Genomic DNA, 55,384 nt, shown 5'->3' on the forward strand with positions numbered 1-55,384 from the left:
CACGTAGCGGTCGAGCCACAGCTGCTGGCCGTCGGGGCCGACGAAATGCAGCTCGCGCGCGGTGACGCGGTCGCGGATCAGCGCCGCCGAGACCTCGCCGATCTCGAGGCGCCCCTCGGCGGCAAACAGCGCCCGGAGGTCGGCCTCCAGGCGCTCGGCCGGGCCGCGTTCGGCCGGGCCGGATTCGGCGAAGGCCGGCAGGGAAACGGACAGCGTCAGGGCGGCCAGGGCGGCCTTCCAGGGCATCGGGAGCATGGGCGCACCTCCGGTGTGGGCGTGGTGGATGGTCAGCAGTCTAGCGTCATCGCCTCGCGGCGGGCCAGGCTCAGTGCGGCGAGGCCAGGCGCATCTCCAGCCGGCGATTGACCTCCTCGAGCACGGCGAGCCGCGCCCGGCGCTTGTCGTCGCAGGCGATCAGCGCCCACTCGGCGCCCGGCGCCTGGGTGCGGGCGAACATCTCGTCGATGGCCCGTTCGTAGTCTTCCCAGTGCTCCCGGTTGCGCCAGTCCTCGTCGGTGAGCTTGTGGCGCTTGTGGGGCGTGGCGGCCCGGGCCTCGAATCGGCGCAGCTGCTGCTCCTGGCTGATCGCCAGGAACAGCTTGCCGAGCACGGCGCCGTGGGCCAGCAGCTGGCGCTCGAACTCGCGGATCTCCGCATAGGCGCGCCGCCAAGCCGCCTCGGGGGCCAGCCCCTCGACCCGCTCCACCAGCACCCGGCCGTACCAGCTGCGATCGAAGATGGCGATGCGCCCGTCGGCCGGCAGGCGGCGCCAGAAGCGCCAGGCCCAGGGCAGCGCCAGCTCCTCGTCGCTGGGGGCGGCGATGCGGTGGACCCGGTACTGGCGGGCATCCAGGGAGGCGGTGACCCGATGGATACTGCCCCCCTTCCCGGCCGCATCGAGGCCCTCGAAGGCCAGCACCACGGGGATCCGCCGGCGGGCCATCTCCCGGGCGTTGATGGCCAGGCGTCCCTGGGCCTCGGCGAGCCGTTCGGCATAGCTCGCCTTGCTCAGCGGCGCCGCCACCCGGGGTTCGGCACGGCGTATCGAGGGCGCCGGCAGTGCCTCGCCGGGCACGCCCTCCGTCACGCCCTCCGGCACGCCGCCGGGCCGAGCGGGTGGTGCGACCAGGGTCTCGCGCAGCAGGGCCCCCACCCGCTGGAGCTGCGTGGCGGGGTCGCGGAAGGCGAGGCGACGCCAGGGCGCATGCTCGGCCGCGGTGGCGTCGCGCATCTCGCGCCCCAGGGCCCCGATGGCGGCATGCTGCAGATGGCGCTGCCAGTCGGTGGCGCTCAGCTGCCAGGCACGGGCCGGGTCCGCCTGCAGCGCCTGCAGGTGACGGCGCTGCGCGGGACGGTCGATGTCCATCCATAGCTTGAGCAGCACCACGCCCTCGGCGGCCAGCTCGGCCTCGAAGGCCCGGATCTCCGCCAGCCTGTCCCGGAAGGCGCCCGGCGAGAGGCGCCGCTCGGCGCGGGCGAAGAGCGCGTCGCCGTACCAGCCATGGATGAAGATGCCGATGCGGCCGCGATCGGGGACGCGTCGCCAGAAACGCCACCAGTAGGGTCGCTCGCGCTCCTCGCTGCTGGGCCCCAGGGCATGCACCTCGGTGTGACGGTTTTCCAGCCAGTGGTTCAGCTCGTTGACCAGCCGTCCCTTGTGGGTGACGGCATGGCCGGTGAGCAGCAGGATCACCGCCCGTTCCCGACGCCGGGCGAGGTCGAGCTGGGCGTCGAGCAGGCGGGCACGCAGAGTGTCGGTCTTCATGGCCGCGCCTCAGGCCTCGCCCAGCAGGCCGAGGCTGGCCGCCGGGGCCCGCTGGCGCAGGCCCCGGGAGAGCAGGTGGCCGATGAGGCCGATCAGCAGCGCGCCGGCCGGCGGCAGGGTCAGCCACAGCAGCCAGTGGACCCGGGGGGCCAGGTCGAACCAGGCCAGGTAGATCCCGGCGGCCGCGAGTTCCGCCAGCAGGGCACCCATCAGCCCGCTGGCGAGTCCCAGCACGGCGAACTCCGCCGCCTGCATCCGCGACAGCAGCCGGTTGCTGGCCCCGAACACCCGCAGCAGGCCGCTCTCGTGGGCCCGCACCGGCAGGCTGGCGGTCAGCGCCGCATAGAGCACGCTGATGCCGGCCAGCAGCACGAAGCCCAGCACCAGCTCCACTGCCCGAGTGACCTGGGTCAGCACCTCGCGCACCTGGCCGAGGATGGCCTCCACGTCGAGCAGGGTGACCCCCGGGAACGCCTGCACCAGGCGGCGCAGCAGGTCGCGGTCGTCGTCGCCGAGATGGAAGGCGGTGATGTAGCTGTGGCCGAAACGCTCCAGGGTCTCCGGCGGGAAGATCACGAAGAAGTTGGGCCGGAAGCTCTCCCAGTCGAGGCTGCGCAGGCTGGTCACCTCGCCGGTGACCTCGTCGCTGCCGATGGTGAAGGTCAGGGTATCGCCCAGGGCGAGGCCCAGGCGCTCGGCCAGGCCGTCCTCCACGGAGATCGGCACCGCCGCCTGGCTGGCCGCGGGGCGCGGCTCGGCGGCCACCTCGTCCAGCCAGCCCCCCGCTTCGCCCTGGGCGTCGGCGAACCACTCCCCCGCCACCACCCGGTTGCCCTCGGGCAGGGTCTCGCGCCAGGTCAGGTTGAGCTCGCGACGCAGGGCATTGTCGCCCCGCGACTCGGCGGGCACGGCCTGGCGCGGGTCCTGGTCGTTGATGGCGGTGAGACGCCCGCGGACCATCGGATAGAGGGCACTACGGGCATCGGCGGCCTCGGCCAGCGCCGAGGCGAAGGCGTCGCGCTCCTGGGGCTGGATATTGAGGGCGAAGTGGTTGGGGGTGTCCGCCGGCAGCTGGGCCTGCCAGGTGGTGAGCAGGTCACCGCGTACCAGGGCGATCATCGCCACGGCGAAGAAGGTCACCGAGAAGGCCAGCAGCTGGCCGAGGCTGGCCTGGCGGCGGCGAGCCAGCTGCTGGCCGCCCAGCCGCACGGCCGTGACCACACCATCCGCCGGGCCGCGGCCACGCGGCAGCCGGGCGGTGCCGCGCAGCACCAGGTCCAGCAGCACGCCGCCGAGCCCCCAGAGCACCACCAGCATCACCAGCCCGCCCAGCAGCAGGCCGGCGGCGAGCCCCGGGTCACCGGAGTAGAGCCACAGCAGCCCGCCGAAGACCAGGGCAGCGAAGCCCACCACCAGCCAGGCCGAGGGCGGCAGCGGGTCCAGCTCACGGCGCAGCACCTTGAGAGCGCTGACCCGCTTGAGGCGCAGCAGGGTCGGCCCGGCGAAGCCGGCCAGCACCGCCAGGGCGGTGAACACGCCGAGCCACAGTGGCAGCATGCCGGGTGCCGGCAGGCTGAACGGCAGGAAGGTCGACAGCAGCCGAACCAGCAGCGCCTGCCCGGCCAGTCCCAGCAGGGCGCCCAGCGCCGAGGCCGCCAGTGCCAGCCAAAGCAGCTGCAGCACGAACAGCCGCAGCAGCTCGCGCTGGGTGGCCCCAAAGCAGCGCAGCAGCGCCGCGGTATCCAGGTGGCGGTCGACGTAGCGCCGGGTGGACATGGCCACGGCGACCCCGGCCAGCAGCACGGCGGCGAGCCCCGCCAGGCCGAGATACTTCTCGGCCCGCGCCAGGGCATTGCCCAGCTGGGGGCGGTCCTGGCGCACGTCGCGCACTTCCACCCCCTCGCGACGCAGCCGCTGCAGCAGCGGCTCGATGCGGGCCACCGCCTCGGCGCTGCCGGCCGCCAGCAGCTCGAACTCCACCCGCGAGCCCTCCTGGACCAGGCCGGTGGCATCCAGGTCGTCGAGGTGCATCATCAGGCGCGGATTGAAGTTGCCGAAGCCGGCCGACTGGTCGGGCTCGCGCTCGATCACGCCGCCGACCTCGAGCTCGGTCTCGCCCAGGCTCACCGTATCTCCCACCTCGAGCTCCATCAGCAGGGCGAGGCGCGGTGCCACCCAGGCCTCGCCCGGCGCCGGGCCATGGGCCAGCGACTCGATGCCGTTGCCGCGGTCGACCCGGGCCGAACCATAGTGCGGATAGACGGCGTCGACCACCTTGAGGCTAGCCGGCTGGAAGCGGTCGCCGCGGCTGACCATGGAGACCATGTCGACCTGGTCGGAGAGCGTCAGGCCGGCCTCCTCGAGGGCCCGGCGGACCGCCTCGTCGAAGGGCCGGCCCTGCTCCAGCACCACGTCACCGCCCGCGAGCTGTCCCGCCTGGCGGGTCAGGCCACGATCGAGGCGATCGAGGAAGAAGCCGATCATGGTCGAGGCAGCCACGGCCAGCGCCAGCGCCAGCGCCAGGGCGCGCACATCGGCGGCGCGCAGGTCACGGATCAGGCCCCGGGCCGAGAGGCGCAACAGGGCCGGCCAGGCGGTGCGGCTCATGCCATCACCTCGTCGCGGGCCATCTCGACCAGCCGGCCACCCTCCAGGCGCAGGCAGCGATCGCAGCGCCGCGCCAGGGCATGGTCATGGGTCACCAGCACCAGGGTGGTGCCGGCCTCGCGGTTGAGCGAGAACAGCGCCTCAATGATGCGCTCGCCGGTGACCGGGTCCAGGTTGCCGGTGGGCTCGTCGGCGAACACCAGCTCGGCCCCGGTGACGAAGGCCCGGGCCAGGGCCACGCGCTGCTGTTCGCCACCGGAGAGCTGCTTGGGCAGGTGGTCCAGGCGCTCACCGAGGCCGACGCGGGTCAGCCAGTCGCGGGCCCGAGCCTCGGCCCCTGGGGACGGCGACAGCTCCAGGGGCAACAGCACGTTCTCCAGGGCCGTCAGGGTGGGCAGCAGCTGGAAGTTCTGGAACACGAAGCCCACTCGCCCCGCGCGCAGGGAGGCGCGGCCATCCTCGTCGAGGGCGCGCAGCGACTGGCCGAACAGCGACAGCTCGCCCCCGCTGGGCGAATCCAGACCCGCCAGCAGGCCGAGCAGGGTCGACTTGCCGGCGCCGCTCTGGCCGAGGATCGCCACGCTCTCCCCGGGGAACACCGAAAGCGACAGGTCACTCAGAATGGTCAACCGCCGCTCGCCGCTCTCGACCTCCTTGGCGAGGTGGTCGGCGTGTAGAATCGGCGAGGCATCCGTTCGAGAGGAGATGGACATGACGAAGGGCTTCCCTGTAGGTGCGTTGGGCCGGCAGGCACCCCACCGGCTCGCGGGGTGCTGGCTCAAGGCGCTCTGGTGGTCAGTACTCGGGGTGACGCTACTCTTGTCGACGCTGCTGCTGGCCGGCGGGATGGCGCAGGCAGCAACTCGACCGGCACTGCTGATCATGGGCGACAGCCTGAGCGCCGCCTACGGCATCGAGCAGCAGGCCGGCTGGGTCAGTCTGCTGCAGGCGCGCCTGGACGGGAAGGCGCGGGTGGTCAACGCCAGCATCAGCGGCGAGACCTCCAGCGGCGCCGCCGCCCGCCTGCCCGAGCTTCTCGGACAGCACGAACCCGATATCGTTGTGCTGGAGCTCGGCGGCAACGACGGCCTGCGCGGCCTGCCGCCCGGCCAGTTCGAGGCCAACATGGCCGCCATGATCGAGGCCAGCCAGGCCTCGGGCGCCGAGGTGCTGCTGCTCGGCATCGACATCCCGCCGAACTACGGCCGGGCCTACCGCGACGCCTTCACCGCGGTCTACACGCGGCTGGCCGAGGAGTACGAGCTGCCGCTGGTGCCCTTCCTGCTCGAGGGCGTGGCCCTGGAGGAGGAGCTGATGCAGTCCGACGGCATCCATCCCACCGCCGAAGCCCAGCCCATGATCCTCGATAATGTGTGGCCGGCGCTGGCACCGCTGCTCGAGGCGAACGGCGCCATCGTCGCGGGGAGTGCTCAGGGCTGAGCCACCGGCGCCGGCGCCTTCTGCCACTGCTGCAGCGCGAGGCCACCGAGGATCAGCACCAGGCCCACCAGGGTGGAGGGCAGGATCGGCTCGCCGACCACCAGGAAGAGCAGCAGCAGCGACACCGGCGGCGAGAGGAAGATCAGGTTGGAGACCTTCGCCGTGCGCGAGACCCGGTGCACGGCCAGCTGCCAGAGCACGAAGGCGATGCCCATCTCGAACAGCCCCACGTAGACGCCGGCCCCCAGCGCCGTCCAGCCGTGCCAGGCCATGCCCGGCCCGGCCAGCAACAAGACCGTGAGCACCGGCACGCCGACGCTGAAGTTCTGCCACTGGGCCACCAGCGGCGGACGGGGGTCGCGGGCGTTGAGCAGCCAGTAGAGCGCCCAGAGCAGCGTCGAGGCGAGCGCCAGGCCGACGCCGAGCGGGTCGGCGAAGGCCACGTCGAACACCGCCCCGCGGGTGGCGATCACCCACACGCCGCCGTAGGCGATCAGCCCCGCCAGCACGTCGAGGCGGGTGAGCCGCTGGCCCAGCAGCGGCACCGCCAGGAAGGCCATCGCCAGCGCCCAGGTGTAGTTGAGCGCCATCGCCTCCTGGCCCGGCAGGCGGTCGTAGGCGCCGAACAGCACCAGGTAGTAGGCCACCGGATTCATCAGCCCCGCCCAGAGGGCGGTGCGCCAGCCGCGCCTGAGCGCCTGGCCCAGCAGCCCCTGGCGCGCCACCAGCACGCCGATCAGCGCCCAGGAGACCAGCGAGGCGAGCCACATCAGCGCCAGCGGCGACATCTGGGCGAGGGCCACCTTGAAGGCGGTGGCCACCGTGGACCACAGCGCCACCGCCCCCAGCCCGAAGAGCATCGCCTGGCGATCACCGGTCATGGGCCTCGGGCTCATCGGTCGAGGTGTCCCAGGTCACGGCCGGGGGCCAGTCGGTCGCGCACCGCCTGCTTGAGGGCCTTGATGTCGGGGAAGCCGCCGTCACGCTTGCGCTCCCAGAGCGACACCCCGTCGCAGAGGATCTCGAAATGGCCGCCATGGGAGGGCACCAGGGCCACCTCCTCCAGCTCCTCGCCGAAGGTGGAGAGCAGCTCCTGGGCGTACCAGGCGCTGCGCAGCAACCACCGGCACTGGGTGCAGTAGTGGATACGGATACGTGACATGGAACCTCGAGTGTCGCGACAATGAGCCACCCGATGATACCAGCCAGGGAGTTCCGATGGCCGCCCCCGAGATCAGCCAGACCCGCCTCTTCGAGTGGCTCACCGGTGACGAGGACAGCCGGATGTGCCGGGACATCCCGGACGAGGCCTGCGACGAGCAGCCGCGCAACTTCTTTCTGCACCTGCTGGCGGCACTCGGCAACAAGCTGGCCGACGAGCTCGCAAGCGCCCGCCTGGTGCTGCCCTGGCTGCTGGGGGTGATCGGCGCCCCGCTGTGGATGGTCGGCCTGCTGGTACCGATCCGCGAGTCGGGTGCCCTGCTGCCCCAGCTGTTCGTGGCCGGCTTCATCCGGCTCAAGCCCGAGCGCAAGTGGGTCTGGGTGCTGGGCGGTGCCCTGCAGGCCCTGGCCGCCGCCCTGCTGGCCCTGCTGGCGCTGCTCGGCAGCGGGGCCGTCGGGGGTGGCCTGGTGCTCGCCGTGCTGGTGGCGCTGTCGCTGGCCCGGGGCCTGTCCTCGATCGCCACCAAGGACGTGATGGGCAAGACCATCGCCAAGCAGCGCCGTGGCACCCTGATGGGCTGGAGCGGCGGCGTGGCCGGCGCCGTGACCCTGGCCGCCGGCGGGGTGCTGATGCTGTTCGGCGACCGCCCGGGGGAGCTGGCGCTGGCCGTGCTGCTCGGGGTGGCGGCACTGGGCTGGGCCGTCAATGCCCTGTGCGCGGCGCGCATCAAGGAGACCCCCGGTGCCGTGGAGGGCGGCGAGAATGCCTGGGAGAGCGTCAAGCTGGGGCTGCGCCTGCTGCGCGACGACCGCGCCTTCCTGCACTTCAACCTCTCCCGCGCCCTGCTGCTGGCCAGCGCCCTGGCCCTGCCCTATGTGGCACTGCTCGGCCAGCAGCAGAGCGGCGCCGAACTCGGCGGCCTGGGCATCCTGATCGTGGTCTCGGGCGTGGCCGGCATGCTGGCGAGCCCGCTGTGGGGCAAGCGCGCCGATGCCTCGAGCCGCCGGGTGATGCGCGACGGCGGCCTGGGCACTGCGGCCGGCTGCCTGCTCGGGGCGGCCTTCGCCTGGCTGCCCGGCGCCTGGAGCGAGACCGTCTGGCCCTATGCGCTGGTCTATGCGCTGCTGGTGATCGTGCATGCCGGCGTTCGCCTGGGCCGCAAGACCTATATCGTCGACATGGCCGGCAGCGACAAGCGCGCCCTCTATGTGGCGCTCTCCAACACCCTAACCGGCGTGCTGATGCTGCTCGTGGGCGGGCTCGTCGGCCTTCTCGCCCAGTGGCTCGGCAGCGCCGGGCTACTGGCGTGCCTGGCGCTGATGGGCCTCGGCGCGGCCGCAAGTGCCTGGCGCCTGCCCGAGGTAGAATGAGTCGTCGGCGAGCCGGCGCGTTGAAATCCCGACGTCGGCTGGCCATGATGAGGGCAATATCCCGCTCCTTGCCGCCACGCGATGCGCCAAGGGCACCGCGACAGGAAGCCTCTGCATGAAACGATCCCCCTTGATCAGCCCGGAACTGCTGGAACGCATCATCGATGCCTCCGAGGACGGCATCGTGGTCGCCGAGCAGGAGGGCGACGAGAACATCCTGATCTACGTCAACCGGGGTTTCGAGCGCCTCACCGGCTACAGTGCCGACGAGATCCTCTACCAGGACTGCCGTTTCCTGCAGAACGAGGACCGCGACCAGCCGGGACTCGATGCCATCCGCAAGGCCCTGAAGGCGGGCCGCCCCTGCCGCGAGGTGCTGCGCAACTACCGCAAGGACGGCACCCTCTTCTACAACGAGCTCTCCATCACTCCCATGTACGACGAGGACGATCACCTCACCTACTACATCGGGGTGCAGAAGGATGTCACCGAGCGCGTCGAGGCCCAGCTGGAGCTCGAGCGGCTCAAGGTCGAACACGGCCTGAGCTGAGACGACGCGACACGGCGGCGAAAAAAGCCCCGGGGAGGGCTTGTGTCCATCCTTCCTTGACGCTATATAGCCAGCAGGCAACGGCCGTTGCCTGCTGGCGCTTCAGGTTCCGCACCCGGGACGGGAAGCGATCAAATGATCCGCCGGACACCATCGCGTTCGGCCCCGGGCCATGGGAGGACGTCGCATGAGCCATGAACCCCTTCTCGACACCACCGACGACGCTCAGGACTACCTGGAAGCGGTCAACGACGACTACGTTCGTGTCCGCCCCAGCAGTCGTGCCGATACCCTGAGGGCCCGCCGACGCGTGGAGGCACTCATCGAGGAGCGCCGCCTGCGCCGCGCCATCGAAGACGACTGGGCCCTCGAGGAAGAGGAAGAGTAGCCCCTGCCCCATCACCCGGGGATGCTGGCCTTTGGCGTCCCCGGGCTCTATCATCGTGGCCACTGACATCCCCCAACGAAGTGGCTTTAAATGGCGCAATACGTCTACACCATGAACCGGGTGGGCAAGGTCGTGCCCCCCAAGAAGCAGATCCTCAAGGATATCTCGCTCTCCTTCTTCCCCGGCGCCAAGATCGGCGTGCTGGGCCTCAACGGCGCCGGCAAGTCGACCCTGCTGCGCATCATGGCCGGCGTCGACACCGAGTTCGAGGGCGAGGCCCGCCCGATGCCGGGCATCAACGTCGGCTACCTCCCCCAGGAGCCGGCGCTCGACGATGACAAGAACGTCCGCGAGACCGTGGAAGAGGCGCTGGGCGAGATCAAGGAGGCACAGGAGAAGCTCGACGCCGTCTACGCCGCCTATGCCGAGCCCGATGCCGACTTCGATGCCCTGGCCAGCGAGCAGGCGCGCCTGGAGAACATCATCGAGGCCTCCGACGCTCACAACCTGGACCGCAAGCTCGAGGTGGCCGCCGAGGCCCTGCGCCTGCCGCCCTGGGAGGCCCGGGTCGGCCACCTCTCCGGCGGCGAGCGGCGCCGCGTGGCGCTGTGCCGCCTGCTGCTCTCCAGCCCCGACATGCTGCTGCTCGACGAGCCCACCAACCACCTGGACGCCGAGTCAGTGGCCTGGCTGGAGCGCTTCCTGCACGACTATAGCGGCACCGTGGTGGCGATCACCCACGACCGCTACTTCCTCGACAACGTGGCCGGTTGGATCCTCGAGCTGGACCGCGGCCAGGGCATCCCCTTCGAGGGCAACTACTCGGGCTGGCTGGAGGCCAAGGAGAAGCGCCTCGAGCAGGAGGCCAAGCAGGAGGCCTCGAAGAACAAGGCCATCAAGCACGAGCTGGAGTGGGTGCGCAGCAACGCCAAGGGCCGCCAGGCCAAGAGCAAGGCGCGCCTCAATCGCTTCGAGGAGATGCAGTCCGGCGACTTCCAGAAGCGTAACGAGACCAACGAGATCTACATACCGCCCGGCCCCCGCCTGGGCGACAAGGTCATCGAGTTCCACGACGTGGCCAAGGCCTTCGACGGCCAGCTGCTCTACGAGGACCTGACCTTCAGCGTGCCCAAGGGCGCCATCGTCGGCATCGTCGGCGGCAACGGCGCCGGCAAGTCGACGCTGTTCAAGCTGATCACCGGTCAGGAGCAGCCCGACCGCGGCGAGGTGGTGCTCGGCGACACCGTCGACATCGCCTATGTCGAGCAGCTGCGCGATGCCCTGGATGACAAGCAGACGGTGTGGGAGGCGGTCTCCGACGGCCAGGACATCCTCAACATCAACGGCTACGAGGTCTCCTCGCGGGCCTACGTGGGGCGCTTCAACTTCAAGGGCAACGACCAGCAGAAGCGCCTTAGCGAGCTCTCCGGCGGCGAGCGCGGTCGCCTGCAGCTGGCCCAGACCCTGAAGCAGGGCGCCAACGTGCTGCTGCTCGACGAGCCCTCCAACGATCTGGACATCGAGACCCTGCGCGCCCTCGAGGAGGCCCTGCTGGCCTTCCCCGGCTGCGCCCTGGTGATCTCCCACGACCGCTGGTTCCTCGACCGCATCGCCACGCATATTCTCGCCTTCGAGGGCGAGTCGCAGGTGGAATTCTTCGAGGGCAACTACACCGACTACGAGGCGGACCACAAGAAGCGCGTCGGTGACGACACGCCGCACCGCATGAAATACAAGCGCATCGACGCCTGAGGAAACGCTGAATCCATGGCTGCATGGATAACGCCTAATAAACCCCACTGACCTCGCGGTCGTGGGGTTTTCCTATGGCTTACGGCTCAGCGCTTACTGCGCCTGGGTACAGGGTGGGGTTGCCCCCGACGACCAGACGCGCCATAAGGGGGACTCTTCCCGCGAGGAGTCGCCCATGAGCGTCCTGCTGTCCTGGCCCGTCCACCTGCTCAAGGCCTACCGGCAGAGCATCGCCTACCTGCCCTCCCTGCTGGCGATGGCCTATGCCCTGCTGAGCCTCATCGCCCTGCTGCTGCCGATCTCCGACGACCGGCTGCCGACCCTGCTCACGCTGCTGGGCCTGGAGGCGCCGGAGAAGACCGGTGCACTGCTCGCCGCACTGCTCGGCGGCATGATCTCGCTGATGGTCTTCAGCTTCTCCATGGTGATGTCGGTGCTCTCCCAGGCCGGCGGGCAGTTTTCCCACAAGCTGGTGTTCGGCCTGATCTCCGAGCGCCCCCACCAGTGGGTGCTGGGCCATTACCTGGGCACCATCCTCTTCATCCTGATGCTGCTGATGGTCCCGGACGTCGCCGAGGGCCAGGCGACCTGGCGGTCGCTGGCGATCTACCTGGCCTGCGCCATGGTGATCCACTGCCTGGCGCTGTTCGTCTACTTCATTCACAACGCCTCGCAGTCGATCCAGGTCGATGCCGTGGCCGCCGACCTGCACCAGTCCACGCTCGCCTCCCTGCAGGCGCTGCAGTCCCGCCAGCAAGGCAAGGAGTGGCGCATCCTGGCCGTCGCCCGGTCATCCGGCCGCCAGCATGCCATCCATGCCCACCGCGCCGGCTACCTGCAGAATGCCGACCTCTCCGCCCTGGCCAAGCTGGCGCGCCGCGTCGACGGCGTCGTGCACCTTCACTTCCGCTTCGGCGACTACGTGGTGGAGGGGCTGCCGATCCTCTCGCTGGAGGCCGCGGCGGCCCCCGAGGCGAGCTGGTGCGACGAGGTCCGGGCCACCCTGACCTACGTGGAGGGGGAGTCGATCACCGAGCACCACGTGTTCGGCATGACCCAGCTGATGGAGGTCGCCCTGAAGGCGCTCTCGCCGGGCATCAACGACCCCGGCACCGCCCGGCTGTGCCTGCACCGCCTGACCGACCTGCTGCGCCGGCGCCTCGAGTGGCGGCCCTGCGATGCGCTCTTCGACCAGGAGGGAACCTGCCGGGTGACCTGGCAGGTAGAGGACTTCGAGAGCCTGCTCTACCGGCTCTTCCAGCCCATCCTGCGCTATGGCAAAGAGGATCTGAGCATCGGCCTCGGGGTGCTCAAGGCACTGAAGACCCTATCGCTGTTCGCCGAGCAGGAGGATCTCGAGACCCTCCAGGCCCATGCCGACCGGGTGGTGGAGACGCTGTCCCGGGAGGCGAGCCATCCGCTGGACCGGCGCTTCGTCTCGGCGCGCCTGGACGACGGCCTCCATCGGCTCAGGCTCCCGGCCGCCCTGCCCGACCGACAGGAGGCCTGATCGCCGCCGGCCGGCGTCAGTAGAGCTTCGGCTCTCCCGGCGGTCGGGTCTTGAAGCGCCGGTGCAGCCAGAGGTACTGCTCCGGATGACGGCGTATTGCCGCCTCGATCACCGCATTGATGCGGGTGGCATCGGCCAGCTCGTCGCCGCTGGGGAAGTTCTCCAGCGGGGGGAGATACTCGAGGGTATAGGTGCGGTCATCGGGGTTGCGGTGAAAGATCAGCGGGATCACCGGGGCCCCGGTCATGCGCGCGATGCGCGAGGTCATCCGCACCGTGGCCGCCGGGATGTCAAAGAAGGGGGCGAAGACGCTGGCATCGCGGCCGAAGTCCTGGTCCGGGGAGTACCAGACCGCGTGGCCGGCCTTGATGCGCCGCACCACGCCGCGCAGGTCGTGACGATCGAGGATCGCATCGAAGTAGGGGGCCCGGGCGCGCCCCATGAAGCGGTCGAAGAGCGGGTTGTCGTGGGGGCGCTGCACGGCGTCGGCGCGGAAGAAGAGCGCATGCAGCGCGGCCCCCAGGTCCAGGGTCGAGAAGTGCACCCCGAGGATCAGCGCCCCCCTCCCCTCGGCCTGCAAGCGGGCCCGGTGCTCCTGGCCCAGGAAGGTGACGCGATGGCGCAGGTGCTCGGGATCGCGGCACCAGCCGGTGGCCGTCTCGACGATGCCGATGCCGTTGGCGACGAAGGTCTCCCTGACCCGCCGGCGTTGCTGCGCCTCGTCGAGTTCGGGGAAGCAGAGGCGGATATTGGTCTCGGTGATATGGCGACGACGTCTGGCGAAGCGCCAGGCGGCCAGACCGATCGCCCGGCCGACCCACAGCTTCAGCCGCCAGGGCAGCCAGGCCACCACATGCATGGCGCCGATGGCCAGCCAGGTGGGCCAGTAGCGCGGATGGGCCCAATGGCGTGGATGAACATAGGATCTACCCATGATAGCGCCTGGGCACCCTCGGCAGCACCCCGGTGAGCAGCGTGTAGCTGATGGTGTCGCAATGGCGGGCCACCTCGTCCACCGACAGCAGCGCGCCGTTCGCGGCCCGCCCCCAGAGCACCACCTCGCTGCCGATGTCGGCCTCGGGAAGGTCGGTGAGGTCCACCGTCAGCATGTCCATCGAGACCTTGCCGGCGATGGCCGTGCGTTGCCCGTCGACCAGCACCGGGGTGCCGTCGGCGGCATGCCGGTCATAGCCGTCACCGTAGCCACAGGCGACCACGCCGATCCGCGAGGGGCGTGGCGCCTTCCAGCGCCCGGCATAACCCACCGGCTCGCCCGTGGCGAGTTCGCGCACGGCGATGATCGCGGAGCGCAGGGTCATCACCGGCGCCAGGCGACGGCTCGCCTCGTTGGAGGCCTCCAGCGGGTCGCTGCCGTAGAGCATCACCCCCGGGCGGTTCCAGGCGCCATGCGCCTCGGGCCAGGCCAGGGTGGCGGGCGAGTTGGCGAGGCAGGTGGGGGCCTCGAGCCGAATGGCCAGGTCGTCGAGCAGCTCGAGCTGGCGCCGGAAGTAGCCGGGCTCCAGGGCATCGGCGGTGGCGAAGTGGCTCATCAGGTGCAGGTCGCAGGCCTGGTCGGGCACCGCGGCGAGGCGCGCCCAGACCGCCTCGGCCTGCTCCGGTGGGAAGCCCAGCCGGTGCATGCCCGAATCCACCTTGACCCACACCGGGATAGGGCGCGCGGGACGATAGGCGAGCAGCGCCTCCAGCTGCCAGTCGGCGTGCACCGCGATCCACAGCCCCAGCGCCTCGACCCGCTCGAGCTCGGCGGCCTCGAAGATGCCCTCGAGCAGCACGATGGGCGCCGTGATGCCCCCTTCGCGCAGGGCCTCGGCTTCCTCGAGGCAGGCCACGGCAAAGGCCGGCGCCAGCTCCTCGAGTGCCCGGGCACAGGCCACGGCGCCATGGCCGTAGGCATCGGCCTTGATCACCGCGACGGCGCGGCTGTGGGGGGCCTGGTCACGGGCCAGGCGATAGTTGTGACGCAGGGCGTCGAGGTCGATATCGGCGATCAGCGGCCGGGCCATGGTCGGGGTCCTGGAGCGTCGATGGGAAACGCCACGATTATCCACCAAAGAGCAGGACATTTCACGGCACAAGACACTGGCAGGAGCGCAGACGGCAGGATAGAGGGAAAAGGAAACACCGGACGGATGTATCATCCACCCGTCAGGTGGTTGTGGCGTGCCGGTGCCGGAGCAGGTCTCCGGCACGTGACATCACTCGAAGATGGCATCCAGCGAGAGGCCCTGCTTGTCGAGCATGCGGCGCAGCTTCTTGAGCGCCTCCACCTGGATCTGGCGGACCCGTTCGCGCGTCAGGCCGATCTCCTCGCCGACCTGCTCGAGGGTCGCGGCCTCGTGGCCGCGCAGGCCGAAGCGGCGTACCACCACCTCCATCTGCTTCTCGGTGAGCTCGGCTAGCCACTCGTCGACGTGCTGGCGCACGTCGCCATCCACCAGGGTAGATTCCGGGCCCTGGTCATTGTCGTCGGCCAGGGTCTCGATCAGCGGCTTGTCGCTCTCGCTGCCCATCGGGTAGTCGACGGAGGAGACCCGCTCGTTGAGGCCCATCATCTTCTTGACGGTCTCCACCGGCTTGTCGAGGTAGTCGGCGACCTCCTCGGCCGTGGCCTCGTGGTCGAGCTTCTGGGTCAACTCGCGGCCCGCCCGCAGGTAGATGTTGAGTTCCTTGACCACATGGATCGGCAGCCGGATGGTGCGGGTCTGGTTCATCAGCGCCCGCTCGATGGTCTGGCGGATCCACCAGGTGGCATAGGTAGAGAAACGGAAGCCGCGCTCGGGGTCGAACTTCTCCACCGCGCGGATCAGGCCCAGGTTACCCTCCTCGATCAGGTCGAGCAGGGTGAGGCCACGGTTGAGATAGCGCCGGGCGATCTTCACCACCAGGCGCAGGTTCGACTCGATCATCCGCGAACGACCCAGCGGATCACCCTTGCGCGCCAGGCGGCCAAAATAGACCTCTTCCTCCGGCGTCAGCAGCGGCGAGAAGCCGATCTCGTTGAGGTAGATCTGGGTGGCATCGAGGCTGTGACGGTGGTGGCGATCCTCACGGCTCAGCGCCTTCTCGAAGGCCTCCTCGTCGCCGGCCACCGTCTCCTCGTCTTCGATCTCCTCCCGTTCCAGCTCATCCTCGCTCTCTACAGCGTCCTCGTCCGCCTCGTCGGCGGAGACCAGATTCACATCCTGAAGGTCCCGTTCAAGCATGCTCATCGATTGCTACCCCATGGTTGCGACCGGGCGTCGTGGGTCCATGGCCGGACGATCGACGCGCGAATTTATTATTGTACGGCACCCCCGTCATGGATCCGGTGCGAGCCGACCGTCGGATCAGCGGGCAGGCAGGAACTCGAGGGGATCCTGAGGCTGGCCATCCTTGCGCACCTCGAAATGCAGCCTGACGTCCTCGGCATCGCTGTCACCCATGGTGGCGATGACCTCACCGGCCTCGACCACATCGTTCTCCTTGACGTTCAGGGTGTCGTTGTGGGCATAGGCACTCAGGAACTGGTCATTGTGCTTGAGCAGGATCAGGTTGCCGTAGCCCCTGACGCCGCTGCCCGCATAGACCACGATTCCCGGGCCGGCTGCCTTGACAGGTTGCCCCTTTTGACCGGCGATATCAATGCCGGCGGTGATGGTTCCGCCCTCGCCGAACTGGCCGACCACGTCACCCTCGACCGGCCACCGCCAGGGCACCTCATCCACCGGGGTATAGCTGCGCCCGGCGCGCTGTTCGGTGGCCGGCTCACCGGCGACCGAGGTCCCGGCATCGGCGCCCGCCTCGTCCTCTTGCGTGGACGCCCGGGCGACCTGGGCCGCCTCGTCCTCGGCCGCCGCATCGCTGGGCTCGGGGCTACCCTGTGCCGCCGCACCGGCGGCCTGCTGCTGCTCGGCGTTCTCCGACTCCGTGTTCTCTGCCTCCGCGCGCGAGGCCAGCTCCCGCCGTTCGGCCAGGTCGCGCTCGCTCAGGCTGCCGTCCGCTCCCGGGCTGTCGTAGCTGTAGACCGGGCCCGGCCCCTGGTCGGCGCCCGAGACGGCATCGGCGCTCTCCATGGCCACCTGGCTGGGCCCCTCGGGCGCGTCGCCCGCGTCCTGGCGCTCGGTCGAGAGGCGCCGGTTGCGCTCGATGGCACTCTCGTCGGGCATCAGCCAGTCGAGCTCCTCGTCGCTCCCGGAGGCCTCGCCGCCGAGACCGGTGGCCACCACCCCACGGCCGCCGGACGCGTCCTCCGCGCCATCCTGACCGGAAGCCGCGGTGGCGCGCCCCTCGCCGCCCAGCACCAGCCGCTGACCGGGCTCGATGCGGTAGGGGGGACCGATGCGATTGAGGCGGGCCAGGTCGCGGTAGTCCATGTCATGGCGCCAGGCGATGCCGTAGAGCGTGTCGCCCGCTTCCACGGTGTATTCGGCGGGGGTCTCACCCGCCCGGCTGGCCGACAGGTCGCGGACCTGGACCGGCCCGCTGTCGCCCTGCTGGGCGGCACAGCCGGCCAGCGCCAGGGCCAGGCCAGAAATCAGAAATACCTTATGCATCGGAGCCTTCCTCCTTGTCAGCACCTTGTCGAGAACCGGATGTCGCCGGCCGATTGGCCCGGCTGATCAGCAGCACCAGGGCCGCACCGGCCAGCATCAGGGCCACCACCGCCGGCAGCCGGGCAGGGTCACCGGTCAACTCGGCGAAGTCGGCCGGGGTCAGGTAGCGGTAGTCGAGGGGGATCATCTGGCCCTCGGAACCCAGCTGGTAGCGTACCAGCTCGCGCCACGGCCAGAGTACCGGCAGCGAGCCGATGATGAAGCCGACCAGCAGCTGCAGGGTCGCGGTATGGTGGTGGCGCAGCAGCCAGGAGAGCAGCCGCGAGAAGCCGAACAGCCCGATCAGGCAACCCGCCCCGAACAGCCCGATCAACCCCAGGTCGAAGCTGCGGATGCCCTGCATCACCGTGCCGTAGAGGCCCATGGTCAGCAGCAGGAAGCTGCCCGACACGCCGGGCAGCAGCAGGGCACTGATGGCGATGGCCCCGCCCACCACCAGCACCAGATCGGGACTGCCGAGCTGGGTGACCAGCGGCATCAGCGACGGCAGCCCGTGGGCGAGCAGCAGGCCACCGGCGAGCGGCAGCAGGTGCCACCACTTCCAGTCGGCCGGATGGCGGCTGACGACCACGGCCGAGGCGGCCACCAGGCCGAAGAAGAAGCCGTTGAGCAGCTGGGGGAAATCGTCCATCAGCCAGACGACGAGATGGGCCACGCTGACCAGGCTGATAGCGATGCCGGCCAGCAGCGGCAGCACGAAGGCCAGGTTGAGGTGCGCCACCAGCAGCGGAAGGCCACCGCGACGCCAGGCGAAGAAGGCGCTGGGACCGAACTGCTTGATGCTGTGGATCAGCTCCTCGTAGATGCCGGTGACGAAGGCGATGGTGCCGCCGGAGACGCCGGGCACCGCGTCGGCGGCCCCCATGCCGGCGCCCCTGAGAAAGATACCGAGATGACGCTTCAACAGCGGACTCCTTTCAACAAATGACGCCTCTCAACGAATGACGCCTTCCAGCAGCGGCACGAAGCGCACCGCCTCCAGCCGCTGTGTCTCGAAGCCCTCACCGCTGCGGCGCACACGGGTCAGCCATTGCCGGCCATCCGGCTCGGCCAGCGGCGTGATCAGCACCCCCCCTTCGCCGAGCTGGGCGAGCAGCGGCGCAGGCAGCTCGCTGGCACAGGCGGTCAGCAGGATGGCATCGAAGGGCGCCTCCTCCGGCCAGCCATGCCCCCCGTCGGCGAGGCGCAGCCGGGTGTTGCGGACCTTGAGCAGGCGCAGGCGGCCACCGGCACGACGATGCAGGGCATTGATTCGCTCCACCGACCAGAGTTCCTTCACCAGGCGCGACAGCACCAGGGTCTGGTAGCCGGAGCCGGTGCCCACCTCCAGCACCCGGGACGGCGCCTCCTGGATCACCAACTCGGTCATGCGCGCCACCATCCACGGCTGGGAGAGGGTCTGGCCATGGCCGATGGGCAGCGAAGTGTCCTCGTAGGCACGATGTGCCAGGGCCTCGTCGAGGAAGAGATGGCGCGGTTCCCGGGCCATCACCTCCAGCACCCGTGGGTCACGGATCCCCTGGCCGGCCAGGCGGCCGACCATGCGGTCCCGGGTTCGCTGCGATGTCATGCCGACACCGCGCAGCAGATCAGGTGAGTGCATCCAGCCAGTCCTGCACGTCGTCGCGCGCTGCATGCCGGGTCAGGTCGGTCTGCAGCGGCGTGATGGAAACATGACCCGCCTCGATGGCGGCGAAGTCGGTGTCCGGCCCGTCGTCGGCGTTCTCGCCCACGGCGGCGATCCAGTAGCGCAGCCGGCCTCGCGGATCGCGGACCTCCAGGGGGCGGGCCGCCGGGCCGCGATAGCCCAGCCGGGTGACCCGAAAGCCCTGGATCTCGCTCCACGGCAGGTCCGGCACGTTGACGTTGAGCAGGCTGCGCGGCGGCAGCGAGAGCTGCTCGGCCGCCCCGACCAGGCTCGCCGCCACCCGCCCGGCGGTCTCGAAGTGGCGCGAGCCCACCAGCGACATGGCGATGGCCGCCATGCCCAGGTTGCGCCCCTCCATGGCGGCGGCCACGGTGCCGGAGTAGAGCACGTCGTCGCCGAGGTTGCCACCGTGATTGATGCCCGAGATCACCAGGTCGGGCCGTTCGTCCCAGACGCCGTTGACCCCCAGGTAGACGCAGTCCGCGGGGGTGCCGTCGACGCTGTAGAAGCCGTTGTCGAGCGAGGCGAGCGCCAGCGGCCGGCTCAGCGTGAGGGAGTTGCTGGCCCCGCTCTTGTCGCGGTCCGGCGCGACGACACGCAGCCGCGCATGGGGCAGCAGGGCATCATGGAGGGCGCGCAGCCCCGGGGCATGCACCCCGTCGTCATTGGAGAGCAGCAGTCGACGCATCACAGGCTCCTGTCGGAGGATGGGGCCCCAAGAGAGGGATGAGAGATCAGTTCGCGCAGCACGGCGGTGGCGAAGGCCCCCCGCGGCAGGCTGAAGGCCAGCCAGAGCTCGCCGCTGCCGCGCGTCAGCCACGGCTCGCCCAGGCGCAGCCGCAGTGCCCGGCGGGCCAGGCGCACACCGGCGCGCTCGAGCCCGCCGCACAGGCCCGGGTAGCGCGCGACCAGGGCGGCCTCATGGGCCCGGGCCTCGCCGGCGGCACGCGAGTCGCCGACGCCCCACAGCAGCCCGGCGGGATGCAGGTCGAGTCGCCGGGCCCGCTCGCCAAGCTCGGCGAGCTGAGTGGCATCATCGGGCGCGACGCCGAACTGGCTGGCGCTGCCGTCGAGCATCACCACCTCGCCGGGCAGCGGTGTGGCCCAGCTCTGGTCGCGGACCCGGGCGGCCAGCAGCTCGTTGAACAGGAAGCTGCGGGCCGCCGAGAGCAGCATGCCGTCGCGGTCGTCGCGCTTGCGCCAGCCGCGGGCCAGCACGGCCCGGGCACGCTGCAGGTTGCGCCCGTCCGCGCCGAAGCGCTGGGGGCCGACATAGTTGGCGACCCCCGTGTCGCAGAGGTGCTGCCAGCGCGCCTCGAGCGCCGGGTCGGCCACGGCCGCCCCGGTGATCCGCAGGCGGAAGCGATTGGCGCGGTGCACGCCGCGCTTGAGCTTGCGCGGATGGCGGGCCTGGTCGAGCACCCGGATGCCCCGCTCGGCGAGTCGCGCCGCGAGCCCCTCGGGAGCCTCGCAGCCGGGCAGCTGCACGGAGAGCCACTGGCGGGTCACGGCGACCCGGTCCTTCATCCCCGCATAGCCGACCTCCCGCGGCGAGACCTCGCAGAGCCGGGCCAGGTCACGGGCCACCATGGCGGTGGTCAGGTCGCGCTTCTCGATGAACAGCCAGAGGTGCTCGCCCTCCCCTTCCGGGGCAAAGTCGAGGACCTCCTCGACGCGGAAATCCTCGGCGGCGGCGCGATAGACACCCGGCAGCGGCGCGCCGAGTTCGCCCTCCAGCACCCGCGGCCAGGCCGGCGGCCAGTCGATGGCATCCTCGACGCCGGGTGATGCGAGCTCACTCACCGGCCGCCTCCGGGTCGTGCCGTACCAGCAGCGCCACCGCCTCGGCGGCGATCCCCTCGCCGCGGCCGGTGAAGCCGAGCCGTTCGGTGGTAGTGGCCTTGACGTTGACCGCGTTCCGGGAAATGCCGAGGTCCTCGGCGATATGCCCGGCCATGGCACCGATATGCGGCGCCATCTTCGGCGCCTGGGCGATCAGGGTAGCGTCCAGGTTGCCGACCCGGTAGCCGGCTTCGGCCACCAGCCCGGCGACGTGGCGCAGCAGGGCACGGCTGTCGGCACCGGCCCAGGTCGGGTCGGTGTCGGGGAAATGGCCGCCGATGTCGCCCAGCGCGCAGGCCCCCAGCAGGGCGTCGCAGACCGCATGCAGCAGCACGTCGCCGTCGGAGTGGGCGACGAAGCCGCGGTCGAAGGGAATGGCGACGCCACCCACCATCAGGTGGTCCCCCTCGCCGAAGCGGTGGACATCGAAGCCGTGGCCGATTCGCATCATGCTCGTTTCATACTCCCTTCATGCTGCTTTCGTCCCGCGCGGTCGCCTCGGGGCGGGTCATCGAGGTACCCCGGGCGGCCTGTTCCTGGGCTGACAGCACCAGTTCGGCCAGGGCCAGATCCTCGGGATGGGTGATCTTGAGGTTGTCGCGACGCCCGCTGACCAGCCGCGGCGAGAGGCCTGCCGCCTCCACCGCCGAGGCCTCGTCGGTCACGGCGTCGCCCCGCGCCAGCGCATCATTCAGGGCGCGGCGCAGCAGGCCGTGGCGGAAGCCCTGGGGCGTGTAGGCGTGCCAGAGGCCTTCGCGGGGCTCGGTGGCCCGCACCCGGCCGGCGCCGTCGTCGCGTTTCATGGTATCCGCCACCGGGGCCGCCAGCAGCCCGCCCACGGGGTCGTCGGCGATGGCCGCCAGCAGCCGCGCCAGGTCGCCGACGGTGACGCAGGGCCTGGCGACGTCATGGACCAGCACCAGGTCGTCGTCTGCGGCATCCGCGGCGATGGCGGCCAGGGCGTTGACCACCGAGTCGACCCGCTCGGCCCCGCCGGGCGTGCGCCGCCAGTCGGCGAAGGGCACCCAGGCCGGGTCGAAGTGGCTATCGTCGGCGTCCAGGCAGAGGCAGAGCCGAGCCTCGGGGAAGGCCTCGTGGAGCCGCGCCAGGGTGCGGGCCAGCACCGGCCGGCCGGCCAGCGGCAGGTACTGCTTGGGACGGTCGGCGCCCATGCGTCGCCCCTGCCCCGCGGCAGGCACCACCAGCCACAGGCGGCCGCTCACTGGCTCGCCTCCGCCCCGGGCACGGGCATGCCCACCAGGCCGGCATTGACCTCGAGGCCGGTGGTCTCCACCGCCACGCCTGGCACCCAGAAGAACTGCTCGTCGCTGCGCACCATGCCGATGTCGCTGCGTGCCCGCTCCTCGATGGCGTCGAGGCCGGTCTTGAGGTCCACCACCTCGGCGGCCAGCCGGGCATTGCGGTCGCGCAGCGGCTGATTCTCCTCCTCCAGGGCGGCCACGCGCTGGCGCACCTCGGTGAGCTCGCGCATGCCGCCCTCGCCGAGCCACAGCCGGTACTGCAGCAGCGCGAACAGGATGATGAGCACGATGGCCAGCCACTTGAGCATGCAGGGAATCCGTCACGAGGTTGCCGATGGCAGGCATTATGCCAGTTTCGTCGTCTATCGGCAGGGCCTCGGGACAAAGCCCTCGCCGCCACACGGCGACGCCCGGACCGGCGCCGCGCCCGTCAGGCGTCCCGGAAGGGCAGCGCCGCCTCCGCCGCCCGGCAGTAAGCCTCGACATGGGCCCGCTCCTCGGCGCAGAAGCGCGCCACGGCGTCGCGCAGGCGCGAGTCGGCGATATGGTGCAGCGAGGTGAGCCGACGCGGCGCGAAGCCCCGCGAGAGCTTGTGCTCGCCCTGGGTACCGGGGTCGAAGAGCGTCAGGCCACGCGCCAGGCAGTGCTCGATTCCCTGGTAGTAACAGGCCTCGAAGTGCAGGCAGTCGGCCAGTATCTCGCTGCCCCAGTAGCGCCCATAGAGGGTGCGCGCGCCCTGCAGGCAGAGCGCGGCGGCCACCGGGGCGCCGTCGCGGCGGGCCTGGATCAGCAGCAGCGATTCGGGCAGGGTGCGGCGCAGGCGCTCGAAGAAGTCGAGGCCGAGGTAGCCGTGGCGTCCGCGCTCCAGGTAGGTGATCTCGTAGCAGCGAAAGAAGTGCGCCATCGCCGCCGCGTCGATGGCCTCGCCCTCCAGGCGATGCAGGGTCAGGCCCTGCTCGGCGACCAGGCGCCGCTCGCGGCGGATCGCCTTGCGCCGCTTCGCGGTCAGGGCGGCCAGGAAGCCCTCGAAGTCGCCGTAGCCGCGATCGCGCCACTGGAACTGCACGCCCTGGCGTGCCAGCAATGACGGGCAGGCCGCCTGCCAGGCCTCGACCTCGGCCGGCTCGGCGAACAGCAGGTGCCAGCTCGACAGCCCGCTCTCCTCCCAGGCCTCGGCCAGCACCCGGCGGGCCGCCAGGGGGTCGAGGTGCGGCGCCAGAGCCAGGCGCGGCCCAGGCGCCGGGGTGAAGGGAATCGCCGAGAGCCCCTTGGGGTAGTAGTCGCCCCCGGCGCGCTCCCAGGCCTCGGCCCAGCCCCAGTCGAAGACGTATTCGCCGAAGGAGTGGTGCTTGTGGTAGTGCGGCATGACGCCGACCAGCGCCTCGCCCTGCCAGAGGGTCAGGTGGCGCGGCACCCAGCCGGTGGCGGGGCTCACCGCCCCGCTGGCCTCCAGGGCATGCAGGAACTCGTGGCGCAGGAAGGGGTGGTCGTCGCCGACCAGCGCATTCCAGGCCGCGGCCGGCACCGCCTCGATGGCGGGCAGTTCGTGAAGAACAAGCGGGGACATGGCGGCTCCTGGGCGAATGCAGTTATCCAAGGCAAAGGGCAGCGGGGCAGGCCTCCCGACGGCTCGTCCCAGAGCCATGCCGCCTGCGCGACGGCCCCAGCTGCTGACAAGCCGTTGGCAGAAGGCCTACATTGTGCCCAGTGCCCGAGTCCGCTTCCATCCTCATCGACACACGGAGACGTGCATGACCGACGCCCGCGCCCTGCAGGCGCGCCTGGACCAGCAACGCCACGCCTTCGCCGCCGAGCCCTTCCCCTCGGCGGCGACCCGTCGCGACCGCCTCGCCCGCCTGGCGAGCATGACCCGCCACCACCGCGACGAGATCAGCCAGACGATCCGCCAGGATTTCGGCCACCGCGCCGAGGCCGAGACGCGCCTGGCGGAGGTCGTCCCGCTGCTGATGGCCATCCGCCACACCCGGCGTCACCTGAAGCGCTGGATGGCGCCACGCCGCACAGCCGTACCCTGGCGGCTGCAGCCGGCCCGGGCGCGCATCCACCGCCAGCCGCTGGGGGTCGTGGGCATCATCGCCCCCGCCAACTACCCCTGGAGCCTGGCACTGATGCCGGCGGTGGATGCCCTGGCCGCCGGCAACCGGGTGATGATCAAGCCCAGCGAGCAGACCCCGACCACCAGCGCCCTGCTGGCCCGACTGGTCGAGCGCTATTTCGCGCCAGAAGAACTGTGCGTGGTCGAAGGCGAAGCCGAAACCGGCAAGGCTTTCGCCGCCCTGCCCTTCGACCACCTGCTGTTTACCGGAAGCCCGGCGATAGGGCACGAGGTCGCACGCGCCGCGGCCGAGCATCTGACGCCGGTCACCCTGGAGCTCGGCGGCAAGGCCCCGGCCATCGTCGCCGAGGATGCCGACCTGACCCATGCCGCCCGGCGCATCGCCTTCGGCAAGTGGCTCAACGCCGGCCGGACCTGCATCGCCCCGGACCATGTGCTGATCGATGCGGCACGCCTGCCGGCCTTCATCGAGGCAATCCGCGAGGTGGTCAAGGCGTTCTATCCTCAGGGCACCGCCAGCGACGACTACTCGGCGGTGCCCGGCGACGCGGCGCGTCTTCGGCTCGAGGGCATGCTCGACGAGGCCCGCGACCACGGCTGCCGGGTGATCGAGCTCGGCGAGCGGCTGGAACTCAGCCGCGGCGCCAAGCTGCCGCCCACCCTGGTGGTCGATCCCACCGCGAACCTGGCGATCATGCGAGAGGAGGTCTTCGGCCCCTGGCTGCCGGTGATCGGGGTGCGCGACTTCGACGCCGCCCTGGCGCGGGTCGCCGAGGGGCCGCGCCCCCTGGCGCTCTACGCCTTCACCGACGACCCGGCCCGTCGCCGGCGCCTGCTGGAGCAGACCCGCTCGGGCGGCGTGGTCTTCAACGACACCCTGTGGCACTACGTGGTGCCTGCCCTGCCCTTCGGCGGCATCGGCGAGAGCGGCATGGGGGCCTACCAGGGCGAGACCGGCTTCCTGCGCTTCAGCCACCAGCGCAGCGTCTTCCTGCAGGCACGCCGCAACGCCGTGGGACTGCTCGACCCGCCCTGGCGACGCTGGTGGCTGCGCCTGCTGGGCCTGTGAGGCGATCTCCCGGCAACCAAATTGGCGGTAATAAAACTACAAATAATGCCGGAACGCGGGTAGCATGGCGGCATATCCGGACACTTTATTGGTAAGTTTACAATACAACCGACACTCGATTCCGAGGTGATCCATGGCCAGCACGACTCCCGCCCTCAACCCGACCGTCGCCGACGTCACCCGCCGCATCCGCGAACGCTCCAGTGAGCGCCGCGCCCTGTACGAGAGCCGCATGGCCGACCAGCACAAGCGCGGCGTGCACCGGGGCGAACTCTCCTGCGGCAACCTGGCCCACGGTTTCGCCGCCTGCGGCGAGACGGACAAGAATTCGCTGAAGCTGATGAATTCGGCAAACCTGGGCATCATCTCGGCCTACAACGACATGCTCTCGGCCCACCAGCCGCTGGAGACCTTCCCAGAGACCATCAAGGCCGCCGCCCGTGCCATGGGCTCCACCGCCCAGTTCGCCGGCGGCGTGCCGGCCATGTGCGACGGCGTGACCCAGGGCCAGCCCGGCATGGAGCTGTCGCTGTTTTCCCGCGACGTCATCGCCATGGCCACCGCCGTGGGCCTTTCCCACAACATGTTCGACGCCGCACTCTACCTCGGCGTATGCGACAAGATCGTCCCGGGGCTGTTCATCGCCGCGGCGCGCTTCGGCCACCTGCCGGCGATGTTCGTGCCGGCGGGCCCGATGCCCAGCGGCCTGCCCAACAAGGAGAAGGCACGCATTCGCCAGCTGTTCGCCGAGGGCAAGGCGAGCCGCGAAGACCTGCTCGAGGCCGAGTCGCAGTCCTACCATAGCCCCGGCACCTGCACCTTCTACGGCACTGCCAACTCCAACCAGCTGATGATGGAGATGATGGGCCTGCACCTGCCGGGCACGTCGTTCGTCAACCCCGGCACCGAGATGCGCGAGGCACTCACGCGATACGCCACCGAGCAGGCGGTCCGCAACACCGAGCCCGGCGGCGACTATCGCCCCTTCTACAAGCAGATCGACGAGCGCGCCATCGTCAACGCCATCGTCGGCCTGCTCGCCTCCGGCGGCTCGACCAACCACACCCTGCACCTGGTGGCCATGGCCGCCGCCGCCGGCCTGACCATCACCTGGGAGGACTTCACCGACCTCTCCGCGGTGACCCCCAGCTTGATGCAGGTCTATCCCAACGGCCAGGCCGACATCAACCACTTCCAGGCCGCCGGCGGCATGAGCTACCTGTTCCGGGAGCTGCTCGGTGCCGGCCTGATCCACGGCGATATCCCCACGGTATTCGGCACCGATATGACCGCCTACACCCAGGAGCCCTTCCTCGAGGACGGCAAGCTTACGTGGCGCGAGGGGCCGGAGAAGAGCCTGGACGAAGACGTGCTGCGCGGCGTCGCCGAGCCCTTCGCCCCCACCGGCGGTCTCACCGTGCTCGACGGCAACCTGGGCCGCGGGGTGATCAAGGTCTCGGCGGTCAAGCCCGAGCACCGCGTGGTCGAGGCGCCGATCCAGATCTTCGAGGACCAGAACGACCTTAAGGCAGCCTTCGAGGCCGGCGACCTGGACCGCGATGTGATCGCCGTGGTGCGCTTCCAGGGCCCCAAGGCCAACGGCATGCCGGAGCTGCACAAGCTGACCCCCTACCTCGGCGTGCTGCAGGACCGGGGCTACAAGGTGGCACTGGTCACCGACGGACGCATGTCCGGCGCCTCCGGCAAGGTGCCGGCGGCCATTCACATCAGCCCCGAGGCGCTGGACGGCGGACCGCTCGCCAAGCTGCACGACGGCGACATCGTGCGCCTGGATGCCGACAGCGGCACCCTCGAGGTCAAGATCGACGCCCATGAATGGGCCGAGCGCGAGAAGCGCGTCGGTGACCTCGATCACTACCACGTCGGCCTGGGCCGCGAGCTGTTCGGCGGCTTCCGGCACCTGGCCATGCGCGGCGAGGAAGGCGCCGGCGTGTTCGGCGGCTTCGAGGCCGACGACCTGGCCCGCCAGGCCGGCCAGATCCACGACGAGGACGCCTGAGCCACTGCCATCGCCAGAAGCGCCGGGGGCAAGCCGCAGAGGGGGTCCTACGCCATGGATGGCGTCGGTAGCGCCCAGGGAGGGGTTCACAGCGCCCCCTCGATGGTCCGACACTTCGGGGCTTGTCGCCGGAACAGCTTCGAGCGATTCCCCCCTCTGTAACAGTCCTGACAGACAGTAGGGACATACGACGATGACACGACCCGCCCTGATCGGCGATATCGGCGGCACCAATGCGCGTTTCGCCCTGGTGACGCCGGACACCTTCGCGCCCCGCGACATCCAGAGCCTGCCCTGTGCCGACTACCTGGGCCTGGTCGAGGCGGTCCACGACTACCTGGGCCGGGTAGGCGCCACGGGGGAAAACGCCCCCCGCGAGGCCTGTCTGGCCTTCGCCTGCCCGATCCGCGGCGACCGGGTAAGCATGACCAACAACCACTGGACCTTCTCCCGGGAGGAAGTCCGGCAGACGCTCGGGCTCAGCCTCTTCAAGGCCATCAACGACTTCACCGCCCAGGCGCTGGGCGTGCCCCATGTGGCCGAGGACGACCTGGTGGACGTGCAGCGCGGCGAGGCGGTTCCCCACGCCGCGCGGCTGGTGATCGGTCCGGGCACCGGGTTGGGCGTGGCCGGCCTCTTCCCCGGGCGCCACGCCTGGATCCCGCTGCCAACCGAGGGCGGCCACGTGACCTTCGCGCCCACCGACGAACGCGAACAGAACCTGCTGCGCCACTTCCGCAACCGCTACGGCCGCGTCTCGGTGGAGCGCATCCTCTGTGGCCAGGGGCTGCTCGACCTCTACCTGGCCCACTGCTCGCTGAAGGGCGCCCCGCCGCAGCATGCAAGCCCCGCCGAGGTCACCCGGGCGGCGGCGAGCGGCGACGGCGTGGCCCGTGATACCCTGCTGCGATTCCTGAAGATCCTCGGCGACGTCTGCGGCGATGCCGCTCTGACCCTGGGGGCCCGCGGCGGGGTGGCCCTGTGCGGCGGCATCCTCCCGCGGTTGCTGGAGTGGCTGCCTGAGAGCCGCTTCCTCGAGGCCTTCACCGCCAAGGGCCGCATGAGCGCCTACACCGGGGCCATCCCGGTCCAGGTGGTCACCGCGCCCTGGACGGGCCTGCTGGGTGCCGCCGAGGCCCTGCACAATGAAGAGGTCGAATGAATCGACGCAAGAGGTCGAGACCATCGACGGAGGAGGACGCATGATTCCCGAATCGCTTGCCCGGCTGGTCGATGAGACCCGCGGCCAGCGCCGTGCCGAGTGGGCCGGCCGCGAGGTGTGGCTGGCCAACGAGGCCTGGGGGCAGCTGGCGGTCTCGCTGCAGGGCGCCCAGGTGCTTCATTTCAGCCCTTCGATAGAAGACAGCGGCTGGCTGTGGGTGACCCCCACGCCCCAGGACCTGCCCGGGGCGATCCGCGGCGGCATCCCGCTGTGCTGGCCCTGGTTCGCCGACGAGAACACCGCCGACGAGTCGCCCGACCGCTCCGGCCCCATGCATGGCCCGGCGCGCAAGGCCCAGTGGCGCCTCGACGCCGTGGACGAGCACGAGGAGGGCGTGGAGCTGCACCTGTCGCCCGAGGAGCGCCTGCACGGCCAGCTGGTCCCCCGCGCGGTGATCCAGGCCAACGGCCAACGGCTGCACGTGGAGCTGATCACCGAGCATGTCGGAGAGACACCGGTGAAGATCACCGGGGCCCTGCACAGCTACCTGGCGGTCGCCGATGCCTTCGCCTGCCGCGTCGAGGGCCTGGCCGGCGCCACCTACCTGGACAAACTGGCCGACTTCGCCGAGCGCGACCAGCAGGGCGAGCTGGGTGTGCGCGGGGCACTCGACCGCATCTACCGCAGCAATGCCGAGCTGTGTCTCGACGACGGCACCCGCCGGCTGAGGATCGCCCGCCAGGGCAGCGATTCCGCGGTGGTCTGGCATCCCGGCGACGCGCCCCCCGGGGACACCTCGACCGAGGCCGCCCGCCACTTCCTGTGCGTCGAGTCGGCCAACACCCGGCTCGACCCGGTGTGGCTGGTCCCCGGCGCCCAGCACCTGCTCGGCACCACCCTGAGCCGCGAGGAGACAGCGACCCCATGACCCCCGTGATCAGTTTCGGCGAGGCCCTCGTCGACCTGCTTTCCAGCCGCCTAGGCGACGCACCGGAGAAGACTGCGGACGCCCCGGAGACCTTCACTCCCTATGCCGGCGGCGCACCCGCCAACGTGGCCGTGGCCTGCGCCCGCCTGGGCGTGCCCAGCCGTTTTCTAGGCATGCTCGGCGCGGACCACTTCGGCGACTTCCTGGCCGACGAGCTGGCCGCCCATGGCGTGGATACCTCCGGCGTGGTGCGCACCCGCGAGGCACGCACGGCACTCGCCTTCGTCTCCCGCGATGCGCAGGGTGAGCGCACCTTCGACTTCTACCGCCCGCCGGCCGCGGATCTCCTCTATCGCCTGGAGCACCTGCCCGCCGGTGTCTTCGCCGAGCCGGCCATCGTGCACTTCTGCTCCAACAGCCTGACCGAGCCGGAGATCGCCGAGACCACCCTGGCCATGGCCGAGATGGCCCGCCGCGCCGGCTGCCTGGTGAGCGTGGATGCCAACCTGCGCCACAACCTCTGGGCCGGCGGAACCGCCGACATCAGCCTGGTCACCCGGCTGCTCGACGCCGCCGACCTGCTCAAGCTCTCGACGGACGAGCTCGACGACCTGCGCGCCGACCACCCCCGCGAGGGCTGGCTGGCCGAGCGCTTCGCCGCCGGCGTCAAGGTCGCGGTGATCACCGACGGTCCGGGCGAGGTGATGCTGAAGGGGGTCGGCCTGGACGAGCGGATCATGCCGCCCAAGGTGCAGGCGGTGGATACCACGGCGGGCGGAGACGCCTTCATCGGCGGCCTGCTGGCCGAACTCGCCGAGTTCACCGCGGGGCAAGGCCTCGACGGCGACTGGACCCGGGACACGGCCTTCCTGCGACGCGCGGTGGAGATCGCCAGTCGCTGCGGCGCCCACGCCGTGACGCGCCCGGGCGCCTATGCCGCCCTGCCGGATCGCGACGACCTGGCGCGCCTGCGCGGCTGAGCACCTGCGTTCCACCTCCTGCACCCCGGGCCGGCCTTGCCGGCCCGGGGTCGTTTCATGCGCGCCCCCAGGCCCTGAGCCAAAAAAGCCCCGGCGGAGCCGGGGCAAGGGACAGCTACCAGCTGTCGAGAGAGCACAGGGTCAACGAGGCAGGAAACCGGCTCAGTGGTGGAAGCGCTCCGCCGCTTCGCGGGCCAGCGAGCGGATGGCATCCCAGTCCTCGGCGTCGATCAGGGACTTCGGCGTGAGCCAGGAGCCCCCCACGCACATCACGCTCTTGAGCGCCAGGTAGTCCTCGGCGTTGTTGATGCCGATCCCGCCGGTGGGGCAGAAGCGCGCCTCGGGGATCGGGCCGGCGAAGGCCTTGAGGGCCTTGACGCCGCCGCTGGCCTCGGCCGGGAAGAACTTGAAGCGGCGATAGCCGTACTGCCAGCCGGTCATCAGTTCCGAGACGGTCGCCACCCCGGGCAGCATCGGCACCGGGCTGGTGACGCCGTAGCGGTAGAGTGCCTCGGTGGTGCCGGGGGTCACCACGAAGTCGGCCCCCACCTCCTCGGCCTGGCGATACTGCGCCGGGGTCAGCACGGTGCCCACGCCGATGCTGGCCTGGGGCAGCGCCTCCTTGATGCGCCGGATCGCCTCCAAGGCACAGTCGGTACGCAGGGTGATCTCCAGCACGGTCAGGCCGCCCTCGAAGAGGGCGCGGGCCAGGGGCACGGCATCCTCGATGCGCTGGATGGCCAGCACCGGGATCACCTCGGCCTTGAGGCAGATGCTGTCCAGTTCGGTGGTGCGGGTCGAGGGCAGCTGCTTGTCGATACTCTGTTGCAAGGTCATGGTGGGATGATCTCCAGAAGCTCAGGGGGCCCAGTAGGTGGCCAGCGGGCAGGCCAGGAAGGCGCGGATCGGCAGTTCGCGAACGTCGTCGCCGGAGAGCGCCCGGGCCAGCACGGCGCGCTTGTCGTCGCCGGTGATGTGCAACACGTGGCGGTGGGCCTGATGCAGGCGGTCGGCGCTCAGGGTGATGCGTGGCTGGGGCTGGCTCGGCGTTCGCACCGCCACCGCCGGGGCGTCGGTGGCCAGCGCCAGGTCGAGTTCGCGACTGTCGGGGAACAGCGAGGCGGTATGGCCGTCGCCGCCCATGCCGAGGATCACCACGCTGGCCGGCCAGGCCAGACCGGCGACCCGCTCGGCCACTGCCTCGGCGCCCTGCTCCGGGGTCGCGTCGGCGGTAGTCAGCGGCACGAAGGTGGCGGCGGCGGCCGGCCCCTGCAGCAGGTGGGCACGCACCAGGCGGGCATTGCTGTCGTCGCCATCCTCGGCCACCCAGCGCTCGTCGGCCAGGATCACCTGGACGCGCTCCCAGGGCAGCTCGCAGGCCGCCAGGGCCGCGAAGAAGGGCACCGGCGTGGAGCCGCCGGAGACCACCAGCAGGGCATGGTCCTGACGGGCCAGGTCGACCCTCAGGGCCTCGGCCACGGCCTCGGCCAGCTGGGCGGCCAGGCGCTTGCGGGATTCGTCGCTCATTTCAGTAGTCCTCGTACCAGCTGCGGCCGTCCTGGGTGATCATGGCGGTCGTGAGAGAGTCGCGACCGGCCCCCGGGGCCGTCCGGTGATCCTTAGTAGTCTTCATACCAGCTGCGGCCATCCTGGGTGATCATGGCGATGGAGGCCACCGGCCCCCAGGAGCCGGCCGGGTAGCGCCGGGGCGGCTCGTCGCGGTCGGCCCAGGCGGCGACCAGGCTGTCGCACCACTGCCAGGCATGCTCGACCTCGTCACGGCGCACGAAGAGGTACTGCTGGCCCTTCATGACCTCGAGCAGCAGCCGCTCGTAGGCATCCGGGATGCGGGTCTTGGGGAAGGCGCTGTTGAAGTCCAGGTGCAGCGGGCCGCGACGCAGGCGCATGCCCTTGTCCAGGCCGCTGTCCTTGGTCAGCACTTCCAGCGCGATGCCCTCCTCCGGCTGCAGGCGGATCACCAGCTTGTTGGCCGCCAGCCCCCGCTGGTCGGGATCGAAGATGTAGTGCGGCTGCTGGCGAAAGTGGATGATGATCTGCGAGAGCTTCTCCGGCATGCGCTTGCCGGTACGCAGGTAGAAGGGCACCCCGGCCCAGCGCCAGTTGGACACGCCGGTCTTCATGGCCACGAAGGTCTCGGTATGGCTCTCGGTGTTGGCCCCCTCCTCCTCGAGGTAGCCCGGCACGGCCTGGCCGTCCGAGGTACCGGCCATGTACTGACCACGCACCACGTCGCGCCCCAGCATGTCGTCGGTGAAGGGCTTGAGCGCCTTGAGCACCTTGACCTTCTCGTCGCGGATGGCGTCGGCATCCAGGTTGGCCGGCGGGTCCATGGCGATCAGGCAGACCAACTGCAGCAGGTGGTTCTGCACCATGTCGCGCAGTTGGCCGGCCTCGTCGAAGTAGCCCCAGCGCCCCTCGATGCCGACCTTCTCGGCCACGGTGATCTCCACGTGGGAGATATTGTTCTGGTTCCACTGGGTGCCGAACAGCGGGTTGGCGAAGCGCAGCGCGATCAGGTTCTGCACCGTCTCCTTGCCCAGGTAGTGGTCGATGCGATAGACCCGGGATTCGGGAAAGACCGCGCCGATGGCATCGTTGATCTCGGCGGAGGAGTCGAGGTCGAAGCCGATGGGCTTCTCCACCACCACCCGGCTCTGCTCGTCGAGGCTGCCGCTGGCCTCGAGGTGGCGGCAGATATCGCCATAGATCTTGGCGCCCACCGAGAGGTAGACCACCATGGGGCGCAGCAGGCCCTGCTGGCGCCATTCGCGGATGCCGGCATAGCCTTCGGGCTGGGTGAAGTCGAGCTGCAGGAAGTCCAGGCGGGCCAGGAAGCGGGCCAGCGCCTCACGCTCGAGCTCCTCGGCCTTGACGTGGGTCTTGAGCGCCTTCTCTACCTGCTTTCGAAAACCGTCCAGGTCGTACTCCTGGCGCGCCAGACCCAGCAGGCGGGTATTGGCGTCCAGCAGGCCCTCGCGGTCGAGCTGGTAGAGCGCCGGGTAGAGCTTGCGCTGGGCCAGGTCGCCGAGGGCGCCGAACAGCGCCAGGTCGATTTCCGTGCTGCCCGCATCGGTGGGCTTGGCCTCGCGGGCTCGGTTGCGTTGTGTCATGTCCGCCCCATCTGGTTAACTTACCTAAAAAATAGCGCATGCAGGGCGAGCATTGCAAACCGATTATGTAAGTTTACAACAAAAGTAGCGCCCGTTGGCGAAGTTGACCGGCAGACCCTTTGCGGGCCTCAACATAGCCAGCATAATGTAGTTAAATCACTACATCACCCCTGTTTCACCCCCCGCGCCGCCGATGGCGCCCCGTCGTCACGGAGACTCCAGTGCCCATGGTCCGACACGATCTGCTCGACCGCATCCGCCGGCAGCTCGACGAGCTCAACCGTTCCGAACGCAAGGTGGCCGACGTCATCCTGGCCGACCCGGCCTCGGCCACCAGCATGAGCATCGCCACCCTGGCCCAGCTGGCCTCGGTCAGCGAACCCACGGTCAACCGTTTCTGCCGCAGCTTCGAGGCCAAGGGCTACCCGGACTTCAAGATCAAGCTGGCCCAGAGCCTGGCCGGGGGGACCCCCTATGTCAGCCAGGCGGTAGAGCCCGGCGACTCCGCCGCCGACTATACCCAGAAGATCTTCGGGGCGACCATCGCCGCCCTGGACCAGGCACGCCGCGAGGTAACCCCGGAGCGCATCGAACGCGTGGTCGACTACCTGATCCAAGCCAGGCAGCTGCACTTCTTCGGCCTGGGCGCGTCCGGCGCGGTCGCCCAGGACGCACTGCACAAGTTCTTCCGCTTCAACATGCCGGTCTCGGCCTACATCGACGTGCTGATGCAGCGCATGGTGGCGGCCGCCTGCCACACCGGCGATGTGGTGGTGGTGCTCTCCTGGACCGGCCGGACCCGGGACCTGGTGGATATCGCGCGGCTGGCACGGGAGAACGGCGCCGTGGTGCTCGGCATCACCGCCCCCGACTCGCCGCTGGCCGCCGAGTGCACCGAGACCCTGGAGGTCGCCACGCCGGAGGACACCGATTACTACATGCCCATGACCTCGCGGATGATCCAGCTGGCGCTGATCGATGTGCTGGCCACCGGGGTGACCCTGCGCCGCGGCGAGGACTTCCTGCCTCACCTCAAGAAGATCAAGGACAGCCTGCAGCCGACGCGCTACCCCGCCGGCGGCCGCGACGACCAGCCCTGAACCGCCCCGACTTGCCAGGCCCGCGCCTAGCCACAACAATGTCCGGCCTATCGCCCACCTCCGGAGATCGAGATGCGCTGGCTTGTTGCTTCCACCACTGTCCTGGCCCTGTTCGCCCAGGGTGTCGCCGCCGATACCTTCCGCTTCACCGCCATTCCCGACGAGGACCAGTCGCGACTGGTCGAGCGCTTCTCCAAGGTGGCGGACTACCTGGAGGAGCGCCTCGAGGTGGAGGTGGAGTACGTCCCGGTGAAGTCCTATGGCGCCACGGTCACCGCCTTTCGCAACGACCAGGTCCAGCTGGCCTGGTTCGGCGGCCTCTCCGGGGTCCAGGCGCGCCGCCTGGTGCCTGGCTCGGTCGCCCTGGCCCAGGGCAGCGAGGACGCCGAATTCCAGAGCTACCTCATCGCCCACCGCTCCACCGGCCTCGAACGCGCCGATGAACTGCCCGACGCCATCGAGGGCATGAGCCTGACCTTCGGCTCGCGCACCTCCACCTCGGGGCGGCTGATGCCCGAGCACTTCCTGCGCCAGCGCTTCGACGAGGCGCCCGAGGAGCTGTTCTCGCGGGTCGGTTACTCCGGCGACCACTCGCGCACCATCGCCTTGGTGGAAGCCGGCACCTGGGACCTGGGCGCGGTCAACTACACCGTCTGGGAGGCCGCGGTGGCCGACGGGCGGGTGGATACCGACAAGGTCGAGGTGATCTGGGCCACCCCGCCCTACCCGGACTACAACTGGACCCTGCGCGGCGACGTCGACGAGCAGTTCGGCGAGGGCTTCACCGAGCAGGTCCGCGCGGCCCTGCTCGAGATGGACGACCCCGAGCTGCTGGCGAGCTTTCCCCGCGAGGGTTTCATCCCCGCCGACAACGCCCTCTACGCCCCCATCGAGGACGTCGCCGAAGAGCTCGGCCTGCTGCGCTGATGGGCGAGCCCCGCGACACCCTGGTCTCGCTGACCGGCGTCGACCTGGGCCATGGCGACCAGGTAGTGCTGCCGGGCCTGCACCTCGGCCTGCGGCGCGGCGAGCGGGTCGCCCTGCTCGGACCCAGCGGGGCCGGCAAGTCCACCCTGCTCGGCGCCCTGCGCCGGCAGCTGGGCGACAGCGCCGCCTGGTGCCCCCAGCAGCATGGCCTGGTGCCCCAGCTCGCGGTCTATCACAACGTCTACATGGGGCGGCTGGCCGAGCATTCGGCCCTGGCCAACCTGTGGAACCTGATGCGCCCGCTGGCCGGCCCCTGGTGCGAGGTCGCCGAGCTCTGCGATGCCCTGGGCCTGGACGGGCTGATGCGCCGCCCCGTCGGCCAGCTCTCCGGGGGCCAGCGCCAGCGGGTGGCCATCGCCCGGGCCCTCTATCAGCAGCGGGCACTGTTCCTCGGCGACGAGCCGGTGGCCAGCGTCGATCCCCACCAGGCATTGCGCCTGCTGGCACTGATCGACCAACGCCACACTACCTCGGTGATCGCCCTCCACCAGCGAGAGCTGGCCCTCAGCCACTTTGACCGGGTGTGGGGCCTGCGTGACGGCCGGCTGGTGATCGACGCTCCGGCCCGCGAGCTGAGCCTGGCGGACCTGGACGGCCTCTACCCCGATGCCGATGGCTCGACAGGCGAGGCCCTCTCCCGGGGCCGGCCATGACCCCGACCGACCTTCGCACCCAGGCGCCACGGCCGGGCTGGCTGGCCGGCCAGAGCCCCGGCGTGCGCCTGGCCCGCCACAGCCTGACCCTGGTGGCGCTGGCGGTAGTGCTGGTGCCCTTCGCCGACCTGGCGGTGCTGACCCGCGACCCCTGGGCGGAGCTCGGGCGCATGGCCCGGGGGCTAGCCTGGCCCGCCTGGGGGACGCTGGAATCACCACTGGAGGCCCTCGGCCTGACCGTGGCCGTGGCGCTGTGGGGAACGCTGGGCGGGATGGTGCTGGGCTTCCCGCTCGCCCTGCTGTTCGCCCGCTCACGGCTGGTGCGCGCCGGCTGCGCCTTCGTGCGCGCGATCCACGAACTGTTCTGGGCGCTGCTCTTCCTGCAGGTGTTCGGCCTCTCGGCCGCCACGGCCCTGATGGCCCTGGCGATTCCCTATGCCGGCATCTTCGCCAAGGTCTATGCGGAGATCCTCGAGCAGATACCGGGCACGCCGCGCGACGCCCTGCCCCCGGGGGTCGGGCGATTGTCGCGCTTCGTCTATGCCGAACTGCCGCTGGCCTGGACTCGGCTCGCCGCCTACACCCGCTATCGCTTCGAGTGCGCGCTGCGCGCCAGCGTGCTGCTGGGCTTCGTCGGCCTGCCGACCCTGGGCTTCCAGCTCGAGACCGCCTTCCGCGAGGGGCGCTACCACGAGGCCGGGGCCCTGCTGTGGCTCTTCTACCTGCTGATCGCCAGCCTGCCCTGGTGGGGCCACCGGCGGCTGATGCCGCTGCTGGCGCTCGGCGGTGCCTTCCTGTTGGGTCCCTGGCCGGCACTGGAGGGCGGCCTGCTGTGGCGCTTCGTCAGCCAGGACATCTGGCCCCCCGCGCTGCTCGAGGGCGACTGGCGAGGCCTCATCGAGTGGCTGGCCCGTATCCCCGACTTGGGCCCGGCCATCGGTAACACCCTGCTGCTCGGCCTGCTGGGCAGCGTGGGGGCCCTGCTGGTGGCCCTGGTGCTGTGGCCGCTGGCCTGTCGCCACTTCGGCAACCCGGCGACCCGGCTGGCCGGGCGGGGCCTGCTGGTCTTCCTGCGCTCGACGCCCGAGCTGATGCTGGCCTTCTTCTTCCTGCTCCTGCTGGGGCCATCGCTGCTGCCCGCCTGGCTGGCGCTGGCACTGCACAACGGCGCACTGATCGCCTTCCTGGTAGCACGCCATGCGGACGCCATCACCCCCGGCATGCCGGGGGTGAATGCCACGGGCCGGCTGGCTTACGAGCTGCTGCCGCGGCTCTATCCGGGCATGCTGGCGCTGCTCTACTACCGTGCCGAGGTGATCCTGCGCGAGACGGCCATCCTGGGCATGCTGGGGGTGGCCACCCTGGGCTACTACATCGACGCGAACTTCGAGTACCTGCTGTTCGACGTGGCCTTTTTCCTGCTGCTGGTCACCGCGGCCCTCAACATCGCCGTGGACGCCCTCTCGCGACGCCTGCGGCCACGGGAGACCGCCATCATCGACGACCCCTGCCAGCGCTAGGCGCTGGCAGGGGGCATTACAGCGCCCTGCCGGCTAGCGGCTCGGCACCAGGGCGGTGACGGTGATCTCCACCTTCAACTCGTCGGCGGGCATCGGCGCGCAGACGCAGGTGCGGGCCGGTGCATGGCCGGGGGGCACCCAGGCATCCCAGACGGCGTTCATGGCGGCGAAGTCGTGGCCATCCTTGAGGTAGATGGTCGCCGAGAGCAGCTGCTCGCGGTCGGAGCCGATCTCGGCGAGCAGGCCATCGAGGCGTTCGAGCATGCTCTCGGTCTGCTCGGTGATGTCGCCATGGCGGGCCTCGGGGCCGGCCACCTGGCCACACAGCCAGGCCATGCCATTGTGGATCACCGCGCGGCTCATGCGCGCCTTGGTATCGTGTCGCTCGATGCTCATCGTGGTCTCTCCGTCGGTCGGGTCAGCGCCTTGTCATTCGGCGCAGTCGATACACTTCAGCACCAGGGGATCGCCTTCCAGGCGCCTGGCACCGATCCATTCACCGCACTCGATGCACTCGCCATACTCACCCCTCTCGATGCGCGAGAGAGCCCCGGTGATGCGACGCAGCGCCAGCTGGCGACGCTGCTCCTCGGCCTTGGCCATGGCCTGTCCCTGCAGGGCATCCATGCGCGACAGGCGGCCCACCGACGTCTGGTCGAGGACCACGGTATCGCGAGCATCGCTGCTGGAGCGGCTCTGCGCCTCGAGCTCCTGGCGCAGGGATTCCAGGCGCTGACGCACCGTCTCCATATCCAGTTCGGGATGGTTCATAGGCTCTCCTGGGATGGCATGGCGAGGCACCCTGGTGCCTCGCCGGGTGGTATCATAGGCGGTTGGGCACATGATGCCACCTATTGTTCACCCCCATCATCCCCTACGGCCAGGGAGGGCCCATGAGCTACCGGATCCTGCTGAAAGACCACCGTGGCCTGATTAGCATCTCCCTGCTGGCGATGTTCACCTCCACACTGGGACAGAGCTTCTTCATCGGCCTCTTCCAGGCACCGATCAGTGACCACCTCGGCCTCTCCGCGGGCCAGTTCGGCACGGCCTATGCCACCGTGACCCTGGTATCGGGATTTGCGGTGCTGCGACTGGGGCCCAGCATCGACTGGATAGCGCCCCGGCGTTTCGCCCTGATGGTGATCGCTGCGCTGCTCGCCGGCATCCTGATGCTGACCGCCGCGCCCTGGTGGGGGCTGGGACTGGTGGGCCTGGGCCTGATGCGCTTCTGCGGCCAGGGCATGATGACCCACCTGGGCAATACCCTCGCCGGTCGAGAATTCACCACCCTGCGGGGTCGCGCCCTGGGGCTGGCGAGCCTCGGCATCATGCTCGGCGAGACGCTGATGCCTCCCCTGATGGCGGCGCTGCTGGTCTGGCTGGGCTGGAAGGAACTGTGGTGGCTGTTCGTGGCCGTGCTGGCCCTCTTCTGGGTGCCGCTGCTTGTCCGGGGCCCCTGGCCCGGCGCCCCGGCCAAGCGCCCCACCAAGGGGCAGCGACGCGGGGGGCCACGCCCTTTCCGCGAACTGCGCTTCTGGAAACTGCTGCCGCTGCTGATGATCCTGCCGGTGACCATGACGGGCCTGTTCATCTACCAGGCGGTGATGACCGAGGACCTGGGCTCGAGCCTGGGAGTCTACGCCCTGGCACTCACCGGCATGGGCATCGCCAAGATGCCCGGCGCCCTGCTGGGCGGCCGCTGGGTGGACAAGCTGGGGCCGATCCGCCTGGCGCGCCTCTACCTGCTGCCCTATGCCCTGGCCCTCGTGCTGGCCATCTCCGTCGGCGGCGACATCGGCATCTGGGCAGTGATGGTAGGTGGCGGTCTTGCCATGGGGGCCCAGGAACCTATCGCCACCAGCGTGCTGATCCGCATCTGGGGCGCCAAGCACCTCGGCACGGTGCGCGCCACCCTCAGCGCTGCCATGGTCTTTTCCACCGGCATCGCCCCGGCGGTACTGGGCATCGCCATCGACGTCGGCGCCTCCTTCACTGCCATCCTCACCGGCATGCTGGGCCTGCTGATCATCGGCTGGTGGCTGGCCCAGGGCGTGCTGCGGGAGCTCAAGGCACAGCCCTGACCCAGCCGGCAGGAAGAGATGAACCCGGCGTGACCCGCCAACGACGATGCCCCGGGCCATGGGAGCGCCGGGGCATCGAGTCGTTGGTTCCGGAAGGGGTCAGCGCAGCAGCAGCACCGGGCCCTTGGCCTTGCGCAGCATGGAGGTGGTGGTGCTGCCCACCAGCAGGTGGCGGATGCGCGAGTGGCCGTAGGCCCCCATCACCAGCAGGTCGATGCCATGCTCGTCCTGGTAGCCGTGCAGCGTCGCCTCCACCTCGCCGGCACGGATGGCACCCTCGGCCTCGTGGCCGGCGTCGCGCAGCGTCTTGAGCGCCCAGTCGAGCTGGGAGCGATTATCGCCGGTCTCGGCGCCGACGATCACCACGTGCACCGGTATGCCGTCGAACAGCGGGCTATTGGCCAGCATCTCCACGCCCTTGCGGGTGGTCTTGCTGCCGTCGAAGGCGAGCATCACCTTCTCGGGTGTCCTGAAGGCCTCGGGGACCATCAGGATCGGGCGGTGCAGGGTACGCACCACCCGCTCGAGGTTGGAGCCCAGGTGGTCGCTGGCCTGATGCGCGCCGTCGCCCCGCTTGCCCACCACCAGCAGGCGAATCTCGTCCTGCAGCTCCTCGAGGGTCTCCACCAGGGTGCCGTTGCGCTGCCGGGTGGCGGGATCATTCACGCCATCCTCGATGGCACGCTCCCTGGCCGCCTTGAGCATCAGGCGGCCCTGCTCCTGGGCCACCTTGGCGCGCTGCTCGTCCAGGTGGGAAAGCTCCTCGAGCAGGTGCTCCCTGGCCCCGAGCCCGATATTGCCGGAGAGGTCCGTCTCGGCGGTCTGGGGGTGGTTGTCCACCACGTGAAGGAAGCACAGCGGCGCATCCAGCGCCAGGCTGGCCCAGGCCGCGGAGTCGCACACCCCTTCGGAAAACTGCGAGCCGTCGATGGCGGCCATCACCTGTTCTGTCATCGTGTCCTGTCCTGGCTGGCGTAAATCATATGTCGTTATCAGTCACTATGTTTCTACCCGATCAGGGATGCCTTGCATAGGACATAGATCAACGTAACGCCAGCTCGGTTTCAGGCTTTCAGGTTCGCCACCAGCGCATCGGCGAAGGTATCGGTGGTGCCGCTGCCGCCCATGTCCGGGGTGACCTGCTCGCGGTTATTCTCCAGCACCTCGCGGATACCACCCCGAATCTTCGCTCCCTTCTCTACCATCCCCAGGTGGTCGAGCATATCCGCCGTCGCCAGCAGCAGGGCACAGGGGTTGGCGATCTTCTGGCCGGCGATATCCGGCGCCGAGCCGTGCACCGCCTCGAAGATGGCCACCTCGCTGCCGATGTTGGACCCCGGCGCAAGCCCCAGGCCACCGACCAGGCCGGCACACAGATCGGAGAGAATGTCGCCGAACAGGTTGGTGGTCACGATGACGTCGAACTGGTTGGGATTCATCACCAGCTGCATGCAGGCGTTGTCGACGATCATCTCCTGGAACTCGATCTCCGGATACGCCTTCGCCACTTCGCGGGCGACGTCCAGGAACAGACCGGAGCTGGTCTTGATGATGTTGGCCTTGTGCACCGCGGTGACCTTCTCTCGCCCGCGCTGGCGGGCCAGCTCGAAGGCGTAGCGCACGATGCGCTCGGAGCCCTGGCGGGTCACGCGAATGCTCGACAGAGCGGTTTCGCCATCCTCGGAAAGGCTCTGCCCTTCGGAGAGGTAGGCGCCCTCGGTATTCTCGCGCACCGTGATCAGGTCGATATCGTCATAGCGCGAGCGGGTACCGGGAAAGCTGATCGCCGGACGCACGTTGGCATAGAGGTCGAAGTGGCGGCGCAGCTGCACGTTGATGGAGGAGAACCCCTTGCCGATCGGCGTGGTCAGCGGCCCCTTGAGGGCCACGCGATGGGTCTCGATGGCCGCCAGCGTCTCGGGCGGTACCAGGGTGCCGTGCTGGTCCAGGGCGGCAAGGCCGGCATCGTGAAACTCGTAGGTCAGGTCGCAGTCGAGCGCGTCCAGCACGCGCAGGGTGGCCTCCATGATCTCGGGGCCGATACCGTCGCCGTTCATTACCGCTATCGTTTGACTCACCTTGGGGTTTCCTCGTGGTGGAGTGTGTGATGTGTTGAGTGGAAAGGGCACGCCGCCCGTCAGGCGGCGTCCAGGAAGGGCGTGAGCTGGCCCGTGTGGGTCAGGGCAAGGCGGTGCATGGCGCGGGTGCAGGCCACGTAGAGCAGGTTGCGCTCCATATCGGTGGCGTAGTTGCCGGCCGTGACCTCGGGCACGATGACCCGGTCAAACTCCAGCCCCTTGGCCATGTGGGCGGTGCAGACGACAATGCCCTGGCCGAAGGCGGTGCTCTTCTCGCCGAGCAGCTGCAACCTTTCGAATTCACCATGTTCGCCGCCATCGAGGGCCTCGAAGACCCGCTTCGCCTGCTTCTGGGTCTTGCAGACGATCCCCAGGGTGTTGTGCTCGGAGGCGGCGAAGTCGCGGGCCAGCTCGCCGATGGTGGCGAGCTCCGCCTTGCGGGTACGGGCCTGGATCACCGCAGGCTCCTCGCCGTGGCGCTCGATCGCCTCGAGATCGGGATTGGGCGAGATACGCTGGGCGAAGCGGGTGATCTGAAGGCTCGAGCGATAGCTCTTGTTGAGGGTCACGCAGGAGGACTGGCGCAGCACCCGACGGATCTCCTCGGCCTTGGAGGCGCTGTAGGGGTTCACCGACTGGAAGGCGTCGCCGAGGATGGTCTTCTTGCACGAGAAGAGCCGGCCGATCACCGCGTACTGCACGGGGGTGTAGTCCTGCATCTCGTCGATCAGCAGGTGCTTGACGTCGCGCCAGCGCGAGCGGACGCCCTCCAGGCGCATCTTCAGGTAGATCAGCGGGAAGACATCGGCGTACTCGAGCCGCCCCCGCGAGGCGGTCCTGAAGAGCTCGGGCCGACCCAGCCAGTCGTAGAAGCCCTTGTAGGTCTCGCGCAGGGTCGCCTGCCTGAGCATGGTCTTGACGGCCGCCTTGAGCTGCTTGCGCTCCTCGGGCTCGAGGTCGTAGTTGTACTGGTTGCCGATCTTGCGCTCGATCTCCCAGCTCACCTGCTTCAGCCGTTCATTGGTGGGCAGGTGACGATGCTTGCGGAAGACCTCCTCGAGCAGCCAGGCGGGCACCAGCCGCCGGGCAATCCACAGGTCCTCGGCGGCGAAGCGATTGGCCTCCACGTGGGCGGCGTAGCGGTCGAGCTCGGTCAGGAATTCCGGCGAGGCCTTGTAGCGCAGCCGCGCCTTCATCGCCTCGTCGTCCTTCTCGAGCAGCACCGTGGTCTGCTCGAAGAAGCTCTCGAAGCGGTACTGTCCTTCGAGCAGCTCATCGGCCAGCTCCTCCATGCCGACCTGATTGACCGTCTCCTCGCCGAGCTCCGGCAGCACGTTGGCGATGTAGTCGGAGAACACCCGGTTGGGCGAGATGATCAGGATGTCCTCGGAGCTGAGGCTGTCCTTGAAGCGATAGAGCAGAAAGGCGATGCGGTGCAGGGCGATGGAGGTCTTGCCGGAGCCGGCTACCCCCTGGATGACCAGCGCCTGGGCCTCGTCGTTGCGGATGATGGCGTTCTGGTCGCGCTGGATGGTGGCGACGATGTTCTTCATGCCCTCGTCGGAGGCGCGGGCGAGCTCCTCCTGGAGCACCTCATCGACCACGTGCACCGCGCTGTCGATCATCAGTTCGATCTCGCCGCCCTTGATGCGGAACTGCCGCTTCAGGGAGATCTCGCCGGCCACCGGGCCCTCGGGGCTCTCGTAGGTCGCGGGGCCGGTCTCGTAGTCGTAGAACAGCGAGGCGATGGGCGCGCGCCAGTCGTGGACGCGGCTCACTCCGGCGAGATCATCGTGGAAGTGGTGGATGCCGATGTAGACCGGCTCGGCCTTGCCCCCCCGGGCGAAGTCGAAGCGCCCGAAATAGGGGGAACTCCGCAGCTTCTCGAGCTTGTGGCGCCGGGCCAGGGCATTGTCGCCGGTCATCACCGCCTGCTCGATCGACTCCCGCGCCGAGATCTTCTCGATGTGATCCATCTCGTCGCGGCTCGTCCAGAGGTACTCCTTCTGGGCCTGGATATCCTCGGCATAGGCCGCCAGGCGCACCTCGAGCTCCGCCAGGTTGGCCTCGATGCGCTCCAGGGTATGATCGAGCTGCCGCCTTTCGGTTTCTCGTTCGGGGGTATCGGCGTTCTGATTCATCGTGGTCCGTTCAGGTCAGAAATCGGGAAGGGAGGGGACACAGCTTTCAGGTAAGCGTCGTCCTGCCGGCATCCGGGTGCGAGATGATCGCGAAGGTACGTCGTCTCGCCACCCCCTGCGGCAGAGAGGTGGCCGTCTTGGGTATTGCGCTTGATGACATGCTTGACCTGATGGGAACGCGAATCGGCTGTCTCTGAACAACATGCTTCGAACAACACGGCAACCGACGTGTTGCTAATCCCAGGCGGACTCCCTGGCCGAGGCCGACGCCCGCGCGGCGAGCACCGGGTCATGGTGGCGCCAGAACACCGAGCGGATTCCCGGTCCGGCGCCTGAAAGCAGCGCGGCATCGATGGGGTTGAGGGCCTGGTCGGCCTCGAGCGTCATATCCGACAGGGTACGATGCCCGGATACCCGCTGCCCCATGAACAGCAGGTCGTAGTCCACGCAGTCATCCTGTTCGGGACGCTGCTGGTCGATGCTGACGTAGCCCTGCTCCAGCAGCTGCTGGACGCGCGACGATGACGAGTGATCGAGAGTGCTCAAGGATCATGCCTCCTGGAAATGCCAGGCACGAACGCCTCGCACCAGGGCCCGATGGGTTCGACTCAGGAAACGCCCCCGCTCGAAGGAGGCCGACGTCACGCCGACGTCGTGCATGTCCTGGTAGATCACCAGCAGGCTCGTGTGCGAATCGACTGGCAGGTAGTGGTGGACGCTGATCCAGCCATCCGCGGAGGAGAGCTCACCAACGTCGGGAAGAAAGGCACTTTGGCCGCTCATTGCTGTTCCCTCTCTCGACCCGCGATTCATGCAAACCGAGAGTTGGGCAAACCTAGGGGTCGACATCATGTGTAATGCCGACGCACAGGATGCAGCTGAGGGAAGCGCGCTAGGGTGGACTGAGAAAGGTGTCGTTGAGTAACTGAGTCAACGGATTGCGCCTCTTGCAGTTACCAGCGACCTCGGCAAAGGTATCTGGATGGTCAGGTAAGCAAGCACTTACGATAACAAATCCCTGAACGCCTGTTCAAGTGAAGAGGCATGGCCAGGCTGTACCTCGTCGAGCCACTGACGTCGCCCTCACTCGGCACAATCGATGCACTTCAGCACGGTGGGATCCCACTCCAGGCGTTTGGCGGCGATCCATTCACCGCACTCGACACACTCCCCGAACGTTTCCCGGTCCAGGCGAGCCAAGGCCGCATCGATGCGCCGGATTGCCAGCTGGCGGCGATCCTCCTCGGCCTTGGCCATGGCCTGGCCCTGAAGGGCATCCATGCGCGACAGGCGGCCCACTGACTGCTGGTCCAGCATCACCGTGGCGCGGCTCTCCTTGCTCTCGAAGCTCTGATCGATCAGCAGGGCCTTGGCGTCCTCCAGCTGACGGGTGATCTTCTCGATATCGAGTTCTGGATGATTCATCCCTTACCCTCCACGCTCAGCGGACCAAGGAGGCCGGCAGATACGACCCAGCGGCGATCAACCGACCGAAGCGTTCAACATAGCCGCTTTGCCCAGGAGTTTATAGCGCCGGCCTCAGTCAGAGAGTTACGCGAAGACCTGGGTCCATTCATCGCGCTTGGCGAGGAAGCCGCGGGCGATCTCCTTGGCACCCTCGAGGCTGTGGCTGGCCGCCCAGCCGCACTGCATCTCGTTGCAGGCCGGCACCTCGGTGGCCTCGAGCACGTCCTTCAGGGTGCCTTCCAGCAGGTCGAGCACGCCCTCGTAGTCGTCATGGTTGATCATCGCCACGTAGAAGCCGGTCTGGCAGCCCATGGGGCTGATATCGACCACCTTGTCGGAGTGGTTGCGCGACATCTCCGCCATCAGGTGCTCCAGGGAGTGCAGGCCGGGCATCTCCATGTGCGCCTGGTTGGGCTGGCAGATGCGCATGTCGTACTTGTGGATGGTGTCGCCGTTCTCACCGGTCTTGATGTCGGCCAGGCGCACGTAGGGCGCCTTCACCTGGGTGTGATCGAGGTTGAAGCTCTCGACGTTCATCTTCTGATCGGTCATGGGGATCTCCTGTACGAAATGGTGGGCACGGGGCGGCTTTGCCCGTACCGATGGTGATGGAATTCAGAGTTCCGGGGCGTCGTAGTCGTGGGGCTCGTCGGTGTAGACGCAGACATTGGCATGATCCACATCACCCTCGTCGGCCTCGACCTGGGCCGCGAAGAACGCCTTGATCTCTTGCCGGTTGCAGTGCGCCTCGAAGGCTTCACGGCTGGCCCAGATCTCGTGGAAGACGATGGGATAGCTGGCGCCCTGGGCATTGGGGTGATCGATATGCCGGGTCACGGTGTAGCGGATACAGCCATCCTCGCGGTGGGCGTTGGGCTCGAGCGCCTGCAGGGCCTTGAACACGGCCTCCTCGCGGCCGGGCTTGGGCTTGAAGTTGGCGATGCAGTAGAGCTTCTTTGACATGCTGTCTCTCCGTGTCGTCGGGGTCAGAGCCTGGCGGCGTCGCGTAACGCGGCGGCCTTGTCGGTGGCCTCCCAGGGGAAGGCGGTGAAGGTCTCGGTATGCTCCTGGCCCTGGGTGTCGGTCCAGGTGTAGGAGGCCTCGAAGGGCTCACGACCGAAGTGGCCATAGGCCGCCGTCAGCCGGTACATGGGATGCAGCAGGTCGAGCATGCGGGTGATGGCGTTGGGCCGCAGGTCGAAGTGCTCGCGCACCAGCTCGATGATGCGCGCGTCGTCCACCCGGCCGGTGCCGAAGGTGTTGACGGCGACCGAGGTGGGCTCGGCCACGCCGATGGCGTAGGAGACCTGGATCTCGCACTTGTCGGCCAGGCCGGCGGCGACCAGGTTCTTGGCCACGTAGCGGCCGGCATAGGCGGCGCTGCGGTCGACCTTGGAGGGGTCCTTGCCGGAGAAGGCGCCGCCGCCGTGGCGGGCGGTGCCGCCGTAGGTGTCGACGATGATCTTGCGCCCGGTGAGGCCACAGTCGCCCACCGGGCCACCGATCACGAACTTGCCGGTGGGGTTGATGTGGTACTTGGTCTCGGCCGAGAGCCACTCGGCGGGGATCACCTGCTCGATGATCTCGCGCTTGACCATCTTGCGCAGCTCATCCGGGTCGATCTCCGGGTCGTGCTGGGTGGAGAGCACGATGGCGTCCACCGCACAGGGCTGGCCCGCCGCATCGTAGCGGAAGGTGATCTGGCTCTTGGCATCCGGGCGCAGCCAGGGCAGCAGGCCGTGCTTGCGCAGCTCGGCCTGGCGCTCCACCAGGCGGTGGGCGTAATGGATCGGCGCCGGCATGTAGGAGTCGGTCTCGTTGGTGGCGTAGCCGAACATCAGCCCCTGGTCGCCGGCGCCCTGGTCCTCGGGCTTGCTGCGGTCGACGCCCTGGGCGATGTCCACGCTCTGCTTGCCGATCAGGTTGAGCACGCCGCAGGTCTCGCCGTCGAAGCCGACGTCCGAGGAGGTGTAGCCGATACCGGTGATCACCTCGCGCACGATGGCCTCGAGGTCGACCCAGGCCGAGGTGGTGATCTCGCCGGCGACGATCGCCACGCCGGTCTTGACCAGGGTCTCGCAGGCCACCCGGGCCTGCTTGTCGCGGGCGATGATGGCGTCGAGCACCGCATCGGAGATCTGGTCGGCGATCTTGTCCGGATGCCCTTCGGACACGGACTCGGAGGTGAACAGGGAGTAGTCGCTCATCGGGAATTCCAGGTGAGTGAGTGGTGGTGAATCGATTGTCAGCTGACGCGATGATAGCCGCCGAGCACGCCCTTCTTGCTGAGTACGAACTGCCACAGCTGGATGTCGCGGGCGCGAAAGGCGCCGGCACAGCTCAGCAGGTAATAGCGCCACATGCGATAGAAGCGCTCACCGTAGGCCTCGGCAAACTGCGGCCAGGCCGCCTCGAAGTTGGCGTGCCAGGCCATCAGGGTCTTGTCGTAGTCGGCGCCGAAGTTGTGCAGGTCCTCGACCACGAAAAGCTCCTCGGCGGCATCGGTAACGTGCCCCAGGGCCGGCAGCTCGCCGTTGGGGAAGATGTACTTGTCGATCCAGGGGTCCGGCGAGGTATCGCGCACGTTCTTGCCGATGGTGTGCAGCAGGAAGAGGCCGTCGTCCTTGAGGCAGCGATTCGCGACCTCCATGTAGGTGCGGTAGTTCTTGCGACCGACATGCTCGAACATGCCGATGCTGACGATGCGGTCGAACTGCTCGGTCTCGTCGCGATAGTCCTTGAGGCGAAACTCCACCGGCAGGCCCTGCTTCATCAGCTGCTTGCCATACTCTGTCTGCTCGCGGGAGATGGTCAGGCCCACGCACTCCACGCCGTAGTGCTCGGCGGCATAGGCCATGAAGCTGCCCCAGCCGCAGCCGATATCGAGCACGCGCATGCCGGGCTCGAGCTCGAGCTTGCGACAGATCAGGTCGAGCTTGGCCTCCTGGGCCTCGGCCAGGGTATCGGCCTCCTTCCAGTAGCCACAGGTGTAGGTCATGCGCGGGTCGAGCATGGCGGCGTAGAAGTCGTTGCCCAGATCATAGTGGGCCTCGCCCACCTCGAAGGCCCGCTTGGCGGTCTGCAGGTTGAGCAGTCGGGTGCGCAGGTGATGAAAGATCAGCTTGCGGTGATTGATCTCGTCAGGGAGGCGGGCCCGCAGCAGGTGAAAGAAGAACTCGTCGAGCCGCTCGGCATCCCAGTCGCCGTTCATGTAGCTCTCGCCCAGGCCCAGGTTGCCGCGGGCCAGGGCCTCATCGATGACGCCATGGGCATTGAACTTGATGTCCCAGGGGCGGTCACCGTTGATGCGGATGTCCGCTTTTTCCAGCAGCTCAGCGATGAAGCGGTGAGAGGACGAGTTTTCATCGAAGAAGGCAGAATGGTTGAAGGTGGCACTACTGTCCAATGGTAGATTCCTTGTCATGCCCTCCTGGAAGGAGAGTCGCTGTCATCAGGGTCCTCTGTGTGTATGACGTGAAGGAGGCGGTCTCAGGGCGGGGTGATCATCAAGTTGCAGGCTCCTCGTCAATCGACACAAGGTTGTTGGAAAGAAAAAAACCGGCACTCACCAAGGGCGGTGGGCCGGTTTCGGAAACATCAGCGCAGCAGCAGCACCGGAATGCGCGACTTGCGCAGCATCTCGGTAGTGGTGCTGCCCACCAGCAGGTGGCGGATGCGCGAGTGGCCGTAGGCCCCCATCACCAGCAGGTCGATGCCCTGCTCGTCCTGGTAGCCGTGCAGCGTCGCCTCCACCTCGCCGGCACGGATGGCACCCTCGGCCTCGTGGCCGGCGTCGCGCAGGGTCTTGAGCGCCCAGTCGAGCTGGGAGCGATTGTCGCCGGTCTCGGCGCCGACGATCACCACATGCACCGAGATGCCGTCGAACAGCGGGCTCTTGGCCAGCATCTCCACGCCCTTGCGGGTGGTCTTGCTGCCATCGAAGGCCAGCATCACCTTCTTTGGAGCCTCGAAGGATTCTGGCACCATCAGGATCGGCCGGTGCAGGGTGCGTACCACCCGCTCCAGGTTGGAACCCAGGTGGTCACCGTCCTGGTGGGCCATCTCGCCGCGCTTGCCGATCACCAGCAGGCGAGTCTCGTCCTGCAGTTCCTCGAGGGTCTCCACCAGGGTGCCGTTGCGCTGCCGGATGGCGGGATCATTCACGCCATCCTCGATGGCGCGTTCCCTGGCGGCCTGGAGCATCAGGCGGCCCTGCTCCTGGGCCACCTTGGCGCGCTGCTCGTCGAGTTGGGAGAGCTCCTCGAGCAGGCGCTCCCGGGCGCCCGCCCTGAGGTTGCCGGAAAGGTTGCGCTCCTCCGGCGGCACATGGTTGTCGTTCACGTGCAGGAAGGTCAGCGGGGCCCCCAGGGCCAGGCTGGCCCAGGCGGCGGCGTCGCACACGCCTTCGGAGAACCTGGAGCCGTCGATGGCGGCCATTACCTGTTCTGTCATCTCAGTGACCTCCCATCAGTTTCTCGACGGCTTCGGGGTCGTCATGCACCGCATAGCGGTCGACGATAGTGGCACTCGCCTCGTTGAGGCCGATCATCTCCACCTCGGTGCCCTCGCGGCGGAACTTGATCACGATGCGGTCCAGCGCCTGGACGGCGGTGATGTCCCAGAAGTGGGCACGCGAGAGGTCGATGGTCACCTTCTCCACCGTCTCCTTGAAGTCGAAGGCCTCGCCGAAGCGCTCCGAGGAGGCGAAGAACACCTGACCCACTACCTTGTAGATGCGTCGGCTGCCCTCATCGGCCTCCTCGCTGCCGATGTAGAGGATGTTGCCCACCTTGTTGGCGAAGTTCATGGCGGCCAGCAGCACGCCGACGAAGACGCCGATGGCCAGGTTGTGGGTCGCCACCACCACCACCACGGTGGCCACCATCACCATGTTGGTGCTCATGGGGTGCTTCTTGAGATCCTTAATCGAGCTCCAGCTGAAGGTACCGATGGCTACCATGATCATCACCGCGACGAGCGCTGCCATGGGAATCTGCGAGACCCAGTCGGCCAGGAACACCACCATCAGCAGCAGCACCACGCCGGCGATCAGCGAGGACATGCGACGGCGACCACCTGACTTGATGTTGATCACCGACTGGCCAATCATCGCGCAGCCCGCCATGCCGCCGATCAGGCCGGCGCCGATGTTGGCGAGGCCCTGCCCCTTGCACTCGCGGTTCTTGTCGCTCCTGGTATCGGTCAGGTCATCGATGATGGTGGCGGTCATCATCGACTCCAGCAGGCCCACCACGGTCAGCATCAGCGCGGTGGGGAAGATGATCATCAACGTCTCGAGGTTGAGCGGCACCTCGGGCCACAGGAAGACCGGCAGGCTATCGGGCAGCTCGCCCATGTCGCCGACGCTGCGAATCTCCATCCCGGTAAACATGTAGACGGCGGTGAGCACCACGATGCAGATCAGGGGCGAGGGGATCGACTTGCCGATCACCGGCACCAGGGGGAAGCCATAGATGATCGCCAGGCCGGCCAGGGTCATGGCGTAGACATGCCAGGTGACCCCCGTCAATTCCGGCAGCTGAGCCATGAAGATCAGGATCGCCAGGGCATTGACGAAGCCGGTCACCACCGAGCGCGAGACGAAGCGCATCAGCTCGGCGAGCCGCAGGTACCCCGCCAGGATCTGCAGCACCCCGGTGAGCAGGGTGGCCGCCAGCAGGTACTCCAGGCCGTGCTCCTTGACCAGCAGGACCATCAGCAGCGCCATGGCGCCGGTGGCACCGGAGATCATCCCGGAACGGCCGCCGGTGAAGGCGATGATCACGCAGATGGCGAAGGAGGCGTAGAGGCCCACCTTGGGGTCGACCCCGGCGATGATGGAGAAGGCGATGGCCTCGGGAATCAACGCCAGGGCGACGACGATGCCCGCGAGGGAGTCGCCCTTGAGGTTGGAGAACCAACTCAGTTTCATTTTTTCGTACATGCTGGGGTCCAGTCAGGGGGTGATGGATGGGCCGTGAGGCGTCGTGATCCTGTCGTGCACATGCCCTTCCCGACACCCCGGTTGGGTGCTGTCGCCGATGGCAAGTCCGGGTAAGGGCGGAAATCACAAGCAAGGTGGCGCACGGGGCGCCGGGACATCACGATGATGTCGAGCGATGACGCGCCGATGACGGTGGCATCGCCGGGGAATAGGGGGGGGTGCGCTAGGGCGGCGTGGCCAGCCCTGCCAGGGGAGTCATCATGTTCTGCTGGTTCCCTTGCGGTGCATCAAGGATGCGCTATCAGACGAAAGTCCAACGGGCACGTGCGACAAGAGCGACGGATTCTAGCAGAACATATGCTGCAGTGCATTCCTGGGCGGGAATGGCAAGGGATGCCACGACCGGCTGGCCGTGGCAGGGCGGGATCAGGAAGCGTCGCCATCCTCCGGTGCGGCCCCGCCGGTGCGGGCCCTGGCGGCGGGCGAGGCCTTCATGTGCTTGAAGGCCTCCATGATGTCCATGGGCAACGGGAAGAAGATGGTGGAGGCGTTCTTGTTGCTCATGTCGCTCATGGTCTGCAGGTAGCGCAGCTGCAGTGCGGCGGAGTTCTCGGCCATCACGTTGGCCGCCTCGACCAGCTTCCTGGAGGCCTGCAGCTCGCCCTCGGCGTGGATCACCTTGGCGCGCCGCTCGCGCTCGGCCTCGGCCTGGCGGGCGATGGCGCGAATCATGCTCTCGTCGAGGTCGACGTGCTTGATCTCCACGTTGGCCACCTTGATGCCCCAGCTCTCGGCGGAGCTGTCGATGATCTCTTGGATGTCGTCGTTGAGCTTGTCACGCTCGGAGAGCATCTCGTCGAGATCATGCTTGCCGAGCACCGAGCGCAGCGTGGTCTGGGCCAGCTGGCTGGTGGCATTGACGAAGTTCTCCACCTGGATGATCGCCTTCTCCGGGTCCACCACCCGGAAGTAGAGCACCGCATTGACCTTGACGGTGACGTTGTCCTGGGAGATGACGTCCTGTTCCGGCACGTCCATGGTGATCACCCGCAGGTCGACCACCTCCATCTTCTGGATGCCGGGAATGATGATCAGCAGGCCCGGCCCCTTCACCGCCTGGAAGCGGCCGAGGAAGAACACCACCCCGCGCTTGTATTCGGGCAGGATGCGGATCGACGCCGCCAGCAGCATGAGCAGCAGGACGACCGGAACGAGATAGGAAATCAACATGGCTTGCTCTCCTTCGATGTGTCCGGCGACGGCAGGCACCGGCGCCGGGAAACGTGCCGGGGCCTCAGGACGAGGCGTCGAGCGGCTCCACCTCCAGGGTCAGGCCATCGACCGCCGTCACCCGGACCGCCTGTCCCCGGGTCAGCGGACGGGTGCTGCGGGCATTCCAGCGCTCCCCCATCAGCCGCACATGGCCCTGTCCCGCGAAATCCTCGAGCACCCTGGCCTCGCTGCCGACGAGTTCCTCCTGGCCGGTGCGCGGCGTGCGACGCCGCAGCCCGATGAAGCGGGTCATCACCCACAGCATCAGGCCCGCCGCCAGCAGAGCGATGCCGCCGATCATCGGCAGCGAGATGTTCAGGTTGTCCGCGTCCATCAGCATCACCGATCCGATCACGAAGGCGACGATACCGCCTATCCCGAGAATGCCGAAACTGGGCATCAGTGCCTCGCCCACGATCAGCCCAAGCCCCACCAGGATCAGCGCCAGGCCAGCGTAGTTCACCGGCAGCACCTGGAAGGCGAACAGCGCCAGCAGCAGCGAGATGATGCCGATGGTCCCCGGCACCAGGCTGCCCGGATTGGACAGCTCGAAGATCAGCCCGTAGAAACCGATGATCATCAGGAAGTAGGCGACGTTGGGGTTGGTGATCACGGCCAGCAGCTTGGTACGCCAGTCCGGATCGAAACGCTCGATGGCGAGATCGGCCGTGGCCAGGGTACGCTCGCCGTCCTCCATCACCACCGTGCGCCCGTCGATCTGGGTCAGTAAATCTTCCAGGTCAGTGGCCACCACATCGGTGACGTTCTGCTCCAGGGCCTCCCGGGCGGTGAGGTTGACCGCCTCGCGCACGGCCTGCTCCGCCCAGTCGGCGTTGCGACCGTGGCGCTCGGCGAGCGAGCGGATATAGGCCACCGCGTCCTCGAGTACCTTGCGCTCCATGGCCGTCTCCCCGCGGCGCCGGTCGTCACCGCCCTCCTCGCTGGCCTCGCCTTTGCCGGCGGCCGTTTCGGCATTGGCATCGCTCTCGTTGCCGGTCGCCGGCGCATCGGTATCGTCGGCCTCCTGAGCCCGGGCGCCGTCCTCGCCCCCGTCGTCGTCATCGCCGAGTCCCGGCAGGCCACCGCCGCCGATCTGCACCGGGGTCGCCGAGCCGAGGTGGGTGGCCGGCGCCATGGCCGCCACATGACTGGCATAGAGCAGGTAGGTCCCGGCGCTGGCCGCCCGGGCCCCTGCCGGCGAGACATAGATGGCCACCGGCACGCTGGAGGTGAGCATGGCGCGGATCATCGAACGCATGGAGGCATCGAGCCCGCCGGGGGTGTCCATCTCCACCACGACCAGCTCGGCATCGCGCTCCTCGCCGAGTTCCAGGCCCCGCTGGAAGTAGTCACTGATGGCCGGCCCGATGGCATCGTCGATCGTCATCACCAGGGCGATGCGCTCGCCCTGCTGCGCCTGGACCTGCCAGGCCAGCAGGGCACCCAGCACCAGGCATAGCAGGCTGGCCAGCAGCAGGATGCGCCCGGTCATGCCCCTGCGATCTGGATTCGTCATCTCATGCCCGCCCTGCAGTGCCTGTCCCTGAGAACGTCGCCAGGGCAGAGTGGTTCAGTCATTACCGATATCATCGTAGGCAGTGACCCCGGCGGCAGCAATAGCCAGTAGCCGTCGAGGGACGTGTGACCTGCTGTCGTCGCAGGCGGCGATGCCCCCGGAACCGCCGACTGGCGGGCACGGGGACACCGGCAGGAGGTGGGCCTCGTTCAGCGCAGGGTGCCAGGCTCAGAGATCGTGCGGCTCTCCCGCAACGCGCTTCTGCACCTCCACCATGTAGGCCGCCAACGAGGTCAGCGCCTCGCCGCCCCACTCGAGCGGTTCGGCCGCCATTGGCGCCACCATGCAGATCTGTACCATCTCGTCGGCGTGCACTTCCGACATCCCGAACTGGTTGGTACCCATCGCCACCTGGTGGGGGAAGGGCTGCTGGAAGGTCTCGTTGTAGCGCATGTCCTGACCGTCGCTGCCGTGACAGCTCGCACAGGCAAGGCCGTTGCTGCTCAAGGAGGTGTCGTAATAGAGCGCCTCGCCGCGGGCCAGCATCTCCGGAGGGTTGTCGCCGGTCTCGCTGTAGGCCGGCGAATACCCCTCGGGCCTTGCCACCTTAGCGCTGGCGCCGCCCTCGGCTTCACCTTCTGCCTCGGCCTGGCCTTCCCCTTCCGCTTCGCCCTCTGCCTCTCCTTCTGCCTCGCCCTGGGCTTCTGCTTCTGCTCCTGCTTCTGCTTCGCCCTGGGCTTCGGCCTGCGCCTCAGCAGCACCCTCCGCGTGGTTGCTGGCAAGCATCAGGGCCGAACCGGGGGGCGAGCTAACGTCGGCAACGAGCGCGTCGCCGGCTGCCGAGGCCTGCAGGACGGCACCCCCCGCTACCAGGGCGAGCAGCGGGGCCGTATAGGCCAGTTGCCGATTGAGGCGGCCCAGGAGCTTGCGGCGTTTATCATCGTGCTGTGACATGATTTTCACCCTCAGTTGTGCATGTTCGAAACATCGTGGGGACGCTGCCAGCGCATTCGCTTGTCAGCGCTCCCGTTGTGTCGACCGGCACAGCGCGAGCTTACAGCCGCGAGAGAATCGTCCGTGTGCCAGCGCCGGCTCGGCATCGCCAACCGCAACGCCCCGTCAACGGCGATGTAAGGAAAGCCCCCCTCGTGCGACCATCGATCATCAACCGTCCAGATACCGAGGAGCGTCATGCCGGATACCGCCTACCGCAGCACATCGCCACAGGCCCGACCGGATCTCTGCCATGCCCTGGCAGAGGCCCTGCGCCGCGCCGGCCATGACGCGGGCATCCGGGCCATGTACACGATGGCCGATACGGGCCTGGCCCATCACCATGTGTGGCT

The 55,384-nt window shown here is 68.8% G+C and carries 55 protein-coding genes (2 of these 55 running past the window's edge); 17 read left to right on the plus strand and 38 right to left on the minus strand.

Features of this window, described 5'->3' with window-relative positions; translation table 11 throughout:
• From M8009_RS07730 to M8009_RS07745, 4 genes are all read right to left on the minus strand, one after another.
• Positions 1-255 carry the beginning of a hypothetical protein gene (locus tag M8009_RS07730; protein ID WP_250060248.1) on the minus strand. 1,155 nt of this gene lie to the left of the window's left edge, so 255 of the gene's 1,410 nt are visible here — the first part of the coding sequence; the start codon lies at positions 253-255; its stop codon lies beyond the left edge, outside the window.
• 70 nt (positions 256-325) lie between these two features.
• Complete coding sequence (locus tag M8009_RS07735; RefSeq protein ID WP_250060249.1) at positions 326-1,765, minus strand: polyphosphate kinase; 1,440 nt, start codon at positions 1,763-1,765, stop codon at positions 326-328.
• A gap of 9 nt (positions 1,766-1,774) precedes the next feature.
• The gene (locus M8009_RS07740) at positions 1,775-4,372 is read right to left on the minus strand and encodes an ABC transporter permease (protein WP_250060250.1); all 2,598 of its coding nucleotides are present in this window, start codon (positions 4,370-4,372) and stop codon (positions 1,775-1,777) included.
• The gene (locus M8009_RS07745) at positions 4,369-5,085 is read right to left on the minus strand and encodes an ABC transporter ATP-binding protein (RefSeq protein ID WP_250060251.1); all 717 of its coding nucleotides are present in this window, start codon (positions 5,083-5,085) and stop codon (positions 4,369-4,371) included. Before M8009_RS07745 ends, M8009_RS07740 begins: the two co-directional genes overlap by 4 nt.
• Between M8009_RS07745 and M8009_RS07750 the strand changes: the two genes are divergently transcribed.
• Positions 5,084-5,812, plus strand: a complete 729-nt coding sequence (locus M8009_RS07750) for an arylesterase (protein WP_430886898.1) — start codon at positions 5,084-5,086, stop codon at positions 5,810-5,812. The two genes, M8009_RS07745 and M8009_RS07750, sit on opposite strands and share 2 nt — an antisense overlap.
• On the opposite strand, the gene M8009_RS07755 is transcribed toward M8009_RS07750, so the two are convergent.
• Both M8009_RS07755 and M8009_RS07760 read right to left on the minus strand, forming a co-directional pair.
• Positions 5,803-6,693 (minus strand): DMT family transporter, encoded by an 891-nt coding sequence (locus tag M8009_RS07755; protein WP_250060252.1) that lies wholly within the window; start codon positions 6,691-6,693, stop codon positions 5,803-5,805. The two genes, M8009_RS07750 and M8009_RS07755, sit on opposite strands and share 10 nt — an antisense overlap.
• An 11-nt stretch (positions 6,694-6,704) precedes the next feature.
• Positions 6,705-6,974 carry an Rdx family protein gene (locus M8009_RS07760; protein ID WP_250060253.1) on the minus strand — a complete coding sequence of 90 codons (270 nt, stop codon included), beginning with the start codon at positions 6,972-6,974 and terminating at the stop codon, positions 6,705-6,707.
• A 56-nt stretch (positions 6,975-7,030) separates the two neighbouring features.
• Between M8009_RS07760 and M8009_RS07765 the strand changes: the two genes are divergently transcribed.
• The 5 genes from M8009_RS07765 (at position 7,031) to M8009_RS07785 (ending at position 12,544) form a co-directional block, all read left to right on the plus strand.
• A complete protein-coding gene (locus M8009_RS07765) occupies positions 7,031-8,344 on the plus strand; it encodes an MFS transporter (RefSeq protein ID WP_250060254.1) in 1,314 nt (437 codons plus the stop codon).
• A 115-nt stretch (positions 8,345-8,459) separates the two neighbouring features.
• A complete protein-coding gene (locus tag M8009_RS07770) occupies positions 8,460-8,894 on the plus strand; it encodes a PAS domain-containing protein (protein WP_250060255.1) in 435 nt (144 codons plus the stop codon).
• A 187-nt stretch (positions 8,895-9,081) separates the two neighbouring features.
• Entirely contained in the window at positions 9,082-9,282 is a 201-nt protein-coding gene (locus M8009_RS07775; RefSeq protein WP_250060256.1) for a PA3496 family putative envelope integrity protein, read from the plus strand.
• A gap of 90 nt (positions 9,283-9,372) precedes the next feature.
• Positions 9,373-11,034, plus strand: coding sequence for an energy-dependent translational throttle protein EttA (ettA, locus tag M8009_RS07780; protein ID WP_250060257.1), 1,662 nt, complete (start codon positions 9,373-9,375; stop codon positions 11,032-11,034).
• A 175-nt stretch (positions 11,035-11,209) separates the two neighbouring features.
• Positions 11,210-12,544: a DUF2254 domain-containing protein gene (locus M8009_RS07785; protein ID WP_250060258.1), complete on the plus strand. Its 1,335-nt coding sequence runs from the start codon at positions 11,210-11,212 to the stop codon at positions 12,542-12,544.
• A gap of 16 nt (positions 12,545-12,560) precedes the next feature.
• Here the strand turns inward: M8009_RS07785 and lpxL are convergent, their stop codons facing one another.
• The 12 genes from lpxL to M8009_RS07845 form a co-directional block, all read right to left on the minus strand.
• A complete protein-coding gene (lpxL, locus tag M8009_RS07790; RefSeq protein WP_250060259.1) occupies positions 12,561-13,478 on the minus strand; it encodes an LpxL/LpxP family Kdo(2)-lipid IV(A) lauroyl/palmitoleoyl acyltransferase in 918 nt (305 codons plus the stop codon).
• On the minus strand, positions 13,471-14,568 hold the full coding sequence (alr, locus tag M8009_RS07795) for an alanine racemase (RefSeq protein ID WP_250060260.1): 1,098 nt from the start codon (positions 14,566-14,568) through the stop codon (positions 13,471-13,473). The genes lpxL and alr overlap by 8 nt, the downstream gene beginning before the upstream one ends.
• Before the next feature lie 192 nt (positions 14,569-14,760).
• Positions 14,761-15,774, minus strand: coding sequence for an RNA polymerase sigma factor RpoS (gene rpoS / locus M8009_RS07800; protein ID WP_250060261.1), 1,014 nt, complete (start codon positions 15,772-15,774; stop codon positions 14,761-14,763).
• Between the two features lie 117 nt (positions 15,775-15,891).
• Complete coding sequence (locus M8009_RS07805) at positions 15,892-17,097, minus strand: peptidoglycan DD-metalloendopeptidase family protein (RefSeq protein ID WP_250060262.1); 1,206 nt, start codon at positions 17,095-17,097, stop codon at positions 15,892-15,894.
• Positions 17,090-18,064, minus strand: coding sequence for a DUF368 domain-containing protein (locus tag M8009_RS07810; RefSeq protein ID WP_250060559.1), 975 nt, complete (start codon positions 18,062-18,064; stop codon positions 17,090-17,092). The genes M8009_RS07805 and M8009_RS07810 overlap by 8 nt, the downstream gene beginning before the upstream one ends.
• Before the next feature lie 27 nt (positions 18,065-18,091).
• Complete coding sequence (locus M8009_RS07815; RefSeq protein WP_250060263.1) at positions 18,092-18,760, minus strand: protein-L-isoaspartate(D-aspartate) O-methyltransferase; 669 nt, start codon at positions 18,758-18,760, stop codon at positions 18,092-18,094.
• A complete protein-coding gene (gene surE / locus M8009_RS07820) occupies positions 18,747-19,493 on the minus strand; it encodes a 5'/3'-nucleotidase SurE (protein ID WP_250060264.1) in 747 nt (248 codons plus the stop codon). Before surE ends, M8009_RS07815 begins: the two co-directional genes overlap by 14 nt.
• Positions 19,493-20,608, minus strand: a complete 1,116-nt coding sequence (gene truD / locus M8009_RS07825; protein WP_250060265.1) for a tRNA pseudouridine(13) synthase TruD — start codon at positions 20,606-20,608, stop codon at positions 19,493-19,495. Before truD ends, surE begins: the two co-directional genes overlap by 1 nt.
• A complete protein-coding gene (gene ispF / locus M8009_RS07830) occupies positions 20,601-21,095 on the minus strand; it encodes a 2-C-methyl-D-erythritol 2,4-cyclodiphosphate synthase (RefSeq protein ID WP_284047772.1) in 495 nt (164 codons plus the stop codon). Before ispF ends, truD begins: the two co-directional genes overlap by 8 nt.
• Positions 21,096-21,105: 10 nt before the next feature.
• Positions 21,106-21,870 (minus strand): 2-C-methyl-D-erythritol 4-phosphate cytidylyltransferase, encoded by a 765-nt coding sequence (gene ispD, locus M8009_RS07835; RefSeq protein ID WP_347709836.1) that lies wholly within the window; start codon positions 21,868-21,870, stop codon positions 21,106-21,108.
• Positions 21,867-22,217: a cell division protein FtsB gene (gene ftsB, locus M8009_RS07840; protein WP_250060267.1), complete on the minus strand. Its 351-nt coding sequence runs from the start codon at positions 22,215-22,217 to the stop codon at positions 21,867-21,869. The genes ispD and ftsB overlap by 4 nt, the downstream gene beginning before the upstream one ends.
• Before the next feature lie 122 nt (positions 22,218-22,339).
• On the minus strand, positions 22,340-23,476 hold the full coding sequence (locus M8009_RS07845) for a GNAT family N-acetyltransferase (protein ID WP_250060268.1): 1,137 nt from the start codon (positions 23,474-23,476) through the stop codon (positions 22,340-22,342).
• Positions 23,477-23,660: 184 nt separating this feature from the next.
• On the opposite strand from M8009_RS07845, the gene M8009_RS07850 reads away from it, so the two are divergent.
• The 5 genes from M8009_RS07850 to M8009_RS07870 all read left to right on the plus strand — a co-directional run bounded on the left by M8009_RS07850 (position 23,661) and on the right by M8009_RS07870 (position 30,145).
• Positions 23,661-25,055, plus strand: coding sequence for a coniferyl aldehyde dehydrogenase (locus M8009_RS07850; RefSeq protein WP_250060269.1), 1,395 nt, complete (start codon positions 23,661-23,663; stop codon positions 25,053-25,055).
• Positions 25,056-25,188: 133 nt separating this feature from the next.
• Positions 25,189-27,075, plus strand: coding sequence for a phosphogluconate dehydratase (edd, locus tag M8009_RS07855; RefSeq protein WP_250060270.1), 1,887 nt, complete (start codon positions 25,189-25,191; stop codon positions 27,073-27,075).
• A 193-nt stretch (positions 27,076-27,268) separates the two neighbouring features.
• Positions 27,269-28,237 (plus strand): glucokinase, encoded by a 969-nt coding sequence (gene glk / locus M8009_RS07860; protein WP_250060271.1) that lies wholly within the window; start codon positions 27,269-27,271, stop codon positions 28,235-28,237.
• Positions 28,238-28,277: 40 nt separating this feature from the next.
• On the plus strand, positions 28,278-29,165 hold the full coding sequence (locus M8009_RS07865) for a D-hexose-6-phosphate mutarotase (protein WP_250060272.1): 888 nt from the start codon (positions 28,278-28,280) through the stop codon (positions 29,163-29,165).
• A complete protein-coding gene (locus M8009_RS07870; protein WP_250060273.1) occupies positions 29,162-30,145 on the plus strand; it encodes a carbohydrate kinase family protein in 984 nt (327 codons plus the stop codon). The genes M8009_RS07865 and M8009_RS07870 overlap by 4 nt, the downstream gene beginning before the upstream one ends.
• 162 nt (positions 30,146-30,307) lie before the next feature.
• On the opposite strand, the gene M8009_RS07875 is transcribed toward M8009_RS07870, so the two are convergent.
• From M8009_RS07875 to zwf, 3 genes are all read right to left on the minus strand, one after another.
• Positions 30,308-30,982, minus strand: a complete 675-nt coding sequence (locus M8009_RS07875; RefSeq protein ID WP_250060274.1) for a bifunctional 4-hydroxy-2-oxoglutarate aldolase/2-dehydro-3-deoxy-phosphogluconate aldolase — start codon at positions 30,980-30,982, stop codon at positions 30,308-30,310.
• A gap of 21 nt (positions 30,983-31,003) precedes the next feature.
• The gene (pgl, locus tag M8009_RS07880) at positions 31,004-31,672 is read right to left on the minus strand and encodes a 6-phosphogluconolactonase (protein WP_250060275.1); all 669 of its coding nucleotides are present in this window, start codon (positions 31,670-31,672) and stop codon (positions 31,004-31,006) included.
• A gap of 92 nt (positions 31,673-31,764) precedes the next feature.
• Entirely contained in the window at positions 31,765-33,276 is a 1,512-nt protein-coding gene (gene zwf / locus M8009_RS07885; RefSeq protein WP_250060276.1) for a glucose-6-phosphate dehydrogenase, read from the minus strand.
• 227 nt (positions 33,277-33,503) lie between these two features.
• Between zwf and M8009_RS07890 the strand changes: the two genes are divergently transcribed.
• The 4 genes from M8009_RS07890 (at position 33,504) to M8009_RS07905 (ending at position 37,536) form a co-directional block, all read left to right on the plus strand.
• Positions 33,504-34,376: a MurR/RpiR family transcriptional regulator gene (locus M8009_RS07890; RefSeq protein ID WP_250060277.1), complete on the plus strand. Its 873-nt coding sequence runs from the start codon at positions 33,504-33,506 to the stop codon at positions 34,374-34,376.
• 72 nt (positions 34,377-34,448) lie between these two features.
• Positions 34,449-35,303, plus strand: coding sequence for a putative selenate ABC transporter substrate-binding protein (locus tag M8009_RS07895; RefSeq protein ID WP_250060278.1), 855 nt, complete (start codon positions 34,449-34,451; stop codon positions 35,301-35,303).
• A complete protein-coding gene (locus tag M8009_RS07900; protein ID WP_250060279.1) occupies positions 35,303-36,016 on the plus strand; it encodes an ATP-binding cassette domain-containing protein in 714 nt (237 codons plus the stop codon). Before M8009_RS07895 ends, M8009_RS07900 begins: the two co-directional genes overlap by 1 nt.
• Positions 36,013-37,536, plus strand: a complete 1,524-nt coding sequence (locus M8009_RS07905; protein ID WP_250060280.1) for an ABC transporter permease family protein — start codon at positions 36,013-36,015, stop codon at positions 37,534-37,536. The genes M8009_RS07900 and M8009_RS07905 overlap by 4 nt, the downstream gene beginning before the upstream one ends.
• Positions 37,537-37,569: 33 nt before the next feature.
• Here M8009_RS07905 and M8009_RS07910 read toward each other — a convergent pair whose 3' ends face one another.
• A complete protein-coding gene (locus M8009_RS07910; RefSeq protein ID WP_250060281.1) occupies positions 37,570-37,932 on the minus strand; it encodes a RidA family protein in 363 nt (120 codons plus the stop codon).
• A gap of 33 nt (positions 37,933-37,965) precedes the next feature.
• Entirely contained in the window at positions 37,966-38,307 is a 342-nt protein-coding gene (locus M8009_RS07915; protein ID WP_250060282.1) for a TraR/DksA family transcriptional regulator, read from the minus strand.
• A 122-nt stretch (positions 38,308-38,429) separates the two neighbouring features.
• Between M8009_RS07915 and M8009_RS07920 the strand changes: the two genes are divergently transcribed.
• Positions 38,430-39,620 (plus strand): MFS transporter, encoded by a 1,191-nt coding sequence (locus tag M8009_RS07920; RefSeq protein ID WP_250060283.1) that lies wholly within the window; start codon positions 38,430-38,432, stop codon positions 39,618-39,620.
• A 99-nt stretch (positions 39,621-39,719) separates the two neighbouring features.
• Here M8009_RS07920 and M8009_RS07925 read toward each other — a convergent pair whose 3' ends face one another.
• The 15 genes from M8009_RS07925 to M8009_RS07995 form a co-directional block, all read right to left on the minus strand.
• Complete coding sequence (locus tag M8009_RS07925; RefSeq protein ID WP_250060284.1) at positions 39,720-40,574, minus strand: universal stress protein; 855 nt, start codon at positions 40,572-40,574, stop codon at positions 39,720-39,722.
• A gap of 110 nt (positions 40,575-40,684) precedes the next feature.
• Positions 40,685-41,698 carry an isocitrate dehydrogenase gene (locus M8009_RS07930; protein WP_250060285.1) on the minus strand — a complete coding sequence of 338 codons (1,014 nt, stop codon included), beginning with the start codon at positions 41,696-41,698 and terminating at the stop codon, positions 40,685-40,687.
• Between the two features lie 59 nt (positions 41,699-41,757).
• Positions 41,758-43,839 (minus strand): HelD family protein, encoded by a 2,082-nt coding sequence (locus M8009_RS07935; RefSeq protein WP_250060286.1) that lies wholly within the window; start codon positions 43,837-43,839, stop codon positions 41,758-41,760.
• Positions 43,840-44,073: 234 nt separating this feature from the next.
• Positions 44,074-44,385, minus strand: coding sequence for a hypothetical protein (locus tag M8009_RS07940; protein ID WP_250060287.1), 312 nt, complete (start codon positions 44,383-44,385; stop codon positions 44,074-44,076).
• A 3-nt stretch (positions 44,386-44,388) separates the two neighbouring features.
• Positions 44,389-44,622, minus strand: coding sequence for a hypothetical protein (locus M8009_RS07945; RefSeq protein WP_250060288.1), 234 nt, complete (start codon positions 44,620-44,622; stop codon positions 44,389-44,391).
• Between the two features lie 300 nt (positions 44,623-44,922).
• The gene (locus tag M8009_RS07950; RefSeq protein WP_250060289.1) at positions 44,923-45,264 is read right to left on the minus strand and encodes a TraR/DksA family transcriptional regulator; all 342 of its coding nucleotides are present in this window, start codon (positions 45,262-45,264) and stop codon (positions 44,923-44,925) included.
• A 126-nt stretch (positions 45,265-45,390) separates the two neighbouring features.
• Positions 45,391-45,858, minus strand: coding sequence for an S-ribosylhomocysteine lyase (locus tag M8009_RS07955; RefSeq protein WP_250060290.1), 468 nt, complete (start codon positions 45,856-45,858; stop codon positions 45,391-45,393).
• Positions 45,859-45,921: 63 nt separating this feature from the next.
• Positions 45,922-46,269, minus strand: a complete 348-nt coding sequence (locus M8009_RS07960; RefSeq protein ID WP_250060291.1) for a putative quinol monooxygenase — start codon at positions 46,267-46,269, stop codon at positions 45,922-45,924.
• 23 nt (positions 46,270-46,292) lie between these two features.
• Positions 46,293-47,513, minus strand: a complete 1,221-nt coding sequence (metK, locus tag M8009_RS07965) for a methionine adenosyltransferase (RefSeq protein WP_250060292.1) — start codon at positions 47,511-47,513, stop codon at positions 46,293-46,295.
• A gap of 38 nt (positions 47,514-47,551) precedes the next feature.
• On the minus strand, positions 47,552-48,730 hold the full coding sequence (cfa, locus tag M8009_RS07970; protein ID WP_430886899.1) for a cyclopropane fatty acyl phospholipid synthase: 1,179 nt from the start codon (positions 48,728-48,730) through the stop codon (positions 47,552-47,554).
• 173 nt (positions 48,731-48,903) lie between these two features.
• Positions 48,904-49,758 (minus strand): universal stress protein, encoded by an 855-nt coding sequence (locus tag M8009_RS07975; RefSeq protein WP_250060294.1) that lies wholly within the window; start codon positions 49,756-49,758, stop codon positions 48,904-48,906.
• A gap of 1 nt (position 49,759) precedes the next feature.
• Positions 49,760-51,250 carry a SulP family inorganic anion transporter gene (locus tag M8009_RS07980; RefSeq protein WP_250060295.1) on the minus strand — a complete coding sequence of 497 codons (1,491 nt, stop codon included), beginning with the start codon at positions 51,248-51,250 and terminating at the stop codon, positions 49,760-49,762.
• A 426-nt stretch (positions 51,251-51,676) separates the two neighbouring features.
• Positions 51,677-52,480 (minus strand): slipin family protein, encoded by an 804-nt coding sequence (locus M8009_RS07985; RefSeq protein ID WP_250060296.1) that lies wholly within the window; start codon positions 52,478-52,480, stop codon positions 51,677-51,679.
• Positions 52,481-52,544: 64 nt separating this feature from the next.
• Positions 52,545-54,038, minus strand: coding sequence for an NfeD family protein (locus tag M8009_RS07990; protein WP_250060297.1), 1,494 nt, complete (start codon positions 54,036-54,038; stop codon positions 52,545-52,547).
• 228 nt (positions 54,039-54,266) lie between these two features.
• The gene (locus M8009_RS07995; protein WP_250060298.1) at positions 54,267-54,992 is read right to left on the minus strand and encodes a cytochrome-c peroxidase; all 726 of its coding nucleotides are present in this window, start codon (positions 54,990-54,992) and stop codon (positions 54,267-54,269) included.
• Between the two features lie 237 nt (positions 54,993-55,229).
• Between M8009_RS07995 and M8009_RS08000 the strand changes: the two genes are divergently transcribed.
• A protein-coding gene (locus M8009_RS08000; protein ID WP_250060299.1) for a phosphotransferase crosses the window boundary here: on the plus strand, positions 55,230-55,384 show its beginning. It continues 946 nt past the right edge of the window; 155 of the gene's 1,101 nt are visible here — the first part of the coding sequence; the start codon lies at positions 55,230-55,232; its stop codon lies beyond the right edge, outside the window.

The sequence above is a fragment of the Halomonas gemina genome (assembly GCF_023554995.1).
Lineage (GTDB): Bacteria > Pseudomonadota > Gammaproteobacteria > Pseudomonadales > Halomonadaceae > Halomonas > Halomonas gemina.

Bases quoted from the DNA above. Each gene is read 5' to 3' on its own strand.
- M8009_RS07735 (WP_250060249.1), bottom strand. From the start codon at position 1,765: ATGAAGACCGACACTCTGCGTGCCCGCCTGCTCGACGCCCAGCTCGAC.
- M8009_RS07740 (WP_250060250.1), bottom strand. From the start codon at position 4,372: ATGAGCCGCACCGCCTGGCCGGCCCTGTTGCGCCTCTCGGCCCGGGGC.
- M8009_RS07750 (WP_430886898.1), top strand. From the start codon at position 5,084: ATGACGAAGGGCTTCCCTGTAGGTGCGTTGGGCCGGCAGGCACCCCAC.
- M8009_RS07745 (WP_250060251.1), bottom strand. From the start codon at position 5,085: ATGTCCATCTCCTCTCGAACGGATGCCTCGCCGATTCTACACGCCGAC.
- M8009_RS07755 (WP_250060252.1), bottom strand. From the start codon at position 6,693: ATGACCGGTGATCGCCAGGCGATGCTCTTCGGGCTGGGGGCGGTGGCG.
- M8009_RS07760 (WP_250060253.1), bottom strand. From the start codon at position 6,974: ATGTCACGTATCCGTATCCACTACTGCACCCAGTGCCGGTGGTTGCTG.
- M8009_RS07765 (WP_250060254.1), top strand. From the start codon at position 7,031: ATGGCCGCCCCCGAGATCAGCCAGACCCGCCTCTTCGAGTGGCTCACC.
- M8009_RS07770 (WP_250060255.1), top strand. From the start codon at position 8,460: ATGAAACGATCCCCCTTGATCAGCCCGGAACTGCTGGAACGCATCATC.
- M8009_RS07775 (WP_250060256.1), top strand. From the start codon at position 9,082: ATGAGCCATGAACCCCTTCTCGACACCACCGACGACGCTCAGGACTAC.
- ettA (WP_250060257.1), top strand. From the start codon at position 9,373: ATGGCGCAATACGTCTACACCATGAACCGGGTGGGCAAGGTCGTGCCC.
- M8009_RS07785 (WP_250060258.1), top strand. From the start codon at position 11,210: ATGAGCGTCCTGCTGTCCTGGCCCGTCCACCTGCTCAAGGCCTACCGG.
- lpxL (WP_250060259.1), bottom strand. From the start codon at position 13,478: ATGGGTAGATCCTATGTTCATCCACGCCATTGGGCCCATCCGCGCTAC.
- alr (WP_250060260.1), bottom strand. From the start codon at position 14,568: ATGGCCCGGCCGCTGATCGCCGATATCGACCTCGACGCCCTGCGTCAC.
- rpoS (WP_250060261.1), bottom strand. From the start codon at position 15,774: ATGAGCATGCTTGAACGGGACCTTCAGGATGTGAATCTGGTCTCCGCC.
- M8009_RS07805 (WP_250060262.1), bottom strand. From the start codon at position 17,097: ATGCATAAGGTATTTCTGATTTCTGGCCTGGCCCTGGCGCTGGCCGGC.
- M8009_RS07815 (WP_250060263.1), bottom strand. From the start codon at position 18,760: ATGCACTCACCTGATCTGCTGCGCGGTGTCGGCATGACATCGCAGCGA.
- surE (WP_250060264.1), bottom strand. From the start codon at position 19,493: ATGCGTCGACTGCTGCTCTCCAATGACGACGGGGTGCATGCCCCGGGG.
- ispF (WP_284047772.1), bottom strand. From the start codon at position 21,095: ATGCGAATCGGCCACGGCTTCGATGTCCACCGCTTCGGCGAGGGGGAC.
- ftsB (WP_250060267.1), bottom strand. From the start codon at position 22,217: ATGCTCAAGTGGCTGGCCATCGTGCTCATCATCCTGTTCGCGCTGCTG.
- M8009_RS07845 (WP_250060268.1), bottom strand. From the start codon at position 23,476: ATGTCCCCGCTTGTTCTTCACGAACTGCCCGCCATCGAGGCGGTGCCG.
- M8009_RS07850 (WP_250060269.1), top strand. From the start codon at position 23,661: ATGACCGACGCCCGCGCCCTGCAGGCGCGCCTGGACCAGCAACGCCAC.
- edd (WP_250060270.1), top strand. From the start codon at position 25,189: ATGGCCAGCACGACTCCCGCCCTCAACCCGACCGTCGCCGACGTCACC.
- glk (WP_250060271.1), top strand. From the start codon at position 27,269: ATGACACGACCCGCCCTGATCGGCGATATCGGCGGCACCAATGCGCGT.
- M8009_RS07865 (WP_250060272.1), top strand. From the start codon at position 28,278: ATGATTCCCGAATCGCTTGCCCGGCTGGTCGATGAGACCCGCGGCCAG.
- M8009_RS07870 (WP_250060273.1), top strand. From the start codon at position 29,162: ATGACCCCCGTGATCAGTTTCGGCGAGGCCCTCGTCGACCTGCTTTCC.
- M8009_RS07875 (WP_250060274.1), bottom strand. From the start codon at position 30,982: ATGACCTTGCAACAGAGTATCGACAAGCAGCTGCCCTCGACCCGCACC.
- pgl (WP_250060275.1), bottom strand. From the start codon at position 31,672: ATGAGCGACGAATCCCGCAAGCGCCTGGCCGCCCAGCTGGCCGAGGCC.
- zwf (WP_250060276.1), bottom strand. From the start codon at position 33,276: ATGACACAACGCAACCGAGCCCGCGAGGCCAAGCCCACCGATGCGGGC.
- M8009_RS07890 (WP_250060277.1), top strand. From the start codon at position 33,504: ATGGTCCGACACGATCTGCTCGACCGCATCCGCCGGCAGCTCGACGAG.
- M8009_RS07895 (WP_250060278.1), top strand. From the start codon at position 34,449: ATGCGCTGGCTTGTTGCTTCCACCACTGTCCTGGCCCTGTTCGCCCAG.
- M8009_RS07900 (WP_250060279.1), top strand. From the start codon at position 35,303: ATGGGCGAGCCCCGCGACACCCTGGTCTCGCTGACCGGCGTCGACCTG.
- M8009_RS07905 (WP_250060280.1), top strand. From the start codon at position 36,013: ATGACCCCGACCGACCTTCGCACCCAGGCGCCACGGCCGGGCTGGCTG.
- M8009_RS07910 (WP_250060281.1), bottom strand. From the start codon at position 37,932: ATGAGCATCGAGCGACACGATACCAAGGCGCGCATGAGCCGCGCGGTG.
- M8009_RS07915 (WP_250060282.1), bottom strand. From the start codon at position 38,307: ATGAACCATCCCGAACTGGATATGGAGACGGTGCGTCAGCGCCTGGAA.
- M8009_RS07920 (WP_250060283.1), top strand. From the start codon at position 38,430: ATGAGCTACCGGATCCTGCTGAAAGACCACCGTGGCCTGATTAGCATC.
- M8009_RS07925 (WP_250060284.1), bottom strand. From the start codon at position 40,574: ATGACAGAACAGGTGATGGCCGCCATCGACGGCTCGCAGTTTTCCGAA.
- M8009_RS07935 (WP_250060286.1), bottom strand. From the start codon at position 43,839: ATGAATCAGAACGCCGATACCCCCGAACGAGAAACCGAAAGGCGGCAG.
- M8009_RS07945 (WP_250060288.1), bottom strand. From the start codon at position 44,622: ATGAGCGGCCAAAGTGCCTTTCTTCCCGACGTTGGTGAGCTCTCCTCC.
- M8009_RS07950 (WP_250060289.1), bottom strand. From the start codon at position 45,264: ATGAATCATCCAGAACTCGATATCGAGAAGATCACCCGTCAGCTGGAG.
- M8009_RS07955 (WP_250060290.1), bottom strand. From the start codon at position 45,858: ATGACCGATCAGAAGATGAACGTCGAGAGCTTCAACCTCGATCACACC.
- M8009_RS07960 (WP_250060291.1), bottom strand. From the start codon at position 46,269: ATGTCAAAGAAGCTCTACTGCATCGCCAACTTCAAGCCCAAGCCCGGC.
- metK (WP_250060292.1), bottom strand. From the start codon at position 47,513: ATGAGCGACTACTCCCTGTTCACCTCCGAGTCCGTGTCCGAAGGGCAT.
- cfa (WP_430886899.1), bottom strand. From the start codon at position 48,730: ATGACAAGGAATCTACCATTGGACAGTAGTGCCACCTTCAACCATTCT.
- M8009_RS07975 (WP_250060294.1), bottom strand. From the start codon at position 49,758: ATGACAGAACAGGTAATGGCCGCCATCGACGGCTCCAGGTTCTCCGAA.
- M8009_RS07980 (WP_250060295.1), bottom strand. From the start codon at position 51,250: ATGTACGAAAAAATGAAACTGAGTTGGTTCTCCAACCTCAAGGGCGAC.
- M8009_RS07985 (WP_250060296.1), bottom strand. From the start codon at position 52,480: ATGTTGATTTCCTATCTCGTTCCGGTCGTCCTGCTGCTCATGCTGCTG.
- M8009_RS07990 (WP_250060297.1), bottom strand. From the start codon at position 54,038: ATGACGAATCCAGATCGCAGGGGCATGACCGGGCGCATCCTGCTGCTG.
- M8009_RS07995 (WP_250060298.1), bottom strand. From the start codon at position 54,992: ATGTCACAGCACGATGATAAACGCCGCAAGCTCCTGGGCCGCCTCAAT.